Here is a 57,671-nt window from a genome sequence, read left to right on the forward strand (position 1 = left end):
ACAATGCGATTGTTTCGCCTGACAATGCGATTGTTTCGCCTGACAATGCGATTGTTTCGACTAACAATGCCAATGCACCAATCTAAAATCGGGTTTCATACTCAACTTGAAGTTGATTGTCATCCCCCACATCAGTTGAGCCTCGCATTAGAATTTCGTCATTGACTCGATAGAGGACATTGAAACGGAAAGAGTCATCGCTAGAAAGAGCGCGTGATAAAGAGGCAGAGAAATTTTTATTAATATCAAACACACCTTCCGCTGATAAATTAAGAATTGAAGCTTTTGATGTTTTTGATTCATCATTATTAATAGATGGAGTCGGAAATATCCGAAATTCACTGAAACCAACAGCCTGTCCGATCGCAGTGATAGTTCCTTGTAAACTACCTAAAATGGTAGAACTAGCGAAATTAGTCAGCCCTTGGCCTGCATCTGCTTGACCGAAAGAACCCAGAATTGAGCCACCCAGCAAAGCAACTATTTCTCCCTTACTACGGCTAGGTTCGCTCGTCAGTTCTAGATTCTCACCCAATTTACTAGCTGGCCCGTCTACCCTAGCTTGAACGGTAACGCTACGTAAAGTTCCAAAGTTGTTTACAGAAACATCGCTGACTTCAGAAGACAATGGTGATTCCAAAGTTTGAGTGTTCCTTGCTGATGTTTCCGGTACAATTGCCGTCAGTCGGACATCCAAAGTTGGGTCAAGTCCTTGACTTGGAGTAAACCGCGCAGTTTGTTCATAGCCCCGCGCCAAGGTGAACTCTGTGGAAAATAAACTTAGTCGTCCTCCTGTCAAACGAATGACTCCTTCAGGAAGCGGTTTGGCTAATGTACCATTAATGGTCAAGTCACCTTTAGCGTCAAACTTCAATAGGGGCTGACTTAATGCCGCTCCTCCTGGTACAAAGCTTAGAAAGGACTGAGTTGTAACCCGAATATCTTTGTCTAAAATCAACTTTAAATCTGCAAACTCTACAGGTAAATTGGGTGGAGTTGCGGGAAGAGTGCTTGCGTCTGTTGTCGCCACTGGGTTAGTGCTTCCATCCACTGTAACCACTGGGTTAGGGTTATTATCTGCTGTCGGCGTGACGTTAGAGTTAACCTGTTGTCTATCTAGATTTATCACCTTAGTATCAGCCTCTGCTGTCGCTGCTGATTTTTTAGCAGTAGTAGGCGAGTTGCCAATAATTACCTGACCATCACTCAGCTGAATCTCTCCACCAATTACAGGTTTTAAGGCTGTGCCGCGAATCACGACATCGCCACCAACACCACCTTCATACAGTCCTGCAAGCTTAAAATTGAGTTTGTCTGCTATTGATACTGTCAGGGGATTAGCTGCGGCTTGTTGAGCATCAAAAATTGGCAAGATGCCTGATACAGTTACTTGCCCTTGATTGTAATTACCTTGGATATTTTCAACACTTACCGTACTACCATTAAATAGTGCTGTTCCTGTGACATTCGTTAAAGGATCGGATAAGGCTTCAGCGCGAAAGGTAGCATTATTAAGTGTGGCGTTGCCGTTGATAATTGGTTCGGTTAAAGTACCTTGAACATTTAAATCTACTTTTCCTTGACCATCTACCCAAGCGACTTGATTATTGGTCAACAGATTTAAGAGTGCCAATCCTTCATTTTGCACATTGGCGTTGATGCTGATTTGATTGCTATCCGGTTGCACTTTGGTAAAAGGCAACGGTGCAGGAACGCTACCTGTAACGGCAACTGGCTGCGTTCCTGTTACTAGTAAGGTACTATCAAAATTCAAGCGAGCTTTGTTGTAATCAAAGTTCACCTCTCCTGTTTGTACGGGTTGTTTGTTAAGGGTCGCATTCGCTAGCGCCACTTTCCCTTGAACTCTGGGGTCTTGCAAACTACCTGCTAAAGTGGCATCAGCATTTACATTACCAGTGATATCTACGGGGTATTTTTCGATAAAAGGTTCTAAAAGTGATAAGGGCAAACTGGCTACATTCAATTTTCCAGATAGTTGCTCTGTTCCTAACTGTCCTGAAAATGCCACTAGTCCTTGATTTATCCCCACACTCAAGGGTGAAAGGGTGACGATACCATCGGCGAAACTACCTTGAGCAACAACTTGATTAATGGAGTATTCACCCCATTGCCAGTTAGCACCTTGGAAATTAAAGCCGACATTCAACCCAGATTTTAACGAGCCATTGGCTGTAATTGCTCCGCTCAAAGCACCTGTTAATTCTGCAAGGCTGGGTAAAGATGGGGTTTGTTTTGTTTCAGCTTGCCGTTCTTTTGCAAGGGCTGCTGTAATATTCGAGAAGTATGCTAATTGTGTTTTCAAATCTGCATTCGGCAAGCTGACAGACTCTGTTTCAAGTGCTTCTGCTTTGGCTAACTTCGGAGGCTGCAACCCGGTATTAAGGTCTTGAAAGTCGAAGATATTAAACGCTTGTAAAAGTCTCTGGATTTTGGCTTGGGCAAAATTAGCTTGGAATTGAAATTGCGGGTCATTCCCAGTTTGCACATTGCCACTGAGAGCGATGTTGCTATCGCCAATCCGCAATTGACCATTAGCCAAGCTAGCTGTACCATCAGCATAATTGATACTGCCGCGAAATTCATCGGCTGCAACTCTGGCAACACGAGGCCCGGCGATCGCCACGTCTCCCGCTATGGCATAATTACTCAGATTAACAACTAAATTACCCGATAATTGCCCTGCCAGTGGTTTCAATTGATTGTTAGGTAAAAAGCCGCCAACTAGAGCGATGGGAAACTGTTGGGCGTTGATGAGCAAGTTATCTCCCTCAGTTCTACCTGTAGTAACTGCCTCATCGCGTTTAACTAAAAATGAAGTGGGACGATAATCTGCACCTAAGTTAAGTGCAATCCGATCTTGTTTCCCAGCTAGTCGCAGACTTGCCCCTTGTCCTCCTTGAAAGTTCACGTTTCCGGTTAAAAGTGGGTCAAATGCCAAGTTGCTCACATTGAAATTCCGCAGGCGGATATTCCCATTAGCTTGGGGGACATCTGGAGTTCCTGTCACTTTTCCATTAAAATCCAGTCGCCCTGCTATTGCGACATCCCCAGGAACTTTAAAACCAGTATTTTGTAAGTTGAAATTCTGCGCCAGTACATTTAAATCAAATCCGGCAATTTGGGGTGCGCCAGTTGGGGGAGACTGAATCGCGATCGCACCATTAGCCCTCAATCCTGGGGTACCTGCGTTTTCAACTATAATCTGCTGTCCATTCCACTGAAATTGTGCAGTCAACGGTTTTGCCAGTTGCGCTACTCCTTGGGGAAGGCTGATTTGTCCGGCGGCGCGAATATCTGCAAGCTGGAAAGATTGGGTTGTGCCTGCTAACTGAATATTGCTATTCAGCCGTCCTCGCAGTTGTGGTGAAAAACGGTTGAGTTGAATTTGAGAAGTTTTGACAGATCCTTGCCAGCGTTGTTGTGCAACTTCACCTCTGGCTCTGATTGTCCCGCCTGCGACGTTCACAACTGCATCGGGAAAGACGATATTCTCTCCTTGTTTGGTAACAACAACTCGTCCGCTGGTGGGATAGGTGGCACTAGGCGCTTGTACCCGTGCTACTGTTTGCAGATTGCTCAGAGTGCCGGAAATATCGGCATTTGCTGAGACATTCCCAATGGCAATCGAGGGTGAGGAATTGTAGGCTTTAGCGATCGCATCTCCTGGTATATTTTTTGCTTGCACATTCAACGCCACCCTACCTTGAGGTGCAAGCTGAACTCGTCCGCTAGCTGTGACTTGCCCTCCCACATCTGGATTTGCTTGAACGCGAGAAACATTGACATTTAGCGGTGTACCCAGAGAACCAGTAACTTTAGCGTTCGCAGATATACCACCAACATTAATGGGAGTGGAAATGCCGTAACCTTGAGCGATCGCATTTCCTGGGATACCTTGAGCTTGAATATCTACGCCTACCTGACCTTGAGGAGCGAGTTGAATTTGACCATTGGCTGTGATTTTCCCTCCGGCTGGCGGTGTTATCTGAACATTGGAAACATCAAGTTTCAAAGGCTGTTTACGAAGTGAGCCAGAAATTTGAGCTTTTGCTGAAACATTGCCAACTGTGATCGGGAGAGTAACGCCGTAGGTGCGTGCTAGTATATCTCCTGATATCCCATCAGCTTGAGCATTAAATATTACCCCATCTTTGGTTCCCAGATTAGCTTGACCGCCGCCTGTAATTTGACCGCCAGCTGCGGGGACTATTTTCAAATTGGAGACAGCAAGTTGAGATGCAGTTTTAGATGCATTCAAGCGAAAATTAGTGTTGATGGTATTAAATTGAACGCGGTCAACTTGAATCGGTTTGGTGTTACTTACTGTACCACTGACGACTGGTTGCTCAAGTGCGCCGCCTACTTGAATATTTGCTTGAATTTCGCCACTAGCTGGGACTGACGAATTTACTTTCAGGGTATCTAAGATATTTTTCGCAGTAACTGGTTTGATCTGAGCAGAGACATTAAAACCTGTTTGAGTATTAATTGTTCCATTAGCCAGAATGGGAACTTTGCCAAAGTTCGTACTCAGATTATCTAAAGTAACTGTCTGACCCTGAAATAGAAATTTCCCATTAAAATTAGAAATCGGCTGAGGAATATTTTGAATTTTCGCGGTAATTTGATTAGCTGTAGCTGTTCCCGTAATTGCGATGTCTGAAAGTTTTGGTGGAATCTGAACTCCTAAGTCAGCATTTAAATACCCTGCTTGTAGAGCGATCGGTAACTGAATTAATCTCGTGATATCAGATGCTTGTAAATTTTGGGCTGAAAGCTGGACGTTAGTTTGTTGAGCTTTTAGTTGGGTTTCGCCAACGATTTTAACAGCGCCTCCCCTAGTGAATTGAGTATTGAAGTCATAACCGATCCTTTGATTTCCATCTGAAAATCGGGCAATACCACCAACTTGATCTAATATTACTGAGTCTTTTGGTTTAGTTGGTGCAGTGAATGGCACCAACTCTATATCGCCATCTTGAATTTGAAGTGACTGCAACTCAGTTTGAATAAAACCTTTTCCTTCCCCAGCCTTAACTTGGGCTGTCACCCAACGACCATCTTTATCTTGTTGAACGTAGACATTGGGTTGAATTAAGGTGACATTTAATGCTAATTTTCGGCTAAGAAGGAGTTGCAACGGCGAGAACTGCACCTCTAAAGCTTTTGCTACCACCTGATCTCGATCGCTAGTAGTTGCTGGTATCGATAGAGAGCTAAATCTCAGACTAGAAAGCGAAAAACGTTCAACGTTGCCAACTTTTACTGGACGCCCCAGTAATTGCTCAAGATTTTGCTGTACTAATGGTGCTAAATCTTTGTATATATAGTTTCTAGCCCACCAAGCACCAACTATAATTCCAATTAGCAAAATCCCACCCAGAGCCAAACTGGTACGTCCTAAAAGCAGGAGCCACAAACGACGATTAGATGGTTCCTGATTGTTTTTTGATTTTGGCGATCGCGTCATCATTGTTACTAGTACCAGTAATTTTTTCTGGAGTGAGGCTAGAGACAAATTAGTTAGTTGTATCAGCAAGTTACAAAATATAGTTTCACAATATTAAGACTTACGCAAGAACTTTGTGGCAAGCCGCTTGTATTTTCTAGGAGAGGCTGCGCCAATAAGACGCATTTGCAGTGCGTCTATGTTATTTCATAATTTTGTGTAATTCCTGAATTATTAACAAGATTCGCTACTTTGTAGAGAAGTAGCGAATTTGAGCTTTTCAATTACTGTTTTGCAAACCCAATCAATCATCAATTGGATCGTCAATCATTTCTGGTACTAAAGCTGGGTTACTTCTACGTTCGGCTGGTGATTGCTCTCGAATAACATCGTCTATTCTTGCAGGGTGTTTAATTTTGTCCAGTACCTCTGGACTTAATTGTAATGCATCGCCTTCTGGATTAGACTTTTCAGCTTGACTAGGAACTGTTTCCTTATTCATAACTATTTCCCTAAACCCTAAACTTATATGCCAAGCTTAAGTTCTTCTATGGTGGGGTACACACTATCTTGCGACTTAATTTCACATAATAATAAGTGAGAAAGGCGTGAGCTTTAACGAAACAGAAGAAAGGTGTCACTCGCCAGAATTGAGAATGAATTTTGAACAAAAGAGCGGATAGCGCAGCATTAGCGAGTATTCGTACTCTTACAGAGAAGCAAGCTCGCAAGAGCGTCTCGTAGAGAGTGTCACATCTGAATTCTGACCATAACCGAGCTTCTTTGCCTCCACTCCTGAATTCTGACTTCTGAATTCTTCAAGAATTGTGGTTTTTGGCTGACCCAGAGAGTAATGTTATAAAAAATTGACATTGTTGCCATTAAGAAACACGTAGACTGCGATTATTGTCATGTTTTCATGACAATAAGATCCCAGAAGGGCTGATAAATTCGTGAAACAGCCAAAAAACCCACCTCATACCCCTTGATCCCTAGATATGCTTAGTGGTTAATATATACTTAACAAACAGAAATCCTCCGATCCCAAAGAAATGCTGATTTTGGCATCATAAGGAATTGAAAGGATATTGACTCAATTTAAAAACAGATTAAAAAACTTAAAAACTGGGCAAAACCAGGAGTCAGGATAAAAAATTCATCTGGAGTGGATGACATTTTACATAGCATTCTTTAACCAGGGGAAATCATTTACCGCTTAAACTACTGGAGGCCAAATTAATGGCAAAAGAACGCCCGCCACTAGAGGAGATGACCTTACGTCAACTACGCAAAGTTGCTAGCGAATATAGCATCTCTCGCTATAGCAGAATGCGTAAATCACAACTGCTGACATCAATACAAGAAGTCCAGCGTAGCAAAAACTTACTCAGTCCATCTCGTTCATTGGAGGCACAAGAAACCGTGGAAGCTGCAAAGTTTGAATTAGGTCAGGAAGATCGTACTGGCGGATCTTTGGCTGATGTTGATGAAGGACTCGCAGATTTACCCTCTGGCTATGGTGAAAGCCGGATTGTACTTTTACCGCGCGATCCTCAATGGGCTTACACTTACTGGGATGTTCCCAATGAACACAAAGAGGAACTGCGTCGCCAAGGCGGACAACAACTGGCACTAAGGATTTATGATGTCACCAACATCGATATCGAATACCAAAGCCCACATAGCATTCAAGAATATCCTGCTGATGAGCTAGCTAGAGAATGGTATCTACCAGTTCCAGTTAGCGATCGCGATTATGTAATCGATATCGGCTATCGTGCTGCTGATGGTCGCTGGTTAGTACTAGCTCGTTCTAGTAAAGTACACATTCCTCCCGTTTATCCTTCTGACTGGATTGAGGATGTCTTCATTACTGTAAATTTTGAAGAAGATTTACGTAGCAAAACTCAGTACGAACTAGTTCCCCCTGCGAAGAAGGTTCCAGCTACCGCCAATGGAAATGCTGTGGTAAATGGCAACGGCAACCCCATCTACGACGAAATATTTGGTTTAGCGGAATCTGCCGAAGCACAACGAGTTGCTGGTTCTATCTTTGGCTCCCAACAAGGTGCAGTGCGTCCTGAACAAGCCATCAGCTCTTACATTTTCCCATCGGGTGTGGGTCTGTGGGCAACTCCTACCGTGTCTGGCTTAACCGCTTCCGGTGCAGGAATGTCAGGTGTTGGCTTCTCGGCTTCTGCCGTCCCAGTGCGTCCACGCAAGTTCTGGTTAATTGCCGATGCTGAGTTGATAGTCTACGGTGCAACTGAACCCGATGCTACTGTAACCATTGGTGGCCGTCCAATCAAGCTGAATCCAGATGGAACATTCCGCTTCCAGATGTCCTTCCAGGATGGTTTAATTGACTACCCAATTTTGGCTGTAGCTGCTGATGGTGAGCAAACCCGGTCAATTCAGATGAAATTTAATCGTGAGACACCATCTCGGAATACTAACACCAAAGAAGAAGCTGTCTTAGAATGGTTTTCTTAAGTTTTGGTTCTGAGATTGACTCCAGACTGAAATTTTAAATTATTCCCCGCTATAGTAATTCTGTAGCGGTTTTTTATATAGGAATCGTATTTGATTTCTGAAATTATCTACGTAGTTGGGGAGTAGGGAGTAGGGCTGAAGGCTTTTCGAGTTGTACGGAGTTTTTTCAAAAATCAAATCATAGTCCTATATATTATTATGTCTACAAAAAAATTATTTTTATTATTTATCTTGATAATCAGTGCAAGCTTATTATCAGGTTGCCAAAAGATTGAGGCAAATTTAGTCCCAAAAGCGTCTAAAAGTTGCCCTGGCAAAGATGCCAAGTTCAGTATTGATTTTTTTAAAACCAATAATCAAGGAGAAAAAAATCCCAAAGGTATTAACAATGTGATTATTTTTAATCCCAAATCAGCAGAATTAGATTTTAAAGTTAATGTTGGTCTATCTCATAAACTTTACGCCAAAGATAGTAGAGGTAAACTACGTAAAGAATATGTAGCAAAACAGTTTCATGAACTCATCGCTGATGAAAATGCCAAGTTAAACGGACAGCTACCCATTGCTGCAATTAATGCCGACTATATAGATACTGATGATAAACCACAAGGCTTAAATATTTCTCGTGGTGTAGAGTATTCAGGAGCATTTAAAAATAAACGTTCTTCCTTTGGGATATCAGGAGGTACACCCCAGCAGCGACAGGCTACTATTCAAGCTGGCAGAAGAACAAATAATATTCTCAATTACAATTTAGTGGGCGGTAATGGCAGATTTTATCGTCAGGGTAAGTTTAAAGATATTTGTCAAGATTTGGGAGAATTTGCTTGTAAAAATGCAACTAATCGCTCTCTGGCAGCTATCACTAATCAAGGCTATGTAATCTTATTAGTTAATGATTTGAAAGCTAATTCAGATATTGAATTATCTCAACTTAATCAAGAGTTATTGCCAGATATGTTTGATAATGTCTTGGAAGGTATTGCTAACAACAACTGTTTAGGTAAGATTCAAGAAGGGATTTTATTTGATGGAGGTATGTCTCCAGGATTGTATTATAACCAGAAAACTTATGTAGAAAACCTTGGGCCGATTGGTTCAGTTTTTTTGATTTACAAAAAATAAAGTTTAATATCAAGTTCGGCAAATCACTTACGATATGTCATTGCGAATGCAACGTACTCCTTTCCTACGGAACGCTCCGCGAACGGAGAAGCAAGCTACGCGGCAGCGTCTCGTAGAGAAGTGGAATGTTCGCCCTTGGCGTTCCCGAACGCGAGTGCGTCTCCGTCAGGAGAAGGGTAGCAATTCGCTTGCCTTTGGGATTGCTACCCTTCTCCTAGCAAAGACGCTGCGCGAACGCTCGCAATGACATAAGTATTAAGTCGAACATGATATAATAAGTCATTAACCGGACTTGATATCATTGGTTATTTACAAATGACCAATAACTAATGGCTAATTCACGAATTAATGCTTATTTACGACTTTGTGATTCATCTTGATTTTTAGTTTTTTGATGAGAAAAGCGAATTCCTACAAAGATATCGTAAATAAACTCTAAAAAGTCTTTCTTTTGCAGTAACCCTGAAGTTTGATAACAGCCTTTTTCATCTAACAAAGGCTTCATCAAATAGTACGTAGACTGATATTTGTACCAGGGAATACAAGTCCATAAATGATGAATTAAATGGTAGTTCTGACCTAAAATCAGGATGTTAAGAATTGGGCTTGGGTATACACGAGCATTTTTCCAGCGATCGCGTTCAACAAAGGGACGATGAGGCAAATAATCAAAAAATAATCCCAGTATTAATCCCACTATACCAGAAGGTACAACCCAAAAATTGAGAACGTACATTAAAAAATGATATTGAACCGAGATATAAAAAATTGCAACAACAATTAAGCGGCTAATTAACCATTCCCATAGCTCATATTTGCGCCACAGTCGCCGTCGAAAGAAAAACACCTCATGGGACAAGAATCGAAATGCAATTAACCACAACGGGCCACCTGTAGAAACAAAATGATCTGGGTCATCTTTGGGATGGTTAACATGAGCGTGATGCTGCAAATGTACTCGTGTAAACACTGGGAAAACGAACCCTAGCATCAGGGCGCTACCATGCCCTAATATGGCATTAATGACTCGATTGCGGTGGGCAGATTGGTGACAGGCATCATGAATTACCGTTCCAGCACAATGCAAGGCAATAGTGTTAAAACCAAAACATAGCCAGTCTGGCCATTGCCAAAGCCAATAACCACAATGAGATGACACGAGTACTGTCACAGATGCAAAAAATAGTAGTAATGTAGGATTGAAATCACCAGGAGGCGCTAATAATTCCTTTGGTGGAGCTTTCAGCAGTTTTTCTGCTTTCGAAGTTACCGTTCTTACTTCTGGATCTACTACGTCTTTAAAGATGACTTCCAAGTTGTTGCCATTTAGCTTTTTATAGTCATCAACGGCTGGGTCGATGATGATTAGGCTTTTGTCCGGGATGTCAAAAAAATTAGGATCTAAAGAGGTCATAATTTTCCTGGTCTTGATTCGTTGATAAAATGAGCTTGAAATCCCAAACTCAGCCAGCACAGAATAGATTTCTTGCCCCGATTAGAGAGATGAAAAGATTGAAAATTTAGCCAATACTCTTCTCTGTTCAAATTAGGTATGAACTGTAAGAGATAGAGAATAGAAAAAATTTGGAATTCCTTGTTAAACTACACACATAAACAAAATATTTGATTTTTCATTTCGAGAGTGAGTCCTGTTACTCATAATGCCAGCGACAACGGTATACATAGATTTTGGTTTTATATCGACATTTATCGATTTGCCCAGGCAATGTTTTTTCCGATGTGCTGAAATGACATTTTGTTATTGCTTTTGTAAAAAACAATTTTCAACAATATAAAGAATACAGTTATTTGAACGATCAACGCAAGAGTTTTGTCGGAATTTGACGTATAATAAAAATATTTTAGGCACAGATATCATACTTTTAACAAAAATGCATATTTTATTTGCTTAAATAAAACATGATCTTTTTCCTCACAGATGCAATAAGTATATATACCTGCGATCGCTTACTCCCCTTTCGATTTCATGTAGTTGCTGTCTTCTTCTTTTAACCAAAACTCCAGCGCGGCAGTGTACTGGTAGCCAGAACGAACCATAATACTTATTTGTCGAGCATACCACTTCCTACTTTGATTCTGAGTTTGAGGCTAGCTAAAATATCAAATTTCTCTACCTAACAATAAAGATTTTGCTATGCGTCAATTATTACTAGTTTTGTCCAGTATCCTAACTCTCAGCAGTTTAGATACTTCCGCCATCACAATAGCAGGCACAACGCCTGATGTATCTGAGATGCGCTTAGTTCAAAAGCTCAACTGCAATAATCCTCAAACTCAAGCAGCAATTAATGAATGTACGAAGTTATCTTATCAGAATGCAGATAAAAAACTAAATCAAGTTTATCAACAATTGGTATCTACATTAGAAAGGTCTAGAAAACAGAAATTGATTGCTGCACAGCTAGCATGGCTCAAGTTTCGAGATACCAATTGTGAGTTTGAGAAAAGCAAATATGAGGGCGGAAGTATTGCCTCTAGCATTTATTCTGGTTGTTTGGAAAAGACCACAAAGCTGCGTACCCAACAATTACAAGAATATCTCAAAGTTGACCCTTAAGCTGAAGCTGAAAGTCAGTGTAGAAGAAGCTTTTAGAGATTAGACTTCTTGCATGAATTAATGAGCTTTCACCCTAAATCCCTCTCCCACATTTGGAAGCTACCGTGTACACACAAGTTGAATTACCCCCCTTAATCCCACGCCAGATGCTTCAAGTCGGGCATTGCCCGCCCAACGCACTGGCTTCCCGATGTATTAATATTGGGGGGAAACCGGAAAATCCAGTTCCCTCCTCTTTGCAAGGGCAGGGTTAGGGTGGGGTAAAACCCTGGTTAATCTAGCTATTTCAGACTTGTGTGTACACTGTAGCATTTGGGAAAGGGACTTTGACATTTGCATTTGTGCAAGAGGTCTATTGAGTCAGAGACTCAATGAATACATTCCCAGGCTGCTGCCCTGCCTGGGAACGAGGAAAGTTGTCACTGGGAACTAGACTAATTATCTTTTTCTGAGATTAACGCAAACCTAAAATTTCGGAAATCGCGGCTACAATATCTAAATAAAAATTGCCTTTCACCGCCCGAAACAACTCAAATTTAGAGTCAGGGGCCCCAAAAAATGGTCTGAGAAACCATCCTAACTGCATACCAACAAAGGCATAAAGCAATAACCAGGATCTTAAAATAGTGGTGCGGGTTTTTTTGCCAACTTCATCTTGTTGAGAAAGTAATTGCATTCCCTCATAAAGGAATTTCACGCCAAATATGCCTGTGATACCAAAAATAAATACATTCAGCAGTTTAAAAAATTGATAAGAATCGGGTGTAGTAATCAGAAAAAATAGCGTAACTGGTGCCAAGCTAAATAAAAGTACGCTAATCACTGATACAGATGTGAGTAATACAACGAAATGCTGTAAAATACTGCTCCGAGAACCAAACAAAACATTAAAAAAGAACAAAGTTGGGAAACAAATAATCAGTGTGATTAAATAGAATACCGGAAGTTTAATAGCACCAGATAATGCCTGTCCCCAACTGTGGGATGCACCGATAATTGCTCCATAAAGGGCAAAGAAAATGGAACTAGATACGAATAGAGAAGTGATTTTATTTTGTAATCGCACTCCCTGACGAATTTCTTCTAAAAATGACTGGCGATCGCGCAGTAAATTAACCAAAACACCAAACTGTTGAATTCCGCGATTTTGCTTTTTTAGCATATTTTTATAGGTTGTGTTTTTTGTGGAATTACTAATGAATAATTAACGAAATCCCAAGAGATAGCTAATAGATTTAATGACGCTTAAATAGAAATTACCTTCTCTTTCGCGGAATAGTTCAAAGAGAGAACCCGGTGTGCCAAAAAATGGTCTGAGAGTCCATCCTAACTGACTGCCTACGAAAGCGTAAAGAAATAGCCAAAATTGTAAAATTTTCTGGCGTGTCTTACTACCTTCATTATCTTGTTCTAAAACTAAACTCGTGGCTTGATATAAAGACGAAACACCAATAAATCCAGTGATGGCAAAGATAAAGACATTTAACAAAATTAGAAATTGGTAATTATTGGTAGTAATCAAGAAAAACAGTGTGATTGGGGCAAAGCTAAATAAAAGTACACTCGTAACTGAAACCGCAGTTAAAACTAATGCTAAATGCTGGGCAAAAGTTCGCTTGGAACCAAAAATAATGTTAGCAAAGAACAACGTCGGGATACAAATCAAAAGTGTGATTAAATAAAGAGCCGGGAGTTTAATGGCGGAAGATATAGCTTGCATCCAACTATGGTATGCACCAATGATTCCGCCATAAGCAGCAATAAATAAGGAACTGCAAACTAGCAAAGAAATAATTTTGTTTGGTAATCTCGTACCTTGGCGAATTTCCTCTAGGAATTCTTGGCGATCGCGCAGGAATCCAATCAGCACTGCAAAGTATTTGATTCCTGAAGATTTCCGTTCAATCATGTTATCCTCACACCGATATTATTCTAAGTTTTATCTGAGTAATCACCACCAGAACCATACTTCCAAGCATCAATCAAACGATGCCAATAATATTGTTGTTCGTTCGGTTGATTCTTAATCCATGTTTCTAGCATTGGACTTAGCAAAAGCAAGGCAGTGTAAACACCTAAATTACTGTAATGTAACATCCAATCTAACAAACTTGCCAAACCTACTTGCGGAATTATCTTGACAACTAATAGAGGATGATATAAACCAGTTTTTAACAGTGTTTGCGTTAGTGCTGAAAACTGCACTATATCTTGTAAAAATGGTTTTAGCACTGGTGTACCCAACTGTTGCATTTCTTGAAATACTGCTGAGAGTAATTGGTTAATTTGATCTGAGGCAATTTTCTGATTTACACCAACACTCATCGCCCTTTGAAACAACCAAGTAACAGTCAAACTTGGCTGATAAGGTTGCAGCAGTGTTAACGCTTTTGCAGATAATTGTTCTGTTTCCAGGGCTTCGGAAATGCCATAAGTTAAACGCTTCAGGTGACGCACCATTGCCCCAAAACCACCAAAACTTAAAGGAGATTGACTACCACTGCTATCTCCGGCTGGGAGAATGCGATTCCAAGGGGTTTTTAGCGGACTTTGGCGATAAGTGGGAAAGAAACCAAATAGTGCCCGTTGAAATTTCAGCTTGCTCAATTCCACTCCCTGATATTCTGGTAAAAGACGCAGATATTCCTCAAATAGAGCTTCTAAACTCAAGCGTTGGGGATGTGCATCCATGTAGGTAAACAAGTAAGTGGTTCTCCCATCCCTGGCTGGAAAGGCTTCCCAGAAGTACTGGCATTGATTTTGCAAAGATGTAAATGATAATAATAAATCGCCTGAGTTATTTTCTGGAAAACCTTGGGCGCAACTTCCCACAACCAAGCATAAAGCATCTGGTTTTTTGCCTTGGCGTGCTTGTTGGGTGATGGGTGAAAAATGTCCCATCGCGTCGATTAATAAGCGAGTTTTGAATTGATTATTTACCATCACCCCGTCGGGATGAACCACTGCTTCGCTAAAAAGTGTGTTTTCTAACAACTTTCCACCTGCGGTGAGAAATCGGGTTTTCAAGGTAGCTAGTAGATAAACTGGATCTACGCCGATATTCAAAACATCCTCTACCCAAACTTCTGTACCGCCAGCAAAACTAACTCGTGCTGGGTTATATTGAGTCGCGATCGCACTTGCTAATTCTTCCTCTGTTAACAAGTTCAATTCCACAAATACATCTAATTCTTTGCGAGAAATATTCCATTCTTGTTCCCTTCCCCGCAAAATACCCCGTTCTAGCAACGCCACCCGCAACCCCTTCACCGCCAAGGCGCAACCAATTAAAATGCCCAAAGTGCCACCGCAGATTAGCACATCGAAATCTACAACGCCTAAAGGCTGTTGACTTTCTTTAACTAAGGTTGGTACTGGTGCGGAGTTTTCACGCACAGATGTTAAGATGCGATCGCCTTGGCGTAATCCTGCTAAAACATCGCCGGGTAATTGGGAAAGAATTTCTTCAGTTAAAGACATTTTGGAAAAATTCAACTCTACATTCCAAAACTACCTGAGAATGAAGAAAGTAGATACGATATTATTTTTGGAGAGCTACGAGCGTGGTCAACAATAATAATCAAATACTACCATTACCCTCAGAGGTTCACAGCGAAGAGTTAGAAGGCGTTGTGCAAGTGTTAGCAAACGTAACTAAGCTTCCTGCTGAAGTGGTTAAGCCACATTTAGATGCATTGCTTGAGCGGTTGATGAAATCAAAAGAGGAGCAACCATTTTACAAAACTGCAACGGCTCTTGAGTGGATAACAGCTTTTCGGGAATGGGCAGAGAGCCATAGGAGAGATACGCCCTTACTATCAGAGTATGCTTTAAGTCGGGCAGGAATATACGATGATGAGGAATCGGAAGATATTTAAGTGACTTATCTTGTCGATACCAACTTATTGCTACTAAGCTTTTATTAGGATAAAAATACGATGGATAGTATAAAAATCCGGTCGCATGTGGGTAAAGATGGTATTTTACATTTAGATATCCCAGTAGAAATGCCAGATACAGAAATTGAAGTTACGGTAACAATTCAAAGAGTTACACCACAACAACGGGGCTGGATGCCTGGGTTTTTTGAAGAGGTAATTGGTGGTTGGGTAGGAAAACCGCTAGAACGGGCAGAACAGGGAGAATACGAAACTAGGGAGCCGCTATTTTGATTTATCTGCTCGATTCTAATGTCTGTATCCGCTTAATAAATAATAGTAGTCCTGCGGTAACAACTCGACTGGCATCCCAACAACCAGAAGATATTTTAGTTTCTACAATAACCCAATTAGAACTGTACTATGGTGCTTACCGTAGTGCCCAACAGGAGAGAAATTTAGAAATATTGCAACGTTTTTTTAGTCAGTTTATTATTATACCTTTAGACCCAGAAGCCGCAAGAATAGCAGGGAGAATTCGGGCTGAGTTAGGTCGAACTCACGAGAACTTAAAAATCGCAGGCAATAATTTATTAGACATAGGAGTGAAAAAGAATGTAGAGACGTAGCATTGCTACGTCTCTACAATGGTTCTAGATAACACATATTTAATTTCTGGAGATGTCTATTCATTTCCAAGCGTTGGGACAGATGGATTAAATCAGTTTACTTTTTTTAAAGTACCAGTAATTACTGAACCTGTATCAGTTTGGATAAGAAAGATTTCTTTGCCTCCATCAACAATAATACCGCTTAAAGAACCATCACCATATACCAGCACCGTACAATCTTGTTTAACACTATAGAGTCCTGACACTGCCTTGTTTGTAGATACAGTACCGTTAGTGCTCTGAGTAACTGTTCCTTGAAAATTTCCCGTTCCATTAAACTTGTAGAAACCAACTTCAGCTAGAGGCGTTTCTAGGAAGGTTCCAGTGAAGTTGATTCCATAGCTACCTGTTATGGTTGCATTATTACAAGAAGGCGTAGGTTCGGCGTTCACCTTTTGAGAGATAGCGTCTAAAATGGTCAATGCTGACACAGTACCAATTATTAACGTCGTAAAAAAGCCTTGGATTTTAAAGTTCATCATATTCATCAAATCAAGACACCTTGGCATAAATATTCACATAGAACTTACGCACTGTACAAACTAATCATGGTATGAATTTACCAAAATAGGTTGTTTTAAGCTTTGATTAATTATTCTTGGATAGTAAATAAACACGCGCTATAGGGGTTTAACAATGCGCTTTACCCCTACGACAGATATGGTTTTTCAAACCATCTATTATTTGGTATTTCTATCAATACGTAAGTCCTGTGACACTAAAAGATTACTATTAAATGACTTAACTTGTAAATACTACGAGAAAGTAAAAATAAAATTTTTTACACCTTTGAGGTTAGCGTTGGTGAAGTTTGCCCCTCGGATGTCGGTATAACTAAAGTTTGCACCCGCAAGGTCTTGTCCTTTGAAGTTGCGTTCTCGGAGATTTTGACCGGAGAAGTCTAAAGCTATGTTCCACTTTACAGAGGTGAGCAAATTTTACTATACACTCACCCCTGTAAATTCAGGAATGGTTAGATATATTTGTTAGTTGAGCTTCAAAGGTGCAACTTCGAGGTTCAAAGGCGCAATTTCGAGGCTCAAAAGGTCATCGTTGAGTCTCAGAAGGTCAACGTCGAGGCTCAAAGGCGCAACTTCGAGGCTCAAAGGTGCAACTTCGAGGATAAAAGGCGCAACTTCGAGGCTCAAAAGGTCAACGTTGAAGCTCAGAAGGTCAACGTCGAGCTTTAGAAGGTCAATATTGAGCCTCAGAAGGTCAATGTTGAACTACAGCCACTGATTACCGCCCTTTCACTATGAGATTATCTACATAACCAGGACTTATGCACTCAAAAGTGAAACTTCGTTCGCATGGCGTGCGCGAAGTGTACTTCCCCCTGCAAGAACTGCGGTCTAAATGATAAGTCTTTAACCGGACACGATATTAGACTGCTCCGGGTTGATCAGTCTCAAACGGATTTAGCAGCTCAAGTTGGGCAATCCAACGGAAATCATCTATGTTTCTCGTTATTAAAGTTAATCTGTGTACCAAAGCAGTTCCGGCAATAATGGCATCTCCTAAAGTCATTCGCCTTTGTTGTCGTAGGATTACCGCTTCATTTAACACATTTTGAGATATCGGTAGAACCTGAGCAACTTGAAAAAACTCCTCGAAATACTGGCGTTGTGGTTCTGTAAGCAGATGATAGCCTAAGACTTCAAGGTAACTAAGTGCTGATACCGCAGGTGCATACTCAGCAATTAACTCTCTCAATTGGGCGTACTCTGGTTGAGCAGAGTAGATAATGATGTTGCTATCAAGAAGCACCTTTCATCGTCCTGGAAGTGAACGATCTTGACGGATTTCCCTTTGCCACGCAACTGGGTCAACGTTTAGAGTTTGACTTTTAGCGAGATTGTTCAATATTTCAGCCATTCTACGCCCGCGTGACTTTGCTTCTAGGGCTGGTTCGTTTTCAAGAAATGTAACGTGGACTTGGATTTGTTGATCTCCGAATTTAGGTACTTCATCAATCCACTCTAAACGGCTTCCCCTCAACCAAGCCTTAAATGTTTTTAGCATTGTTAAATCAAATTTGATAATTACTCTAAACTCATCTCATGATATAGGAATCATATTTGATTGGGTGAAATTATCTATGTAGCTGGGGATGGTGGGGCCCCCTCTGGGGATAAGGGGTAATGGGGAGTAGGGAGTAGGGAGTACGGAATAGGGCTGAAGGCTTTTCGAGTTGAGGGCGAGTTTTTTCACGCAATAAAATCATAGTCCTATAGCTTGGAAGCCAAAATACGTAATGTCAGACCATCTGATGATCGCTATTTTCATAGCTACATCAAATTGTCTATTTTGAGCGATGTCTGATGACAAGCCCTTCTCTACGAGAGGCTGCACCAACGGGTTCGGGGGTGACGCTCTTACGTCGCTAACGCTACGCTAACGCAAGACGCTCGAGGACTCGCTAACGCTGCGCTAACGACGGGAACCGCCATCGCTCTTAGCGTCTCCCCTTCTCCCAAAGGGAGAGGCTAACGCCAAGGGAGAAGACTGCGACCCCCTCACCGATGCAGCGTCTATGCATGGTAAGCTTCCGTGGCTTCTTGGGGACTTGCGTTCACTTCAGTTTTGCAATTTAATTCCTACTCAAAATTCTATAACAGTTTACAAGTGCGAATTTTAGCGATCGCGTCTTAATTCTTAAGAGTGCTGTTCAGTCCCTAATATCCAAACTAGGGAACTAGCTGAAAGCCCATACCTACATGGGTGAAGTGAGCATCTTCGGTGAGGATCGTTGTAATACCAAATTCTTGCATGACAACCATTGAGGTCAGATCAGTAAAAGAAATTAGAGGTTTATCGATAAACTTAGAACGGAATGCCTCAGTTAGGGAAAAGCGTTCTTCAGTAATGCGAATTAAATAAAAGTTATTGGCTGAAAAGGCCGACAGCAGCACTTTCATGGATTGGTCTGCTAGAAGTGCTGGGAGTCGTCGAAAAAAGAAAGTAATCGTCTCGTCAAGGACATAATCTGTTGTATAAATTTGTCCATTTTGAGCGCTCGCATATTGATAAGCTTCTATGGCTTCTTGGTGATAACGTTCACTTTTGTCATGGAGCGTGAGCCAGCCCCATATATCAATAAAAAGCTTATCCACCATAAAATTCGTCGTCTAAGTTGGTAGCTAGAGAACCGTGAGATACTGCACCAATGAAATCTGCAAGGGGATCGCTGCTTTGGTTGGCTAGGTTGGATGCTGGTGATTTTTGGGTACCTGCAAGTTGTTGAACATACTGCAAAACGTCTTTTAGATGTTGCTCTGGCAGTTGTTCAATAGCGTCAAAGATAGCTTGTTTCGTTGTCATGGCAATAGCTCAATGTCGCTTTCAGATTATTAATATTTTATGTGCTAAACTGCGGTTCGCTCACGCCCAGAAACTATAGCCGAGTCTATTATGTGGATATAGGCACTGCACAATAAATTGCATTACAGGAAATACTAATGGAACGTTCAAAAATAATTGCTATTCTTACAGGTGCGATTTCGGTCATTTTAGCGATCGCCTACCTCATCCTAGTCCAACTCTTGGACTACCGGGACATGAAACCCGCCCCCATTAGTCAACTTGTCTCGCCACCTGTCATTACTATCTCTCACTGGCAGGTTGACAAAATTACCAAAATATAAACTACAGTTAGTCGATTTATCGAGACGCAATCAATAGCGTCTCTTGTCATTTATATCAATTGAAAAAACTAATGATAACTATTGATTCATCTCTTACTCAATACATAGATAAGAATAAATACTTATTATTCCTTGCTTGAATAGTCCACTATATATATAAGAAATAATTAGAGTTGTTATCTCAAATTTATTTAACAAAGTAATTCCTTTTTGCTTGATATAACGGTAAGCTATTTCTAACAAAATTAAGCAAATATAAATTTGCCTTATCTCATAGGCGTAGTCTGTCGTAGACATCGCTGGGTTAACAGGGATCAACGCCAGTTGATTTAAAACTCATAATTTTTGATGACAATTAGAGAGGTGAGTTGATGGCTCAGTTTCTACTTGAGACTGTTTGGCTAGTTCCGTGCTATGCCTTAATAGGTGGCTTGTTAGCCGTGCCTTGGTCGCCAGGGATCATTCGGAAAACGGGGCCAAGACCGGCGGGTTATGTAAACTTGGTAATGACATTTTTGGCGTTTGTGCATAGTGCGATCGCCTTACAAGCAACTTGGAATTATCCAGCCCAAGCAGTATTTATTCCTTGGTTATCTACCGCTGGTTTAGACCTGACTATTGCTTTGGATATATCCTCAGTCACTGTCAGCGCTTTGGTTGTGATTACTGGCTTGAATTTGCTGGCGCAGATTTATGCGATCGGCTACATGGAAATGGATTGGGGTTGGGGACGCTTTTATTCTTTGTTGGGATTATTTGAAGCCGGATTATGTGCCCTTGCTTTGTGTAATAACTTGTTTTTCAGCTATGTAATTTTGGAAGTTCTAACGTTAGGAACCTACCTACTAGTTGGCTTATGGTTTAGTCAGCCATTGGTAGTTTCAGGTGCAAGAGACGCTTTCTTAACCAAACGGGTGGGAGACTTATTCTTGCTAATCGGCGTGTTGGCATTATGGCCTTTAGCTGGAACTTGGAATTATACAGAATTAGCTGAATGGGCGGCTACTGCGAACGTCAACCCGACAACTATGGCACTGGTAAGTTTAGCTTTAATTGCTGGGCCGATGGGTAAATGCGCCCAATTTCCCCTGCATTTATGGTTAGATGAAGCGATGGAGGGCCCTGTTCCTAGTACGATTTTGCGGAACTCGGTAGTAGTAGCTAGTGGTGCATGGGTGCTGATTAAATTGCAACCTGTGTTAACCATCTCGCCCATAGCTTCCTCGGCGATGGTTGCGATTGGTGCGGTGACAGCCGTTGGTGCTTCTTTAATTGCGATCGCTCAAATCGATATGAAACGCTGTCAATCCTATTCTGTCAGCGCATACATGGGTTTAGTATTCATCGCTGTGGGAGTGCAACAAGACGAAGCAGCACTCTTGTTAGTCCTTACCCACGCCATATCCGCAGCACTATTAGTTATGAGTACTGGCGGAATTATCTGGAATAGCATCACCCAAGACGTAACCCAACTTGGCGGACTGTGGAAACGCCGCCCAATTTCTGGAATCGCCTTTATCGTCGGCAGTTTGGGGTTAATTGGTTTTCCACCATTGGGTAGCTTTTGGGCACTGATGGAATTAGCAGATGGATTATGGGAAACCCAACCTTGGTTAGTGGGAGTAATAATCGCGGTAAATGCTTTGACAGCCGTGAGTTTAATGAGAGAATTCGCTTTACTTTTTGGTGGTAAACCTAGACAAATGACCGAGCGATCGCCTGAAACTCACTGGCCGATGATTCTGCCAATGATGATTTTACTTGGTTTTAGTCTCAATCTTCCTTTCATCTTGCAAAACTTATCACTTTTACCAGATTGGGCAAGCCTAAATAAAGATGTCGCACTACTTTTAAATTGGTCGAGTATTTTCGGTTGCGGTATCACGGGTCTAATTTATTTCAGCAATATTCCTAAACCGATTCGTTTGCCTTGGAAAGGTCTACAAGACTTAATCGCATACGATTTTTACACCCCCAACATCTATCGGATGACGATTATTTTCGCCGTTGCTCAAATTTCTCAACTTGCCGATATGATTGACCGCTTTGTAGTCGATGGCATTGTGAATTTTGTCGGTTTATTTTCCCTATTGGGTAGCGAAGGATTGAAATACAGTACTTCTGGACAAACCCAGTTTTATGCCTTCACCGTCCTTTTAGGAGTGAGTCTTTTAGGAATGTGGGTAACTTGGCCATTTTGGGGAGTACAGTTTTTAAATTTAATTTTTCAAATTTCGACACTTGGGTAGCAGTAGCTATCTGACTATAAAGTTAACAGTTTAATATTGTGAGGATAATTCCATGAGCAGACAACATCCGCAGATCAATCTTTCCAGAAGAAGTTTATTCAAGTTTGGTGCAGGTGCGATCGGTACAGGTGTATTGACAGCTGGGCTTGGTTCAAACTTACTTGCAGCCGAAAACCCCCCAGCGGAAGATGATATTACTCCCGATAAAGCATTGCAAGAATTATTAAAGGGTAATGAAAGATTTGTCAAAGCAAAACGTCGCAATCCTCACCAAACCCATTCACGTTTAGTCGAAGTTGCTAAAGGACAAAAGCCCTTTGCTTCGATTCTAGGCTGTGCAGATTCACGAGTGCCTTCAGAGATTGTTTTTGACCAAGGACTTGGAGATTTATTTGTTTGCCGCGTAGCTGGTAATATAGCCACACCAGAAGAAATTGGTAGCCTAGAATTTGGCAGCTTAGTATTAGGTACCAAAGTCATCATGGTAGTCGGACATGAAAGATGTGGTGCAGTACAAGCGGCGATTAAAGGTGATCCAGTACCTGGACAAATTGGAAGTTTGCTGGAAGCAATTAAACCAAGTGTAGAAGGCTCAAAAGATCAATCAGGAGATAAGTTAGAAAATGCTTGTAAAGCAAATATTTTGGCACAAATTAAAAAATTGAAATCATCGTCAGTTTTATCTGAGTTAATCAAAGCAGAAAAGCTGAAAATAGTCGGCAGTTATTACGATTTAGATACTGGCAAAATCAGTCTAGTAGGTTAGATCTTTTGTCATTAGTCATTGGTCATTAGTCATTAGTCACTGGTCATTAGTACTCATACAAATGACAAACGACAAGTGACAAAGGACAAAAGACAAAGGACGAAGACGTAAGTTGGGTTGAGGAACAAAACCCAACATTATTGAGACTTTGTTAGGTTACGCCATCGCTCAACCCAACGGACTATTCTCTTAACCCAAGGACAAAGGACAAAGGACAAAGGACAAAGGACAAAAATGTTAAGTGTTTTGATTTGGCTTCCAATTTTCACTGCTATTTTTATAGCAATATTACCTGTAAATATTCCTAATTATCGCATTCGTTTAATAGCATTAATCTTTTCGGGAGTAGTTCTCTTCTGGAACCTGTTTATCCTACTAAAATTTGATATCAGCAATCCAGGAATGCAATTTCAAGAGTATTTGCCTTGGAATGAAACCCTCGGTTTAAACTATCAATTAGGTGTTGATGGGCTTTCTATCTTGATGTTGGTGTTAAATAGCCTGCTCACGTGGATTGCTATTTACAGCAGTAGTAAAGAAACTGAACGTCCCCGGCTATTCTACTCCATGATTTTGTTAGTTAGTGGAGGAGTTGCAGGTGCTTTCTTAGCAGAAAATTTGCTGCTATTCTTCCTATTCTACGAACTAGAATTAATCCCCTTCTACTTACTAATTTCCATTTGGGGAGGGGCAAAACGGGGTTATGCTGGGATTAAATTCCTGATTTATACTGCTGTTTCGGGAGCATTAATTCTGGCGACATTCTTGGGTATGGTGTGGCTGAGTGGTTCTACCAATTTTGCTTTTGATGCAGTCTCAACAGAAAATCTGTCAACAACAAAGCAAATCCTTTTACTAGCAGGAATAGTGTTAGGTTTTGGCATTAAAATTCCCTTAGTTCCCTTCCATACTTGGCTACCCGATGCTTATGTTGAGGCTTCAGCACCAATTGCTATTCTTCTCGGTGGCGTGTTAGCAAAGCTAGGAACTTATGGACTGCTGCGATTTGGGTTGGGTATGTTTCCCCATGCTTGGAGTATTATTGCACCGACTTTAGCAATTTGGGGAGCAATCAGCGCTATTTATGGGGCGGTAATTGCGATCGCTCAAAAAGATATCAAGCGCATGGTAGCATACAGTTCCGTTGGCCACATGGGCTATATCTTGCTGGCTGGTGCCGCCAGTACTCCTTTAGCACTCGTGGGTGCAGTCGCCCAAATGTTTAGTCACGGCATCATCCTGGCGATTCTCTTCCACTTGGTAGGAGTTGTAGAAGCCAAAGTCGGTACACGCGAGTTAGATAAACTCAATGGTTTAATGAGTCCCATCCGCGGTTTACCCTTAATTAGCGCTTTACTAGTTTTAAGTGGAATGGCTAGTGCAGGTATTCCCGGCTTAACAGGATTCATCGCCGAATTTATCGTCTTTCAAGGTAGTTTCTCTATCTTTCCCATTCCGACAATTTTGTGTGTAGTCGCTAGTGGATTAACCGCAGTTTATTTTCTCATCCTCCTTAACCGCACCTGTTTTGGCAGACTGGATAACTTCGCCTACTATCCCAAAGTCCTTTGGTCTGAGAAAATACCAGCTTTAATTTTGGCAGCTTTTATCATCTTTTTAGGAGTACAACCCACTTGGTTAGTACGTTGGAGTGAATCCACAACTACAACAATGGTGGCTGCAATTCCCTCGTTGGAAAAAACTGTCATCTCTGAAGTGGTAAATAATTAAGAGTTTTTAAACGCAGAGGAACGCAAAGTTTAACGCAAAGTAGCGCAGAGTTTTTGAATTCTATTCGCTAGAAGTTTATGCAATTGAGTAAATATCATTACCATGACAGCAATTAAAACAGCAATTAAATTACCTCCTTCCAAACATGAATTTCCTGAAGTAATTCACCGCTTAGAAGCAGGTGGTGCAATGTTACCTGATACTCCAGAAAATTTGATGCAAATCATCGGTTTATATAAAGCTTATGCTGTGCCGATGGATTTTTACTGGCGTGACCTACTTTATATTGCCGAACGCGAATTTTTAAACCCGTTACCGTTGTTTAAATACTTCTTACCCAAAGAGTATTTAGAACTGCATAATCATTACGCTGGCGATGATGCCGATTTACGAATTTGGCGCGGTGAAGCTACTGCACATCCAGAACTTTTGGCATTTATCGAGAAGGGTGAAACTTTTAAAATGCCGAAGTTGTTGCATCACTTGTTGCACGATCGTATTAACATGGAATTTGCGGAAGCATGTATGCGGGCGATGTTGTGGCACAGAGGTATGGGTGGACAATTTGACCCTTACCTAGATTCAGAAGAATACAAAGCCAACGCTGACCGGGCAATTAAAGCTTACTTCCAAGGCAACCCGGTAATGCTGGGAATGTACAAGTTGTTCCCAGATATGTTTTTGGAACAGTGCCGCCAGATGTCATACTACGCCAACCTGGGCTTATTCTGGGAAATCATGGCCCCAGTATTCTTTGAAATGTCCGATCGCTATGACGAAGGTACCATTAGCAGTGTCCCAGAGGCGATGAGCTTCTTAGTTAATGGTATATTTGCGATCGCAGGTCGTCCCATTTACCATCACGTTTATATTCGTGGTGAATGCTACGAAATCATTCCCAAATCTAAGGGTTTCATGTGGCTATATGAAGCTGCATTACCTTATGTAGAAGCAGTTTTCTACCGCACTGCACCCTTCCGAGGAACAAAATCTTATAATGCTCAAGCGCGTCAAGTACCGGAAGACCAGAAAGACTTTCACTATGGTATTCTTTACGCTGATGTATTTCCAGTGGGTACTGCTGGTATTCCCCCGACATTATTAATGCAAGATATGTTGCATTTTTTGCCACCATATCTTGTTGATTATTACAGCCAACATTGCCGGGGTGAAGAAGATATGTTGATTCAGTTAGGAGTGAGTTTTCAACGCTCAATGTACTGTGTCACTTCTGCGGTAATTCAAGCTTTGCGAACTGCACTTTTATATCCTTTAGATGACCAAAATCCCAAGCATTTACAAGCCAATCGAGATTTCTTTGAAATGCAGCTAAATCGCTTTACCCGTAATGACTACAATATTCGTGATGCTGCTCGTTTAAAAAGCATTCAAAGTCAAGATTATCGATAAGATATCTCCATCTAAAACCTTTATAGAGACGTAGTAGTGTTACGTCTCTAAATTTTTTTGTAGCAGATGCTTAATGATCTGGAAATGCGATCGCTAATAAAGAGATGCCAACACTTTATCTGCTGCTGCTCGGAATGCAGTTGCAGCACCAGCGCTCATATCCCGTGGCGCACAGATGCGATTTCTCACATAGGCGAGTGCGATCGCACCAACCGCGGCCGGAGTCGGATCGGCATTGTCTTTACCACCGACGCGTCCCCACGGTAATGCTGCACCATTGCCATTGATCAGATGGTCAGCCAGTAATCTCAGGTGAAAATCAACTGCTTCTTTAACGGCTGTTGTGTCGCCATTGACTGCTAATGCTTGCACCCCGGAGTTTTTCAGAATATCTCCTAAAGCAACTTCTCGGTTATCAGTCAACCTTTCAGCCGCTTCTGCCCGAAATTGGATTTCTTGGCTAATAGACAGGTCAGGGGGCAAAGGATTGCCAATTGGGGTCACGCCCCATCGACGACGCAAAAGTAAATTGTTGGTGGTATCATCCGATTTGACGCGGTGATAGGCGGGACGCTGTTTGAGCGCTTCAAACCAAGCGTTGATCCGAGGATACCGAGGATTTCCCTTGAGTTGATATCCCCGATAAACGGGTAAGTTAGCCGCTAATCTGTCTAAATGGGGACTATAGGTAATATCTACCACACTAAATGTTGACAAAAAGTAGGGCCCAGGATACTTTCCGAGAAGTTGCTCTAGTTCGTCTAATTTCGCTTCAAAAGCTGCTTGTAAGCTTGCTAATTCATGCGGATCTTCCGGGGCTTGTCTGAGAAATTTGTAGGCGATATCTCTCACACCATTAGTTTCAGCATCCTCAAGCCAGTGTCTCGCAACAGCATTTTCCTCTGGATCTTCAGGAAGCAAGGTTGACCCAAATTTTTCTTCTAAGGCTAACAGAATATCTTTGGATTCATAAACTAACTTGTCCTCAATTTTGGCCGCCGGGACAAGAGTTGTGGGAACTAAATCGATATACCATTTAGGCTTGTTAGTCAAATCGATAAACTCCGTTGCAAAAGGAATTTCTTTTTCTTCCAGAGCAAACCAAACCCGTTCGCAAAATGGACACCAAGAGTTGGTATCGCGGTAGAGCAGTACTGGCGGTTCTGTATCTGGTGGCAGTTTATGGAGACTGCTAGGGATGGGAGCGGTAGAAGGAGATTGCCCTGGTCTACGCACCCGTCGAGCCTGGGTATTTTTTTGAGCAATTTCTAACAGTTGTTCCCAATTAGATACTGTGTCTTGAATTGACATATTTCACCTTAATTTAGGTTAACTTTTTTTCACAAATGAGTCAGTGGTTAGAAGTTATATCATTGACTATTAAGTTTGTTATATCTTGAAGATGCTAATTTAGACGGTCGAATAGAGATATAAAAATTGGCATAAAAAACTTATCGGTCACCGTTTATAAGTTCAATCCAAAGTATGCATAGATGTGTGCTACAATACAAAGCAGCAACCTTTTTCTAGATAGCAGACTTCAAGCTATAGACTAGTATGTTTACAGCTTTTAAATAGATAACAATCTAAGCTTTTGAATTTTAATTATAAGCTACGATAAATTCGTAGACTTACCGGAGTTAATGGTGATTATCACATGAAAATAGTTTGAAAGCAAGATTTTGCAATTTCATCGAGTGTAGCCTAAGAGTGAAGCAACCCATCCAATGAAGGCGCTACCAAAGACTAGCCATGCAGCATTGAGACGAAAGTGAATAGCTAAAATGGCTGAGACGATCGCGATCGCCAAGCCGAGAAAATCTACAAATGGGTGTTGTGGTAATATTAAAGTCCCTACCCCCAACTGCAAAGTAGTAACAACCATTAGCGCTACAGCACTAACATTCACAGCATCCAAAAATGCTCTAGTCCAAGAAGAGGCCCGTAAGCGTGGAATTAGGGGATTCAGGGCAGCAACGAAAATAAAAGAAGGTAGAAAAATTCCGATTGTGGCAACAATTGCGCCCGGTATACCAGCAATGACATAACCGATAAACGTAGCAGTCGAAAGTACTGGCCCAGGAGTAAATTGACCAATTGCGATCGCATCTAATAACTGCTGTTGTGTCAGCCAGCCGTATTCTTGAACTAATCCCCCTTGCAGAAAAGCTACCAAAAGATAGCCACCACCAAATAAGACACTACCGACTTTCAGAAAAAACCAACCCAATTGCCATAAAGAAACATTGGCTACAGTAGATGCAGTAGCTACCGATGCCGCAAGTACAGCTGATGCTTTCAAAGTCGCACCTGTGCTGAGACTAGCAATCAGAAAGTTGGCTTTATCTCCTGGCTTGTCGTTTTTCTCGCCAGAATGTAACCAAACCATCCCCAGCAATCCCCCAATTAATAGGGCAATTACTTCATTTAATTTGAATAACAATGTTAGCAATGCCACAGCGAAAGCAATCACTAGTAATTGGCGAGTTTTCACAGCTTTTTTTGCCAAGCCCCACAGAGCATTGATGATGATTGCTAAAACAGCTGGTTTAATGCCATAAAGTAAAGGAGCAATTTGAGGTAGAGTACCGTAGGCAACATAAACCCAAGCAAACCCACCAGTAATTAGAACCGCAGGTAAGACAAAACAAACGCCTGACACAATCAGCCCCAGCCATCCTGCATAAATGTATCCTATATGGATAGCCATTTCTGTAGAATTTGGCCCAGGAATTAGGTTAGTAGCGCCCAGCAAATCTAGAAAATGCTCTCTTGTTAACCACTGACGCCGCTTAACCACTTCATCTTCAATCATGGCAATATGGGCAACCGGGCCCCCAAAACCGATAACGCCCAGTTTAAAAAACAGGTTGGCGAGTTCACCCAAACGACTTGGGGTTGAGTTAGTCATTTTTGCTTGGCAATATACTTTTCAAGTAGGAATTGCTTGAGGTGGGGTTGTTCTAAATTTAAACCAAGCTCTTGAGCTTTCTGACTAATTTCACTCTAGCAATTTGTAGGGAATTATAAAAAATCTCTTTTGCTTGATAACATCTTGCAAAGTTAATCAATTCCCCGGTCAGTTCGTTTTCTGGTAGTCTGCCGGTTTCCACGCCGGTTAAGACGTACTGCCACAGGCTGATCCGGCATAGGGATGAACCACTAGCTTTCTCAACCAAACCATCCCCCGACTGTTCTAAGACAGTACCCATACCCAAACGCATTTTGAAAGTGTCGCGGCTGCGGTTGCGTTTAATTCGTTTGGTATCGCCGGCTTCCTCAACAAGGAATCTGGGTTTATCCTCCGCGATGATGAATACTGATTCTCTGGGGATTCTGAGTACTTGCCAGAAATTGTAGATGAAGCAATTTCCATCACTGCTAAAACTGTATGGACACAACTGGGTATCTGGCATCAACCATCAGCACAAAAAGCTATAGATGCAGGACTCAGTGTGGTTATGGATGCTTGTATCAAAATTGAATATCTGCGGCTGAGAGTAGGTTCAACAGAAAATGTCTAGTTTTTATGCGTACAGATAACTATAACAATCATCTAAATTGTAATTATTATGCAAAAAGCGTAGTTTACCGCCGTAGGCATCGCACAAACATTCTATATGTAGAGATATTGCATACCAAGCCTTTACTTGAGTTACTTACCTAAACCCTTCTAGAATAAAAACTATATGTAGGTAATTTTATTACTAAACTTACTTTTATTCTGGGAGGTATGATGAGCCGTCCAATAATTCTTGGTATTGTCGGCGACAGCGCTGCTGGGAAAACAACACTAACGCGGGGAATTGCTCAGGCACTCGGCCCAGAAAATGTCACAATCATCTGTACAGATGATTATCACCGTTACGATCGCCAACAACGTGCAGAAATTGGCATCACTGCCCTCCACCCCGACTGCAACCACTTGGATATTATGCAGCAACATCTGTCGCTGCTACGCACAGGACAGCCCATTCTCAAGCCAGTTTATAGCCATAAAACCGGTACATTCGAGCCACCGCAGTATATCAAGCCCAGTAAATTCGTGATTATTGAAGGATTACTCGGTTATTCTACTCGTGCTGCCCGTGATTCTTATGATGTAAAAGTATACCTTGCGCCCCCGGAACAAGTACGTGCTAAATGGAAAGTCAAGCGAGATACGCAAAAGCGTGGCTACACATCTGAAGAGGTGCTAGCAGAACTAGAAAAGCGCGAACCAGACTCAGCACAGTTTATCCGTCCGCAGCGGCAATGGTCTGATATAGTAATTAGTTTCTATCCACCCACTGATGAAGATGATGAAACTAATGGACACCTGAATGTCCGACTGGTACTGCGTCCGACAATTCCGCATCCAGATTTCACTGCAATTACCAACTCTAGCTATGGTAATTCTGACTCAGCCATCCGCCTGGGGCTAGACAGAGATATGAGTAAGCCGGTAGATGTTTTAGAAGTTGATGGTCATGCCACCTTAGAACAGGTGAATAAGCTAGAGCATATTATCTGTTCTGATATGCCCCATTTACGAAATATTTGCGATCGCGAAAGTAATCCAGAACTGGGTAAAATTGCTGGTACAACTGGAGAAACACTGCAAAGTTATCCTCTGGCTTTGACTCAGTTGATCATTACCTACCACATGCTCAAAGCAACGCAAATTCATCAGTAATTAGCAAAAATCAAGGGGTTTAAAGAGTTGGCGATCGCGTGTAGTTTTGGGCTGTTGAATTATGCAATGCCTACGGCGATAAACTAGGCATTTTGCTTACTTAAACTTCAGATACACAGCAGATTAACTAAACTCTAGGCGTATCGAAAAATCGCATTTACATAGAGTTTGCAGATGCTAAGGGTGCAATGTGGGGCTGGAATGGCACAACTTTTGGTTAATTCCTCGTCTTCTTTGGTCAAGACTAACTCGATTTAGCAGGTGTAGGATAGAGATCCAACATCAACTCGTGATTTTTTTATGTCTGCTACGCCTTTTGTATCTCAGGTTGACTTCAACTCAGAAAAATCAGAATTAATCCCTCCCCTTCTAGGTGCTTCTCTGGCGGAGTTAAGCACTTGGGTGCAGCAACAAGGACAACCTGCTTACAGAGGAAAGCAACTGCATGAATGGATCTACGACAAGGGGGTGCGATCGCTTGCTGATATTTCTGTCTTCTCCAAGCAATGGCGCAAAGAAGTAGCAGAAATCCCCATTGGGCGCTCAATTTTACATTACCGCTCTGAGGCTCCCGATGGTACGGTGAAATATCTTTTACGATTAACAGACGGGCAGATTATTGAAACTGTAGGCATCCCCACCTTCGCAGAAAGGGGAGAAGGCCCAAAAACCCGTCTGACAGTTTGCGTTTCTACTCAGGTAGGTTGCCCAATGGCTTGTGATTTCTGCGCTACTGGTAAGGGAGGCTACAAACGCAACCTAGCACGACACGAAATTATCGATCAGGTGTTGACTGTGCAAGAAGATTTTCAGCAACGGGTTAGTAATGTGGTATTTATGGGACTGGGTGAACCGTTGTTGAATACTGAGAATGTCCTAGCAGCCCTGAAATCCCTGAATCAAGATGTCGGTATTGGGCAGCGATCGCTTACAGTTTCTACAGTGGGGATTCGCGATCGCATTCGTCAGTTCGCGCAAAATAATTTGCAAATCACTCTGGCTGTTAGTCTCCACGCCCCCAACCAAGCACTACGAGAAAAACTCGTCCCCAGCGCCCGCGCCTATCCTCTAGAAGATTTACTGGCTGAATGTCGGGAATATGTGAAAATCACTGGACGCCGGGTTACTTTTGAATATATTCTCCTCGCTGGTGTTAACGATTTACCAGAACACGCATTGGAACTTTCAAAATGCTTACGAGGATTCCAAAGTCATGTGAATTTGATTCCCTACAACCCCATCCAAGAAGTAGACTACAAACGCCCCAACCGCGATCGCATTCAAGCTTTTGTCAACGTCCTTAAGCAACAAAATACTGCTGTGAGTGTGCGTTATTCCCGTGGTTTAGAAGCTGATGCTGCTTGCGGACAATTGAGAGCAAGTAAAAATTAAACTTGTTGTCGTCAATTTTATGAATGAATATGAAACCGCAGATAAACACAGATATGTCTTCAGATACATCTCTGTTTATCTATGGCGTAAAACCGCTTGAGATCCCTTTGTTAACTTACCCATTGCAGGTAGATTTACGGTAATCCGGCAAACCATGTAAAAAATTTAAATGTATAATTTAATTTAGATGAATATCTAAGAAGGGACAGTTTTATGAAAAATCAAGAGAATGCACTGGATATAACCTTGATTTAGAAAGCTATTCTCAATGCACTAATATTTAGAAACCTCACCAACTGAAGAATGTTGGCGTAGTCAGCCGTAAATATGGCGTCAGCCCATAACAGTAAATAAAACATTAGCTTTAGTTAACTATTCCAAGCCCCTGTATTTATGTCTAAGGAAATTCTGTTGACATTTTAAGGGTTTAGCGATCGCTCAACCCAACTTATAACAATTGAGGAAATAATTGTATGTTGAATCACTTATCGTTGGTTAAAGAAGTATGGCTACCATTGATTGTGCTTGCCAATGCTTTATCGATTAATTCTCCTGCATTTGCACAAATAATTCAGACGAATCCCCAACAAATAATTCAGACAAATCCTCAACAAATAATTCGGACAAATCCCCAAACGCAAGATTTGCTTCAAGAAAGATTCAGACAACAACAAGAACAGCAAAATCAGCAAACACAAGAACGAATGAACGAAACATGGCTACGGCAAAATTTTCAACAACCACAACAACTACAGACAATACAACAGCAACAATTTACACGACAACGGCAAGAAATGTTCCGTCAGCAACAATTGAGGCTACAACAGGAAGAAACAAGATTACAACAGCAAGACTTTTCACGACAGCAACAACTGAGAATACAACAGCAACAACTCAGACAAGATCAACAAATTAGACAACAGCAACAATTAAGGTTACAAGAACAGATACGACAGCAACAACTCAGATAACAGAACAATAATCTGTAAAGTCTTTAAAATTTATGACAATCAACTTTATTATTAGAAATTAGAGAAAACATTCTCTAATTTTTTTTTAATTTTTATTATCTAGCGCTGTGCATAAATTCCTGGTGCATAAGCCTCAATGACTTTGCCAGTGCGAGTGCAACTAATCATCAAGTAGTCACAACTAGAGCATTGTGTCCGAGTCAATTGACTATCAGTAATATAATAACGTTCTGCTTGGCAGCCGCAATTTGGGCAGTAAATTTTTTGTACTGTCTGCATTTTAAAACCCCTGGTTGTAACTATTTTTTATTTGAGAAAACTGCCAGTTAAAGTAGCAATAATTTTGGTTTGGACCAACTTAACAAACGACTTTAATATTGGCTAATTATTTTAAACAAAATTTCAGATTTGAAAAAGTTTTCGATCTCTTTCTATATTATCCTATAATTTAAGTGATTTTACCCTCCTACTTTAGGTACATAAATTGTTTTTTAATTAAATGACGCTTAGAGATTTACTGATCCCTATAACGAATGCCTTGAGAAAGCTTGATTTATGGTCATTTTAGACCAATACAAAAAAAGCCGTTCTTGTATTCAAAAATGAAAACCAATAAATTACTGTATCTTTAGTAACAAAATCTTTATCTTAAGATTTAGTTAATATTTGCTAGCAAGATTTAGAGGTTAAATTATCTCACAATAATTTAACCTCTAAATTACCATAGTTACGAGATACCGTAAATTTACGGTATTTACACATCTTAAATTCTCGCAGAAAACCCTAACGAAATCCTCTGTGAGAGTGGAACTAATACTTTGCCAAGCTAGTTTTAAGGGTGTGTAGTAAGGACTTTAGCTCTTACTACAAACTTGTTTATTCATACATAAATTGAAATTTTACAGACTACTAATCTCCTCAAGCAGGATGAAAATAATCGTAAATTTCTTGAGCCAAACGCGGCCCAATTCCTGCTACTTCAGCGAGTTGCGTGGTTGTCGCTTGCCGAATATAGTCAACTGAGCGAAAATGCCCTAGTAGCTGCTTTTGTCGATGATGTCCTAAGCCAGGAATTTCATCTAAACGCGATCGCTTCAATTTATCACTGCGCTGCTGACGATGGAAACTCACTGCAAACCGATGCGCTTCATCCCGCAGCCGCCGCAACAACTGTACCCCCGGTTGTTCTGCATCAGTTGTTAAGGGTTTAGATTCTCCTGGTAAAAAAATCTCTTCTCGCTGCTTTGCTAAACTTACAACTCGCAAGTCTTCTAATAAATTCATCTCTTGCAAAACGGCAACAACCGATGATAACTGACCTTTACCACCATCGATCATGATTAAATCAGGCCAGTCAGGATTACCCAAACGTGTTAATTGCTGATCTTCCGCATATTTACGGAACCGCCGTTGGATGACTTCAGCAAGACTAGCAAAATCATCTGAGTGTCCTGCTGTCACCGTAGGATTTTTAATTTTGTAGTGGCGATAATGCTGTTTTGCGGGTAATCCGTCGATAAACACGACTTGCGAAGCTACAGCATTTGACCCTTGAATATGGGAAATGTCATAACCTTCAATGCGGTGGGGTACATCTGGTAAATCGAGAATGGTGGCTAAATCTTGCATTGCTTGGTGATTGCGATCGCCAAATTTCTGCATTCTTTGCAATTCATACTGAGCATTTCGCTCTACCATCTCAATTAATTCTGCCTTAGTTTGGCGCAAAGGAGTCAATATTGTCACTTTTTTGCCTTTACGTTGAGTTAAGACATCCGCCAATATCTCGCCATCTGGTAAATCATGCTGTACCAAAATCTCTATTGGTATTTCTACGGAATCAGCAGTTTGGTAATGTTCCTCTAAAGCTCGTTGTAAAATAGCTCCTGGTTCGGCGTGAGCATCCGCCACAAAGGCTAAACGTCCTACCAATTGCCCAGCGCGAATCTGGAATAGTTGAATGCAGGCGTGCTGTTCGTCGGCTGCCAGTGCGATCGCATCCCGCGAAACTGTATCATCTGGTAAGGAAACTTTTTGGTCAGCTGTCAGCGACTTTAACCCAGAAATTTGATCTCGAATCCGCGCCGCTGACTCAAAATTCAAGTTCTCAGCGGCTGCGTTCATCTGTTGGGTTAAAATATCAATTAGTTCCTGAGTTCGACCTTGAAAGACCATCGCTATTTTTTGCACAATTTTGCGATATTCTTCTGGTGAAATCATCTGTTGACACACACCCGGACAACGCCCTAAATCAAAATTCAAGCAAGGACGGTCTTTAAAAAGTGGTTGAGGTCGTTGTCGCTGTGGGAAGATGCGCTTGCAGATGCGGACAATTTCTCGCAATAAACCAGCATCAGTATAAGGCCCATAAAATTTATCCTTTTCCTTACCGAATTGGCGCTTACGAGTAATAAAAATTCGCGGATAATCTTCTGACCAGGTAATGCAGAGATAGGGATATTTTTTATCATCTTTGAGCAGCACGTTAAAGTATGGTTGGTGCTGCTTGATCAAATTGGCTTCTAACGCTAAAGCTTCGGCTTCAGTATCAGTGACGATGAATTCAATTTCTGTCACCAACTTGACCATTGTGGCGATACGTTCACTTTTGTTGTAGCCATCCCGGAAATAGGAACGGACACGCGATCGCAACTTACGTGATTTACCTATATATATAATGCGATCGCTCCCGTCCCGCATGAAATAAACCCCCGGTTCCGGTGGAATTTCGGCTAGACGGTTTTCTAGTCGTTCTGGCTCTTTAACCAGTGGTAATATTTGAGTAGATATTGTCACAACCAAAATTAGGTAATCTTTATCTATTCTAAGAAAAATTATTTTTTCGTGCCGATTTAACAAATTATTTATCAAGTAAATATAAAGTAACCGTTATGAGTGGTACACACCAGAACCGATGAAAAAGGAACTGGGGGAGTATAATAACTCCTAACTCAGCACTGGCTCAACCTTAGCTATCCGCTAACAGCACTCTCAAATCATGAGGCTTTTAGTCTGCACAAAGACAAGTCTCCTGTAGATACTTCTTTAGCGGTGGGTCGGCTTTTAAGCTAGAGGCTTACCAACAAACTTACTGCAAGCATCACATTACAACTTTTGGGCAGACGAGAATTTGTCTAGCTACGACCTTAGTCATTGGCTGCTACTGTCAGAATAAAAACTTGACTTTTGAAACCTATAATTAGCATTTTTAAATTGATAACACTTTATTTTTTGAAACTTTATATTTTAGATTAGATAATAATATTTCTCTAGGGACTTATATTCTTTATTAATAAGCAATGTATAAGTATATTGCTTGTATAAACATGAGACAAAATCTTAATTTACTGACACTATTTATGTTTATTTATTGAATTTATAACATTAAGCGAATTAACGGATTTAGTCAGTTAAATTTACGATTATGATTGAGAATATAGTTATTATGATGATTTCAGACGAGAGCTAAACTATGAATTTACAAGATTTTGAAGTCCAGTATCGTGAGGCTATGGCTGAAACTCTCAATGAACTGCAAACAGCAGTTTTATTATTAGCGCAAGTACAACAGAAAATTTTAACAATTGGCAGTTCTGTACAAACTCTTAGTGAGCGCGTTGAAGAGTTTATTGCTGACCAAAAAGCGGAATAAATACACACCTAGCAAAAAATATTATCTGTGGCTATAAGTAAACTGTTCTTCAATTGCAAGGATGAGATCCTTGAGCTTTAAAGGTTTGACAAAATATCTACGTGCGCCTAAACTCAGAGCTAGTTCTTGATCTGCTTTAAAAGCAAAGGCTGAAACCACAATGATCGGTATTTTTGACAAATCAGGTTTTTGCTGGACTTGTTTTAAGAGTGAATAACCGTCAATATCTGGCAATTTCAAGTCTAATAACATTAAATCTGGCTCAAATTTCTCTATGGTTGAGAAAAAAGCAGAGCCTTCTGACAAACTTTGCACTTCATACCCACAGTAACTTAGATAGTCACTAAGTAACATCCGATTGAGGTAATGGTCTTCAACTAGTAAAATTCGTCTAACTTTGTGTGACTGCAATGGCTGGTCTATATTGAGTGATTGTACTGTCATTGCTACTTATTATCTGATTATCTTAATTAAAAGCCAACAATTATTACCATAAACTAAAACAGTAGTGCATTTAAACTGTGAAAAAAATAGAAATTTGACTTATGTAATCTAATCAAAAATATGAATAAATTAAATTTAGCTACACTACAATACTAAAATAATAGTATCATTAAATATAATTAAATCAAAAATTAAGTTTTTTTTACGAATTTTTTATAATTTAGAATATTCAGTTAACATCTGCTTTTACAAATTTAACTACCTAAAATTTATAAGTAAAACTACTTAAGTAATACTGAAACTAATATTATGGTAATTGTCCTTCCTAAATATGTGAGTGTAAGTAATACCATTGTACGAAATCCATATTAAAACAAATCAAGTTGGTAGAGGCATACAGATGTAATGCCATTTCACTTTAAGGTTGATACAAATAGGCAGTAGGGGGCAAGGGGAAAAAGTTAGAGACAAATCATTTGTATCAAGCATTTCGTGAAATCGTATAAACTTTTGCAACCGATTTATTTGTAGCAAGTGTTTTTAGAAATAGTATAACCTAGAAGATTAAACCAATTCGCAATTCGCAATTCGCAATTCGCAATTACGTGTTGTAACAGGGATTTAGACCCCGCCACAATACTTGCGGCTTGATAGAAGCCGGGGATTTAAACCCCTACACTTTGTTAAATTTCTTATAGCTGCAAGGAATTATTCATCAAAAAAGGGAGCTGTTAGCTCCCTTACTTATTTTTTGGAATGGAAACCGGAGTTTCAACCAGAGACTTTTTTTAACTTACGTTGTGTAACAAAGATACCAGCAACACCTAAAATACCAAATACTACTGAGGGTTCTGGTACTGTGTGAGGGACATACTTAGGTGTTCTCCAAGTATAAATCGCACTGTAAGATACACCATCATCAGAAGCAGTAATACCGGATGCAGTGGGGTTAAAGCTATAGGCATAGTAAGTTTGACCACCAGTAACTACCTTAGCAATTTCACTAGCTGCGATTTCACCTTCGTAGGCGTTTAATGCAACTTGCAGCGTCAGTACATCTTTAAATGATGTGAGTTGAGAAATTTGACCCGGTAGTTGATTTTTGAGAGTATTCAGTTGAGAGATTTGACCTGGCAGTGTCACATTTTTGACAATATTCAAGTCATTAATTTGACCCGTCAGTTGAGTTTTAGTGGTGTTCAGTTGAGAGATTTGACTCGTCAGTTGAGTTTTGCTGGTATTTAGTACAGTGATTTGACCGGTAAGTTGAGTTTTGCTGGTATTTAGTACAGTGATTTGACCCGTAAGTTGAGTTTTGGTGGTATTTAGTGGAGTGATTTGATTCGTCAGTTGAATTTTGGTGGTATTTAGTACAGTAATTTGACTCGTCAGTGTTTGCCTTTTTACTAAATTGGCTGGAGTGTTAGGAGTTGTATCCAGTTGTTTTTGCAGTGATGCAATTTGTGCAACAGTTGTGTCCAGTTGTGTTTGCAGTGGTGCAATTTGTGCAACAGTTGTGTTCAGTTGTGTTTGCAGTGGTGCAATTTGTCCGGGAATTGCGTCCAGTTGTGTTTGCAGTGGTGCAATTTGTCCGGGAATTGCATCCAGTTTTGTTTGCAGTGGTGCAATTTGTCCGGGAATTGCATCCAGTTTTGTTTGCAGTGGTGCAATTTGTCCGGGAATTGCATCCAGTTTTGTTTGCAGTGGTGCAATTTGTCCGGGAATTGCATCCAGTTTTGTTTGCAGTGGTGCAATTTGTCCGGGAATTGCGTTCAGTTGTATTTGTAGCTGTGGAATTAAACTTTCAACTTGTGAAAGGGTTGGTGAAGTTGTTTGTTGAGGAAACTGTGATTTAATTGCATTCCACTTTTCATCAACCTTAGCAGAAATAGTTGTTGCAAGTTTAGTCTTTACATCCAAGTGACCAACCAACTTCAGTTCCACACCGCCATTCTGACCGAATTGGAAACCACCAATGTTAGGATCTCCCATTCCCAAGGAAGGGAAATAACTAGTTACTAGTGATTTGCTCTCAGCTGAAAACCCGTCCCATACTGGTTGAAATGGTGTGTAGCTACTCAATAAATCGCCTAACCATTGCGAACCAAAATTCTTCCAGTCATCAGCAGTGACACTGCTAACGGTGGCTTTGTAGGTTCCTTTTGTAGCGGTGAAGCCAACGTTAGAATCTGGGGTTTCGCTACTATACCAAAGCTCGACGTTAGAACTGGGGTCGCGATCTGTCAAAGCTTTGATGGCAGCTTTAGTACCATCTTGTGCATTCCCTTTAATGAAAGTACCATTTGAGCCACCAGTGTAAGTGTTAATTTCTTCTGTACTATTAAAGTCAAAGGATGTAGCGTGTGCTGGGGCAGTGGCAAGAGCGCTCACACCAATGGCCATTGAGGCACCAATTACAAGTTTCTGAAAAGTCGTTTTCATTGTTTTCAAGTCTCTGTCAGTTTGGAAGTTAAGTTTTAAACTACTGTGGTTTTTAGGCTTGGGCTTTCTTGACCACAGGCTTTTTGGCAATACAGATGCTTACCTGTATTGTTAGCCGTCTTTGGTATCTGAGCGTACAAACCCAGTTTAAGAAACGAGGAGACCTGATTGGGTAAAGTTACCTCTGATTATCAATAAAAAGATGAAGAATGTTTTGATATTTTTATACGTTTAATTACATATTTTAATCAAAATATGTAGTTATAAAAAATACTATATATTATTTTTTAGTTCAGTACAATACGGTGATTAATAGGGACGCACAAATGTCATTGGTGTCAACTTCAGCTGAAACTCCTTTAAAACCTCGTTTCCAGCCAGAGGCTGGAAATGCTGCTCTTGGCGGCTCTGCCGCGAGTTCGGAAGGCGGAGCCTCAATGAGGGGCATTTCCAGTCTCAGACTGGGAACGAGACAATATCTAAAAGCTTGTTCTAGGCTGGCTTTCACGTTAAGTTGACACCAATGCACAAATGTGTGAACCCGTACTGTGTGTTCTATTGGTGGAGTTTGCCACCAAAAATCTTTGGCGTTTAGCTTGAGAAGAAATTTAATGAACAAACTCAGCCATTCTTTCTACAGCAATTTCTAACAAAGGTGGCTCATGCACCAAGGCAAAACGGACATACCCTTCTCCAGATTTGCCAAAGCCAGCACCTGGAGAAACTGCTACACCAGTTTGTTTGACTAGCTGGGTACAAAATTCTACAGAGTTTTCACTCCAAGGTGAGGGCAATTTTGCCCAGATGTACATTGTGGCTTGGGGAGTGGGAACATTCCAGCCAATGCGGTGTAAAGCATTGATGAAAGCATCACGCCGCCTCTGGAAGGTGGTAACAGCAGATTTTACGCCAGCTTGAGGGCCAGTTAGGGCAGCGATCGCACCATTCAAAATTCCCCGATACTGATTAAAATCAACGGCGGCTTTGACTTGGCGTAAGGCATTAATTAACTGGGCATTACCGATGGCATAGCCAATGCGGAAACCGCCCATATTGTAAGACTTGGAAAGGGTGAAAAATTCAATCGAGACGCTTTTCTCTGGATCGGCTTGCAGAATCGAGGGGACTAGGGACTGGGTATTGGGTATTGGGGATTGGAAATTAATGATTCCCCTTGTCTCCTTGTCTCCTTGTCTCCCAGTCCCCAGTCCCCAGTCCCCACTCTCTCCAAATACCAAATCTACGTAGGGAAAATCGTGAACCAGCACGAGATTGTGTTTTTGACAGAAGGCGACAGCTTCTTGGAAGAAAGATAGAGGTGCGATCGCAGCGGTGGGATTATGAGGATAACTTAAGACCATCATCCGCGACTGAGCCAAGACTGGGGCAGGAATATCAGCAAACACTGGTAAAAAACCATTTTCTGCCAGTAGCGGCATCGGGTAGATTTGACCACTGGCTAGGTAGACTCCTCCGGCATGGGAAGGATAGCCTGGATCGAGCAACAGGGCAAAATCTCCTGGATTGAGTATTGCTAGGGGTAAATGGGCTGTGCCTTCTTGAGAACCAATTAAAGGTAGTACCTCAGTTTGAGGATCGACTTTGATGCCAAATTTTTGTTCGTACCAGTTGGCCGCGGCTTCGCGGAATCCTTGGGTACCGTTAAACAACAGATAGCCGTGGGTACTGCGATCATGGAGAGATTGGGCGATCGCCTCAATGACGTGAACCTCGGCTGGTAAATCAGAAGACCCCAACGACAAATCAATTATCTCTCGGCCAGCAGCCAAAGCGATTGCCTTGGCTCTGTCCATATCAGCAAATACATTAGATTTTAGGGGTTGTAAACGTTTTGCAAAATGTATGTTAGTCATTTGTCCTTTGTCCTTTGTCATTTGTCCTTTGTCCAATGACCAATACTTCTCTTCTAAGGCTGCGCCAAGGGCAACGCTCAGTACAAGTGACCAATGACCAATGACCAATGACTAATTACTATTTAAGTGCGTATCTAGGAGAGCAAGTAATTTATCTTTGCCGATGACTCCCTCGGTGGATATCAAAACTTCCTGGCCTTGAAATAGTCTGAGGGCGGGTACACCTTCCACTTGATACTGCTTAACAGTGAGTGGGTTGGGGTCGATTTCCATCTTAACGACTTTGAGGCGATCGCTATATTCGCTGGCAGCTGAGTTAATCGCGGGCGACATCAATTGACAGGGCCCACACCAGGAAGCCCAAAAGTAAACTAATACAGGCTGCTCGGCTTTTAATACTTCGGTTTCAAACTCAGCATCGGTTATGGTGATTACAGCCTTACTCATTGCAGTCTCCATCAGGTGGCGATCAAAGTTGGCACACACAATACTTTATCCCAAAGTCGTCCATAGTCCATAGTCAATAACAAATGACTAATGACTAATGACGTAAAATCCCACAGCCAACAGGTGTGGGACTAGCTCAAATAAGTTTTCTGCCAATTTTACAGTTGATCCAATTGCTTGCGTAGGGAATCCAACTCAGCATCAACCACCTCATTAGACTTAGGAGTAGTGGTTTGTTGTTGCGGTGGCAGTTGGGGTTGATTTTGGGGAGTGGCGGATGGTAACATTTGCGCTTTCAAAGCTGCCAATTCATCATCAACATCGCTACTACCTTCCAATTGGGCAAATTGGGTTTCTAAATCTGCACCTGCCAACTCGCCTTGTGCCTGGGCCCGGGCTTCTTGCATCAAGACTTTTTCTTCCATCCGCTCGAAGGCAGACATTGCACTGCTGGTATTCATCCCACGCACCATGCCTTGGAGTTGTTCTTGGGCTTTGGCAGTGGTGATTCTAGCTCTGAGCATTTCTTTCTTGGTTTTAGCCTCAGAAATTTTGCTTTCCAGCTGGATTAAGTTGCGCTTGAGGGTATCAACTTGGGTGCTTTGGGTATCTAAACTAGCTTTGAGGGCTGTACTGGTATCCGTATAAGTTTTCTTGCGCTCTAGAGCTTGTCGTGCTAGGTTCTCATCACCTTTTTGCAGCGCTAGTTGAGCATTGCGTTGCCACTTATTAATTTCATTTTGGGCATCATTGTACTGTTTCTCACTGCGTTTTTGGGCGGCGATCGTCTGGGCTACTCCCTGACGCAGCTGTACCAAGTCTTCCTGCATTTCCAGGATGGCTTGCTCTAGCATTTTTTCGGGGTCTTCGGCTTTGTTAACCAGGTCGTTGAGGTTAGAACTAACTACTCGCTTAATGCGATCGAATAATCCCATAACTTTGTTTTTCCTTGTGTGCTTTACGCTTTTTATTGGACAGTTAGCTTTTTTACTTTTTTATAGCTACCTATTTCAATGTAATCTTTCCAGTTTGAATCAGTACCTCCTAACAACTCTTAATTGTTAAGATATCTCCAAACTGGGGTAATTAGTTGAACTTCAAGAATCCTGAGTTTTGGGTAACTGCTGTTGGGGAGGCTGTCCTGTCTTCTGGCTCTCCTCAGTTAGGAGACTTTTGGGCTGTGTGTTTTCTGACTGCTTGAAAACCTGCACCTTCATCGCTGCCAATTCGGTATCTACATCATTAGATTCCAAAGAAGTAAATTGTGTTTCCAAGTCGTCACTACTAAGTTGAGCTATGGCTTCTGATTGAGCTTCTATCTGTGAAACTTTTTCTTCCATGCGCTCAAAGGCACTCAGACTGCTAGTAGCAGAAACTCCGCCGAGCATTTCTTGGAGGCGATAAGACGCTTCGGCAGAACGGGCGCGGGCAATATACATATCTTTTTTAGTTTTCGCCTCGGCAATTTTTAACTCTAGCGATCGCATATCCTTTTTTAGCCTAGCCACTATCTCATTTTGTTGTTCTATCTGATTGGATAGGGCTGTTGTAGTTTCTTTATAAGCTTGGCGCTTAGTCAAAGCTTCCCGTGCTAAAACTTCATTGCCTTGTCGCAGTGCTAGCTGGGCGCGGCGATACCATTCTTCTGCTTGAGACTGAGCAGCAGCAGCTTGGCGTTCCGTACGTTTTTGGGTGGCGATCGCTTGTGCTACACCCTGCCGCAACCGCACCAGATTTTCCTGCATCTCCAGGACAGTTTGCTCCAGAATCTTTTCTGGATCTTCTGCACCACCAATCAAACTATTGAGATTAGCGCGAATCACCCGCAGGATACGCTTGATTAATTCCATGTCGGCTCTCCATTCACGAAACTCAGTGCTGAATAATGAGTGTTGAGTGCTGAGTGCCTAGTTAAAGTCCTGAGTATAAGAATTTTTGTCGTAGGGTAGTTATGGACTGCTGAATGCCCAGTTAGAGTCCTGAGTATAAAAATTTTTGTCATAGAGTCGTAAACAAACAAGATTTTGTCTCTACTACTCAGCACTCTTCACTCTTCACTCAGCCCTCAGAACTCAGGACTGTTATCTCATGGTATCGTAGATTTTTGCAATTCATGGCTGCTGAACTCGTGCCTTGATTCCCTTCGCTTCTAACAGTTTCATCTGTTGTTTTACTTGCTCTTTAGTTTTAAAAGCACCCAGATAAATCAATTCTTTGTTGGGCGATAAATAAGCATCAGGAATTACTTGCCGTGCTGAGGCAAAAGCTGCGCCTTTATTATCTATCACTACATGATAGAACCCATCTGTTCCTGGTTTGATTTCTGTATTCGGCTTTGGTGAGGTTGCGATTGGCTTGGGCGAGGTTTTTGTCGCTAAAGTGGGAGGCAAATTCAGTGGTGGCAAAGATTGTAACGTCGGGACTGGTGCTAGAGCGATCGGGTTGGTCGGTTTTAGGGCTGTATTGGGGTCAGACAATGGTGCTTGAGGATTGGCGGGGTTTTGGGGAACAACTGGATTAGGCACTACTGCGGGGGTTGGTTGGACTTTGGGTTTTAAGCCAACTACATCATTGGGATCTCTGACTTCAGGAAACTCTTCAGTAGCTAGATTGGGATATTTGGGTATAGATATGCTTGGTGGCTGGATTTGAGGTTGGACATTACTCCCAACTTCCTCAGTATTTTCTGGTGTGGGAGATGAGTTGCCGTTAAACAAATTGCGTAAATTCCATTGGGGCAAGCTTTTAGGATTGAAGACTACATAACCCAAGGCAAGACTCGCTACTAATAGCAGCAACATAGAGCCAATACCCAAAGGTGATAGCAGACTGTCGCTAGAAGAATTGCTTGCTTTTTTGGTTTCTGGTTGTTCTTCTGTCAAACTTCGCAGCAGTGCTTCACTAGATTCTAAATAGTCATCTGGGTGCTTGGGGCTATCATCTGGCTGCAAGTGATTTTCGCTTTTAGTATTTTTAACAATTGCTGGCACGATGCTGCTATTAAAGTTGGGTGGGGGTGGTGGAAGTTGAGTTTGTGTTTTAGCTGCATTGGATGTGGAGGACACATTAAGATTATTCAGTTGCTCAATTTTTGCCGTAGCTGGTGCTGGGTTAATCTCAGGATTCACCGCTACAGATGCGGGTGGTACATCAATTTTTGCCGTAGCTGGCACTGGGTTCATCTCAGGATTCACGGTTAGAGATGCAGGCAGTACGTTGGTTTTAATTTCTGTTGCTGATGACTGAGTTGCGCCCAATGTTGTCGGAATGGCAGTTAACGGTTGGGGTTGTCCGCTCATGTAACTTGCAACACGGGATTGGTTCGATGACACCAAACCAGTTCGCGTGCGTCGGTACCGAGCTAACTCTTGATCTAGCGGCACCTCTAAACTTGCTAGTGCTGCTGCTAGTACTGGTTTCAACCCAGGTGTTTTAGATGATTGATGAGTACCGGAGTCGTTCACGGGGTTTTGAGTCATTGCTTTTGTGCCTCAAACGTAGATTATTGGAATTAACTTTTAGATATATTTTGTGACAATAGTAGCGGAAATTATTTAAATAGATAGAGTGGGTATTGGGCATTGGCCACAAGAGGCAGAGGGGCAGAGGGAAAAGACTTACTGCTACTTCTCCCCTGCTCCCCACTCCCCACTCCCCACTCCCCACTCCCCACTCCCCACTTTGAAAGATGTCGTTGAAATCAATTAATGATGTTTTAAGAATTCTGGAAAAGCAGGCTAAATGGCAGGAGCAACCATTTCAACGCCTGCTAAGGTGTTGGGCAGAAGTTGTTGGGCCAGTGGTTGCCGCAAATACTCGACCATTATCGATTCAGCGTGATGTTTTGTCGGTAGCAACTTCTAGTGCTGCTTGGGCGCAAAACCTGACTTTTGGTCGCACATCTCTACTTTTAAAGTTGAATAAAAAGCTGCCAACGCCTTTGGTTGATATTCGCTTCTCTACTGCTGGCTGGCAGAATCCGTCGGTAGAGAGAAAACAGCAACAATCGGTTTCGCCCCATGAGCATCCCAGTTACCTTGGTGATGAAATTAATCGCCCTGATGCTATACCGACTAAAGATGTAAATGCGGCTTTTGGATATTGGACGAAGATTGTGCGATCCCGATCGCATGGCTTACCCGTTTGTCCCCAGTGTCAATCTCCCACCCCATCTGGTGAACTCCAGCGTTGGGAAGTCTGTTCTGTCTGTGCTGCTAAACAGTTTTGAAAGTAAAATAGTTGAGCGATTATTCGTTAAGCAGAATTTATCCTGAACAAACTTGCTGCCATCACATAAAATAGTTTTGATTCTTGAGAAAAACATATTTTACTTAGGAGTTAAGCACAGGTCACGCAAAATCAAACCACAGAGAGCGCAGAGAACACAGAGGAATAAGAGTTAGAGAGGTTTTTTGCGTAAGTCCTATTACTGCTAGAATATGCCGAATTTGGTATGTAAAGCAGACTATTTATCTAGAATTCTATGCCTTAAGTATGGCTTAAGGAGGAAGTTAAAATGCTGGATAAATCAAAAGCTTTAGTTTTACTCTTGATCCCTAATAAGTTTTAGACGATATCTACATGTAACCACTTTAAAGATTATTTAAATATATAACAAGATTATAAAAATATCCTGAAGTTTATTTTTTCCTTGGGATCGCTGAAACCTATAGAAAATAATGACTTTTTGGCTTTTCTCCGTCTTTATATGTAGAAGCAAAATATAAAGATGAACTTCAGCCAGAAACGGCACTAAAGATGAATCCAAATGAAACCTATTAAATTTTTAGCATCTGCCTGTAAATATTGCCGTCATTACCAGCCAGAAGGTCGCCGTGGTGGAACGTGCCAGCAGTTGGGCGCACCAGTTCAAGCGACTTGGAAGGCTTGCTCTTTGGCGCTCCCACCTTTTGCACCTTCTTGGGAAACCTTGGAAGATGCTTGGGGTTTACCAGATGCAGCCCCAGTTTTAACATCTTGTCAATCTCTAGCCTCAGATTTAGACAATACTGCTCTTGTCCCGATAGAGGAAATAACTGCCTCTATATCTGAACAGGTAAAGACTAAAGCAGTGGTTATTTAGTTATCCATTATTACTGGACTGAGTTTGTAGTCTGCTTAAAATAAGATTTGTTTTTAAGATTTTTAATGCTGTAAAAGTTGATATATACAAAAATCGCACTTCATTAAAGGGTGCGATTTTTGCAATTCTAAGGTAGCCAAGGAAAAGAGCGAAAATCTGGTGGGCGCTTTTCAAGAAAGGCTTGTTTTCCCTCAGATCCTTCTTCTGTCATGTAATAAAGTAGGGTGGCATTACCAGCGAGTTCTTGTAAACCAGCTTGTCCGTCACAATCAGCGTTGAAGGCGGCTTTGAGACACCGAATTGCGATCGGACTTTTTTCTAAAATCTCCTGCGCCCATTGAATCCCTTCAGTTTCTAGTTGTTCGACTGGAACGACGCAATTAATTAAGCCCATTTCTAGCGCTTGTTGTGCATCATATTGGCGGCAGAGAAACCAAATTTCTCTAGCCTTTTTTTGTCCCACGATGCGGGCGAGATAGCTAGCTCCAAAACCACCGTCAAAACTGCCGACTTTCGGGCCAGTCTGTCCAAAAATGGCGTTATCGGCGGCGATGGTAAGGTCGCAAATCAAGTGTAAGACGTGTCCACCACCGATCGCATATCCAGCTACTAAAGCAATCACCACTTTCGGCATGGAACGAATCAGGCGTTGTAAGTCTAGCACATTCAAGCGAGGGATGCCAGCATCATCCACATAACCCGCATGTCCCCGCACGCTTTGATCGCCACCAGAACAGAAAGCATATTTGCCATCAGTGTGTGGACCATAACCAGTAAATAAAACAACACCAATAGTAGTATCTTCACGAGCATTACAGAAAGCATCGTACAGTTCAAAGACTGTTTTGGGACGGAAAGCATTGCGTTTATGAGGACGGTTGATGGTGATTTTCGCAATACCATCAGTTTTTTGATACAGGATATCTTCGTAGGTTTTGGCAGTTTGCCAGTTAATTTGCATTGGTATGGAGTGCGCTATTGCTTCGAGAATTTTATCGTGGACTTAGGGACAAGCGATACCTGCGGTGGGCTACGCCGACGCTAAAATTGGTGTCTCAAGCCTTTACAATCTGGTAATTGTCTGGGTGTTTTGTCAATGCCCATCACGTCAAAACTTTGCCCTTGCAATCGCATCACTGGGGGTAAAGTGAAAAGTTCTCAAACTCGCTTGGTGGTTAACCCTGCTGCCAATGCTTTCCGAATGGCGGCACAAACAGCTGGCAAGAATTTTCTATCGACTTTGGACAACTAAAGGTAACTATCAAGATATTGGCATGGATTATTATGAGCAACGTTACCAAGAACGAGTTATCAATAATCTCCAAAAAAAGGCTCTAGCTTTAGGTTTTGAGCTTGTTCCTCAGCCCGAAACAAATACGGTTTCTTAGGAGAGGGATAACCACTGTTGTTTTATCAAATTGCAAAAGGTAGCAGTAACTTTTGGTATTGGGACAGGCAATCACAGAAGGAAAGTTAACACCCAAAGCGAAACCCAAAGATATATAGAACCCATTTGGGATCTATCTATTCGCCAACCGCTTGAGCATCAGTCGAATGAAACAGAGATTGAGTTTTGCTGTCGCATGACTTAAGGTACGCTCAAAGTTTTTGACTAAGCTCTTACACCGCTCCATCCAAGCATTGGAACGTTCAATGATCCATCGTGTTGCAACTGGGACAAATCCTGCTTTGCCTTGGGCTGCTTTTTCGGCTTTCGTCGGCTTAGGTGCAAGTTGACTTCTATCTTGGTCAAGACTTGTGGATAGAGTTTTTCCAGGGCAGTGCTGATTGTGTTTGGGTGATAGCCGTGGTCGAGCAGGATGGTAATTTTAGGAATGTTGACAGGCTTGGCTCGAAAGTAATCCAGGTTGTGGCTCAAGAGTTCAATTAAGCCTTGATCATCGGTCACACTGGCTTTACTACAATGTGTGAAAAATGGTAGTCCTAGCGTATCAACAGCGAGATGTCGTTTGATGCCATTGGTGCATTTGTAATGACAGAACCCTTTGGATTCAATACTTGCAGTGCAGGTATTCTTCACCGCAAGGGAAGTCGATGATCAGCAATCTTGTCCACTTCGGTTTTTTTTGGCTTGTTGCCGCACCTGTGAATGCAACGCACTCATCATCCCTTCTAGAACCCCATCCACACGCCACTGCTTGTAATGCCAGAAAACGGGCGAGTAGGGCGGCAAGTCTTTCGGCAAATCACACCAGTTACAACCATTTTTTAGTTGGTAAAAGATACCATCCAGGATTTGGCGCTTTGTCCATCGCGGCGGTCTGGTTTTCTGCTTTTTTGGCAGTAATGGTTCAATTAGTTCCCACTCTTTATCGGTTAAGCTGCTGGTGTACGGCATTTATTTTTGATCCTAGCTCATTGCCAGAGATCCCAAATGGGTTCTATATAACCCTGAATCGTAGCGAAGCTTGGAAATTATATGCAAGTTAACTTGCCGAATCTCACCATCGTCCGATAACTACCACCAACGCCTGCAAGGGCGAGAGATTCCTAACATACTTACTCGGCCGCTCATTGCTTGCTAACATCGCCAGGATTATCTGGTTCAATTGCCGCATCGTTGTCGCGTTTATTTGCGGTAGCAAGCACTGTCGCAATGAGTAAGATGTCAAGCATGGGCTCAAAGAGTGGTCTTTGAGTTGTCGTTGTCAGAGACAATAACTCTACTACGTCAGCCCTACCTCTTCATACTCTTATTTTGGCTAAGGTATTGGCTGGCTGCTACACCTCACAAAAGCCTCGAATACTAACCCCACCGGCCCATGGGACTTTACCCTGCCGAAGTGGAATGCTCCTGCTGCCATCTGCCCCGACTGCAATGGTCAAGACTTCTTCACTCATAAACTGATGCTGGGATACGGACAACGGATGGTTCGCGCTAAAGCTGGCGAATTAGAAGAGCAGTTTGGGAGTGTGCGATCGCAGAATACCCGTTTATTCACGTTTACCCACAGCAAAAAGTACACCAACCTGTAGTTATCAAAGCAAACAAAGAAGGTATTTGTGTGCTAATCAAATGATTATCATTATTGTTTTCGGCTCGATTCTTGGTTTTTGTTGATTAATTTATTCTTTGGAAGTCCCTTATGATCCTAATCGTTCAGCATCTGTTTGGGGATCTTGCGGCTATCTACCCTTTCAATACAAACTTTTAATTTTTCAGCTAAAACCCGTACATGAGGTTCAGACATAATACTATCATGATGACCAGGAATATCATGGATTTCTAAACCGCCAGCAGCTAATTCTTCCCACCTTTCCAAATAACGAGTATATTCTTGAGTTTGTTCGACTGCTCTAAAAAATATTACTTTCCCTAGATAAACTGTAGGATAATAATTTTTGTAAGCAGTCGCGATCGCATCTCTCACTGCTAAGTTGAGAAATGCACGAGGTAAAGGCAGATTCCTGCTCACATAAAATTGGTAAACATTTTCCTTAATTCGATTCTGAATTCGGTGATTAATCTTTTCCCAAATCGATTTTATCTGCTGTTGAAGTGTCAAATTAGCAAAAGAGCTACGGCTGCGCTTAATCATATCCTTTAAACTCAATACAGATTGATGGATACGATTCACAGCTTTATTTGCTGGAGGTATCATTTTCGGAGGATAGGCATCAAAAATAGTTAGTAATTCAACAGTCTCTCCTTGAGCATAAAGTTGTTGTGCCATTTCATAAGCTATCATACCTCCTGCACACCATCCTCCCAGAAAATATGGTCCGTGTGGCTGAACAGTTTTTATTTCTTTAATATAATGAGATGCCATATCCTCAACACAGGTATGGGGAGATTCTATACCATCTAAACCCTTTGCTTGTAATCCATAAACTGGTTGGTCTGCATCTAATTTAGACAACAAATTCAGGCTATATATCAAACTTCCGTAAATAGTATGTATATAGAAAAAAGGTCTTTTTGAACCATGAGGTTGAATCGGAACTAATGAAGAACTAAAAGTAGAAAATTTTTCTTGACGAAGTATATTAGCTAGTTTTTTAATTGTTGAAGCTTGGAAAAAAGTATTCGGAGTAATATTTTTGCCTAATATATTTTCAATTTGAGTAACTAGCCTTATAGCTAGTAGAGAATGTCCTCCTACATCAAAAAAGTTATCATTCAACCCAAGGGGATGAACACCCAACACATTTTCCCAAATTTTGGTAAGTTTTAGTTCTAAATCATCAGATGGGGCTATATATTCTGCCGATTTCAACTTGTTAAAATCAGGAGTGGGAAGCGCAAGACGATTAATTTTACCATTAGGAGTTAAAGGCATAACATCAAGTTCAACAAAAGCAGCAGGAAGCATATAATCAGGTAACTTCTGCTCTAGGTACTGTTTTATTTCATTGATAATAGCCTCACCTCTTCTAGGAATAATATAAGCTACTAATCGCTTTTCTCCAATCATATCTTCTCTAGCAATGACAACAGCTTCTTTGATTTGAGAATGTTGGTTTAATAAAACTTCAATTTCTCCTAATTCAATCCGAAAACCACGAATTTTAACTTGAAAATCTTTCCTACCTAAACATTCTATGACACCATTAGCTCGCAAGCGTCCCAAGTCTCCAGTGCGGTAAATTCTCTTATTTTCACCCTGCGGATCTTCTAAAAATGCTGCTTTTGTTAATTCTGGTTTCTGCCAATATCCAAGGCAAATATAAGGACTTCTAATCGCTATTTCTCCATAGATATCAGTTTGCTTACATTCATGATTAAGCAAAATAATTTCTGTGTCTTCAAAAGCATAACCTGCCGGAACATACTTTTGGGTAATTTTGGTGTGTTTATCAATTAAATATTGAAGATTGAAAGAAGATTCTGTTGAGCCTAAACCATTAACAAAAATACATTCATCTGCAAATAATTTTTGATATAATTCAACATCATTTTTGATAACTTGTTCTCCTCCCAATACCACTAAACGCACCTGAGAAAGCTGCTTTTTTACAATTGATTCTTGGGAGTTTAATGTCTCAAGAAAATGTCTATAAACTGTAGGAGTAGAATGATAGATAGTAATTTTCTCTATTTCTAACCAATCAACTAAGTGAGCTAAACCTTCTGATTTTATATCAAACGGGTACAGAGTCGCACCATTCAAAAGAGCCGAAAAAATATCAATAATAGCTGCATCAAAACTATAAGATGCAAATAAACTTAATTTGTCCTCTGATGAAACATGAAGATTATTAGTATAGTTTCTAATGAAATGTAGGACATTGCGGTGATTTTGGATAACTCCTTTGGGTTTTCCTGTCGAACCAGAAGTGTAAAGAATATAGGCAAGAGTATCTGGTGATATTTCTTGGTTATTTTCTAAAAACGAATCATTAATCTTAATATCATCAACATTAATAACGGGCAATTTACCCTGAACTAATTCTTGAGCATAACTCAAATTTTTGTGATTAGTTAAAACGACTTGAGCAAGCGAATTTTCGAGAATATATAAAACCCTATATTGGGGATATTTGGGGTCAAGAGGAATATAAGTTTTGCCTGCTTTTAAAACTCCCAATATTGCAGCTATCATTGGTGCATCATGGTCAAATAACAGGGCAATCTTACCCTCTTGCTCGTTATTTTCCTCAAGAAGTGCTTGAGCTATCCTATTAGCTTGAGTATTTAACTCTTTATAAGTCCATTGATAATTTTGAGTTTTGACAGCAATATGATGAGGGTATTTTGTTACTTGCTGCTCAAATCGCGATGGTATAGATTGTTCAATCTCTTGTTTTGGAAATTCTATAAATGAATTAGTAGGACTAACTTGATGACGCTGATGTGATAATTCATAACGCTCCGTTTCAGTTAAAATCGAGAAACTAGAGATTGTTTTTTCTGGATGAGTAGAAATTCCTTCTAGCAATTTCTGGAAATGCGTTGCCATCCATTGAATTGTATCTACATTGAAGAGAATCGTATTATAAACAAATCGCAGATGAATTTGATTATTTTCTTCTCCTACATAAAGACTCAAATCAAACTTAGAAGTGGTTTCAATAATAGAAATTGGTTCGACTATTAAATCATTAAGTTTGAGAGAATCATGAGCTAAGGGAACCATGTTAAACCAAACTTGAAATACCGGATTATAGCTGACACTTTTTGCAAGTTTGAGTTCTTCTACTAGCTTTTGAAAAGGTAAGTCTTGATGAGTATAAGCGTCTAAAGTAACTTGTCGAACGCGATTTAGTAATTCTCGGAAACTAGGATTTCCGCTCAAATCGCTCCGCAAAGCCAAAGTGTTGACAAAAAACCCAATTAAATTTTCAATTTCTGTGCGGTTGCGTCCCACGATGGGAGTTCCCATAATTATATCTTCTTGTCCACTGTAGCGAGAAAGTAATACTTTAAATGCTGCCAATAGAGTCATAAATAAAGTGACCCCTTCTTTTTGGCAGAGGGTTTTGATGTTTGCAGTTAATTCCGAAGATAACAACAGAGTATGGGAAGCACCTTGATAAGTTTGGACTTGTGGACGGGGAGAGTCCATAGGTAATTCTAAAACAGGTAAGGCTCCACCTAATTGTTGTTTCCAGTAAACAAGTTGAGATTCTAAAAATTCATCTGTAAACCAGTGGTGCTGATACAAGGCAAAGTCAGCATATTGGATGGAAGGGGATGGTAATTGTAAGGGATTACCTGTAGAAAAGGCTTGATAAAGTGCCGCCAGTTCCCGTTGCAATATATCATCAGACCAACCATCAAAAATAATGTGATGAATATTAAATAACAGTAGATGCGATTCTGGCTTTAACCGCAACAGTTTAACACGAAAGAGAACATCATTTGCTAGATTAACAGGTGTTTCTGCTTCTTGTTGAGCTATGTTTTCTGCTGCTATTTCTCGTTGCTTATTAGGCAAAGATTGTAAATCTATGATAGGTAATTTGAAATCAATATTTTTAGTAATTACCTGAGTTGGTTCTCCGTCTTTTGAAATAAAATTAGTTCGCAGAATTTCATGACGTTGTATAATTTCGCCTATACTTCTTTCTAAGGCAGTAATATTTAGTACACCCTGAAGCCGTAGCTTGAAGGGCATATTATAAGCAGTGCTGTTGGGTTCTATTTGCGCGAAAAACCAAAGACGTTGTTGAGCAAAGGAAAGTGGTAGATTTTCTTGTTCCTGTCTGGGTTCAATTGGTGGCAATAATAAAGAATTGTTAGTTTGTTCAGTAATACCGATCGCTAGGGAAAGTTGCGAAATAGTAGGATATTCAAAGAGTAAGCTTAATGGTATTTCTTGATTAAAGGTTTGTCTGATACGCGAGACAAGAAGAGTTGCCAGCAATGAATGTCCACCTAACTCAAAGAAGTTATCATCAATGCCAATATTTTCTACTTTCAGAACCTGACTCCAGATATTAGCAAGAATTTTTTGTGTATGAGTTATTGGAGCAGTATCTTTAATTCGAGAAGCAGAAAAATCGGGAGCAGGAAGAACATGATAGTCAATTTTACCATTGGGAGTCAAAGGGAAAAATTCTAAAGCCACGAAAGCAGAAGGAACCATATAATCAGGTAGCTTCTGTTTCAAATAATCACGTAATTTCTGGGATATTTCTGATTGTAATAAGGTTATTTCTTGATTACCTATTCCCTCTTTTGCAGAGTAGGGGATAATATAGGCAATTAATCTTTGTTCGCCAGGTATATATTCTCTAGCGATGACTTTAGCTTCTTTCAAATCTGGATATTGATTTAATAAAGTTTCAATTTCTCCTAATTCTATTCTGAAACCGCGTATTTTAACTTGGTTATCGATGCGTCCCAAAAATTGGATATTACCATCAGGTAAATAACGAGCTAAATCTCCCGTTTTATACAATTTGGTATTTTCTAGGGGATGAAAAATGAACTTCTCGTTCGTTAATTCCGGTCGATTTAAATAACCTTGTGCTAAACTCTCTCCTCCAATATATAACTCCCCAGCAGCACCGATAGGAACGAGATTTTTCTGAGGATCGAGAATATATACTTTGCGATTTGGTAAGGGACGACCAATGGGAATGTTGGTATAAGATTCGAGCGCTGTAATGTCTTGAGGAACTGTAAAAGCGATCGCTGTTATGGTTGCTTCTGTCGGACCGTAAGCATTAATTAAGCTGACTCCTTTTATCGGACTGTTGTACCAAATTTTTAGGGTTTCTGCTGGTAGTGCTTCACCACCGCAAATGACTAATCTGAGTTGATTTATGGGAGCGAAACAAGTCTTTTCATCTAGAGACTGCAACCATTGAGTTAAGTAAACAGGAGGAATGTCAACAACAGTCAAACTATAATCAATCAATTTTTGGTGGAATTCTGAGGGAGTTAATAATTTCGCGTTAGCAATGATCAGGGTAGCTCCCACTACTAGAGTTGTTAAAGTTTGCTCTAAGGAAACATCGAAACTGAGAGAGGCAAATTGTAAAATGCGATCGCTCGAATTGAGTTGGTAGTGTTGTATAATATTCTGACAGTGATGAGCGATCGCTTGATGTGAAATCAAAACTCCTTTCGGTGTTCCTGTTGAACCAGAGGTATAAATAATATAAGCCAGATTGTCCGCACTTATACAACTTTGCAGATTGTTTGTAGATTCGATTGCAATATGTAGCCAATCTGCATCTAAATTCACAACTTGTAGCGAATTTATGAATAACTTATCAGCTAAAGATTTTTGGGTCAAAAGAATAGTAACTTGCGAGTCCTCAATCATAAACCTGAGACGTTCTTGAGGGTAAACTGGGTCTAGTGGTAAATAGACACCTCCAGCTTTGAGAATTCCTAATAACCCAATAATTCTTGCTAAAGATGGTTCTAAACACAATCCTACTAATTTATTCGCACTGATTCCTAGTTTTTGCAGATAATTTGCTACTTGATTAGCTTTTTTGTTGAGTTCTTGATAGGTTATTTCTTCGTTTTCAAACACCACCGCAATCGCATCAGGTGTTTTTTCTACTTGTTCTTCAAACAATTGATGAATATATTTATCATTATTAATATTGACCTCACTCTGATTCCAAGCAATTAATAATTGATGCTTTTCCGATTCAGTGAGTAAAGGTAATTGCCAAATATTTTGTTCAGAATCAGTCAATATCTCAGACAATAAAACTTGGAAATTTTTGAGCATTCGCTCCATTGTCGAATCATCAAACAAATCCGTATTGTATTCCCACTCACCTATTAACTGTCCATTCCGTTCTTCCATTGACAAAGTGAGGTCGAATTTCGCCGTTATTACTAATGGCTCTAAAACTTCTACATTTAAATTTGGTAATTGTAATTCTCCTATTAGTGCATTTTGCAAAGCAAACATCACCTGAAAAATAGGAGTATGACTGGGATCGCGTTCTGGTTGTAAAACTTCAACTAGCTGCTCAAATGGTACATCCTGATGGGTGTATGCTTCTAAACATACCCGTCGGACTCGACTTAGTAATTCTCTAAAACTCGGATGTTCGCTTAAATCAGTTCGCAATGCTAAGGTATTAACAAAAAATCCCATTAATCCCTCAATTTCTCTGCGGTTACGTCCCGCAATGGGAGTTCCTACAATTACATCTTCTTGTCCGCTGTAGCGACAAAGTAATACTTTAAACGCTGCTAGTAAAGTCATGAACAAAGTCACACCCTCTTTTTGAGTAAAAGATGTGATACTTGCAGTTAACTCTGGTGATAAAACGAAGGTTTTTGTTGTTCCTCTGTAGGTTTGGACTTTGGGACGAGGACGGTCTATAGGTAATTCTAATATAGGTAAAATTCCACTTAGTTGCTGTTTCCAGTAATTAAATTGTAATTCTAAATTACTACCAGTAAGCCACTTTCTTTGCCATAAACTAAAGTCTGCATACTGAATAGGAAGTTTCGTTAACGGAGAAGTCAAACCTTCACAATAAGCTGTATAAATTGCGTTCAATTCCGCAAATAGTATCCCAAAAGACCAGCCATCAAAAATGATGTGATGAATATTAAATATCAGTAGAGATTTTTCGGCACTCAATTGCAACAAATGAACACGAAATAGAGCATCTTTCGCCAGATTAAAAGGTCTTTTTGCTTCTTTTTTAGCTATTTTTGCAGCTTCTATTTTTAGTTGATCATCAGATAATGATTGTAAATTAATGACAGGTAAACTAAAGCTATTTTTTGAGCTATCATTAATAATCTGTATCGCTTGTCCGTCGATAACAACAAAATTTGTGCGTAATAATTCGTGACGCTCTATGATGTCAGCGATGCTTTTTTCCAAAGCAGCAATGTGAAGTAAACCCTGAATTTTAAAACTGTAAACAAGATTATAAGCAGTGCTATTAGGTTGTAACTGGTCTAAAAACCAAAGACGTTGTTGAGCAAAAGATAGGGGTAGAGTCTCTAGCTGTTGTCTTGGTTCTATTATTGGTATTAATAAATTATTATTAGTTGTTTCTGTAATGCCAAGATGCTTGGAAAATTCAACAATAGTAGGAAATTCAAATAATAAATGGATTGGGATTTCTTGGTTAAATGCCTGTCTAATCCGCGATAGAACTTGTGTCGCTAGTAATGAATGTCCACCTAATTCAAAAAAGTTATCATCAATTCCAATATTATCTACCTTCAGAACCTGACTCCAAATATCAGTGATAACTTTTTCCGTAGGATTCTGAGG

The 57,671-nt window shown here is 40.8% G+C and carries 50 protein-coding genes and 3 pseudogenes (1 of these 53 running past the window's edge); 22 read left to right on the top strand and 31 right to left on the bottom strand.

What is annotated here, in order from left to right; genetic code table 11:
* Positions 1–82: 82 nt before the first annotated feature.
* Both RMY63_RS10510 and RMY63_RS10515 read right to left on the bottom strand, forming a co-directional pair.
* Positions 83–5,491 (bottom strand): translocation/assembly module TamB domain-containing protein, encoded by a 5,409-nt coding sequence (locus tag RMY63_RS10510; RefSeq protein WP_416212505.1) that lies wholly within the window; start codon positions 5,489–5,491, stop codon positions 83–85.
* 283 nt (positions 5,492–5,774) lie between these two features.
* The gene (locus RMY63_RS10515) at positions 5,775–5,972 is read right to left on the bottom strand and encodes a hypothetical protein (protein WP_322728645.1); all 198 of its coding nucleotides are present in this window, start codon (positions 5,970–5,972) and stop codon (positions 5,775–5,777) included.
* Between the two features lie 737 nt (positions 5,973–6,709).
* Here RMY63_RS10515 and RMY63_RS10520 point away from each other — a divergent pair.
* The 3 genes from RMY63_RS10520 (at position 6,710) to RMY63_RS10530 (ending at position 9,335) form a co-directional block, all read left to right on the top strand.
* A complete protein-coding gene (locus RMY63_RS10520) occupies positions 6,710–7,963 on the top strand; it encodes a DUF4912 domain-containing protein (protein ID WP_322728646.1) in 1,254 nt (417 codons plus the stop codon).
* A 198-nt stretch (positions 7,964–8,161) separates the two neighbouring features.
* On the top strand, positions 8,162–9,088 hold the full coding sequence (locus RMY63_RS10525; protein WP_322728647.1) for a phosphodiester glycosidase family protein: 927 nt from the start codon (positions 8,162–8,164) through the stop codon (positions 9,086–9,088).
* 34 nt (positions 9,089–9,122) lie between these two features.
* A complete protein-coding gene (locus RMY63_RS10530) occupies positions 9,123–9,335 on the top strand; it encodes a hypothetical protein (protein WP_322728648.1) in 213 nt (70 codons plus the stop codon).
* Positions 9,336–9,440: 105 nt separating this feature from the next.
* Here RMY63_RS10530 and crtR read toward each other — a convergent pair whose 3' ends face one another.
* Positions 9,441–10,502: a beta-carotene hydroxylase gene (gene crtR / locus RMY63_RS10535; RefSeq protein WP_322728649.1), complete on the bottom strand. Its 1,062-nt coding sequence runs from the start codon at positions 10,500–10,502 to the stop codon at positions 9,441–9,443.
* Between the two features lie 741 nt (positions 10,503–11,243).
* Between crtR and RMY63_RS10540 the strand changes: the two genes are divergently transcribed.
* A complete protein-coding gene (locus tag RMY63_RS10540; protein ID WP_322728650.1) occupies positions 11,244–11,666 on the top strand; it encodes a lysozyme inhibitor LprI family protein in 423 nt (140 codons plus the stop codon).
* 454 nt (positions 11,667–12,120) lie between these two features.
* On the opposite strand, the gene RMY63_RS10545 is transcribed toward RMY63_RS10540, so the two are convergent.
* Genes RMY63_RS10545 through RMY63_RS10555 form a run of 3 tightly spaced genes read right to left on the bottom strand, consistent with a single transcriptional unit; the run spans position 12,121 to position 15,146 of the window.
* Entirely contained in the window at positions 12,121–12,828 is a 708-nt protein-coding gene (locus RMY63_RS10545; protein ID WP_322728651.1) for an actin-binding WH2 domain-containing protein, read from the bottom strand.
* Positions 12,829–12,870: 42 nt separating this feature from the next.
* Entirely contained in the window at positions 12,871–13,575 is a 705-nt protein-coding gene (locus tag RMY63_RS10550) for an actin-binding WH2 domain-containing protein (protein ID WP_322728652.1), read from the bottom strand.
* 23 nt (positions 13,576–13,598) lie between these two features.
* Positions 13,599–15,146: an FAD-binding oxidoreductase gene (locus tag RMY63_RS10555; protein WP_322728653.1), complete on the bottom strand. Its 1,548-nt coding sequence runs from the start codon at positions 15,144–15,146 to the stop codon at positions 13,599–13,601.
* An 83-nt stretch (positions 15,147–15,229) separates the two neighbouring features.
* On the opposite strand from RMY63_RS10555, the gene RMY63_RS10560 reads away from it, so the two are divergent.
* From RMY63_RS10560 to RMY63_RS10570, 3 genes are read left to right on the top strand one after another with little or no spacing between them, the layout of a single operon-like run.
* Entirely contained in the window at positions 15,230–15,544 is a 315-nt protein-coding gene (locus RMY63_RS10560) for a hypothetical protein (RefSeq protein ID WP_322728654.1), read from the top strand.
* Between the two features lie 60 nt (positions 15,545–15,604).
* A complete protein-coding gene (locus RMY63_RS10565; protein WP_322691308.1) occupies positions 15,605–15,838 on the top strand; it encodes a hypothetical protein in 234 nt (77 codons plus the stop codon).
* A complete protein-coding gene (locus RMY63_RS10570; RefSeq protein ID WP_322728655.1) occupies positions 15,835–16,173 on the top strand; it encodes a type II toxin-antitoxin system VapC family toxin in 339 nt (112 codons plus the stop codon). The genes RMY63_RS10565 and RMY63_RS10570 overlap by 4 nt, the downstream gene beginning before the upstream one ends.
* A 92-nt stretch (positions 16,174–16,265) precedes the next feature.
* On the opposite strand, the gene RMY63_RS10575 is transcribed toward RMY63_RS10570, so the two are convergent.
* From RMY63_RS10575 to RMY63_RS10605, 7 genes and pseudogenes are all read right to left on the bottom strand, one after another.
* Positions 16,266–16,724, bottom strand: a complete 459-nt coding sequence (locus tag RMY63_RS10575) for a hypothetical protein (RefSeq protein WP_322728656.1) — start codon at positions 16,722–16,724, stop codon at positions 16,266–16,268.
* 276 nt (positions 16,725–17,000) lie between these two features.
* Positions 17,001–17,126 (bottom strand): annotated as a pseudogene (locus RMY63_RS10580) (pentapeptide repeat-containing protein); the annotation flags it as partial.
* Between the two features lie 75 nt (positions 17,127–17,201).
* Positions 17,202–17,363 (bottom strand): hypothetical protein, encoded by a 162-nt coding sequence (locus tag RMY63_RS10585; RefSeq protein ID WP_322728657.1) that lies wholly within the window; start codon positions 17,361–17,363, stop codon positions 17,202–17,204.
* Between the two features lie 235 nt (positions 17,364–17,598).
* Complete coding sequence (locus RMY63_RS10590) at positions 17,599–17,982, bottom strand: type II toxin-antitoxin system VapC family toxin (RefSeq protein WP_322728658.1); 384 nt, start codon at positions 17,980–17,982, stop codon at positions 17,599–17,601.
* A 3-nt stretch (positions 17,983–17,985) separates the two neighbouring features.
* Complete coding sequence (locus tag RMY63_RS10595; RefSeq protein ID WP_322728659.1) at positions 17,986–18,237, bottom strand: hypothetical protein; 252 nt, start codon at positions 18,235–18,237, stop codon at positions 17,986–17,988.
* Positions 18,238–18,902: 665 nt separating this feature from the next.
* Positions 18,903–19,331, bottom strand: coding sequence for a PIN domain-containing protein (locus RMY63_RS10600; protein ID WP_322728660.1), 429 nt, complete (start codon positions 19,329–19,331; stop codon positions 18,903–18,905).
* A complete protein-coding gene (locus RMY63_RS10605; RefSeq protein WP_322728661.1) occupies positions 19,321–19,536 on the bottom strand; it encodes a hypothetical protein in 216 nt (71 codons plus the stop codon). The genes RMY63_RS10600 and RMY63_RS10605 overlap by 11 nt, the downstream gene beginning before the upstream one ends.
* A gap of 137 nt (positions 19,537–19,673) precedes the next feature.
* Between RMY63_RS10605 and RMY63_RS10610 the strand changes: the two genes are divergently transcribed.
* From RMY63_RS10610 to RMY63_RS10630, 5 genes are all read left to right on the top strand, one after another.
* The gene (locus tag RMY63_RS10610; RefSeq protein WP_322728662.1) at positions 19,674–19,859 is read left to right on the top strand and encodes a hypothetical protein; all 186 of its coding nucleotides are present in this window, start codon (positions 19,674–19,676) and stop codon (positions 19,857–19,859) included.
* A 371-nt stretch (positions 19,860–20,230) separates the two neighbouring features.
* Positions 20,231–22,108, top strand: a complete 1,878-nt coding sequence (locus tag RMY63_RS10615; RefSeq protein WP_322728663.1) for an NAD(P)H-quinone oxidoreductase subunit F — start codon at positions 20,231–20,233, stop codon at positions 22,106–22,108.
* Between the two features lie 52 nt (positions 22,109–22,160).
* On the top strand, positions 22,161–22,874 hold the full coding sequence (locus RMY63_RS10620; RefSeq protein WP_322728664.1) for a carbonic anhydrase: 714 nt from the start codon (positions 22,161–22,163) through the stop codon (positions 22,872–22,874).
* Between the two features lie 234 nt (positions 22,875–23,108).
* The gene (locus RMY63_RS10625) at positions 23,109–24,605 is read left to right on the top strand and encodes an NADH-quinone oxidoreductase subunit M (RefSeq protein ID WP_322728665.1); all 1,497 of its coding nucleotides are present in this window, start codon (positions 23,109–23,111) and stop codon (positions 24,603–24,605) included.
* Positions 24,606–24,707: 102 nt separating this feature from the next.
* The gene (locus tag RMY63_RS10630) at positions 24,708–26,015 is read left to right on the top strand and encodes a CO2 hydration protein (RefSeq protein ID WP_322728666.1); all 1,308 of its coding nucleotides are present in this window, start codon (positions 24,708–24,710) and stop codon (positions 26,013–26,015) included.
* 93 nt (positions 26,016–26,108) lie between these two features.
* Here the strand turns inward: RMY63_RS10630 and RMY63_RS10635 are convergent, their stop codons facing one another.
* The 3 genes from RMY63_RS10635 to RMY63_RS10645 form a co-directional block, all read right to left on the bottom strand.
* On the bottom strand, positions 26,109–27,326 hold the full coding sequence (locus tag RMY63_RS10635) for a glutathione S-transferase family protein (protein ID WP_322728667.1): 1,218 nt from the start codon (positions 27,324–27,326) through the stop codon (positions 26,109–26,111).
* Between the two features lie 379 nt (positions 27,327–27,705).
* Complete coding sequence (gene chrA / locus RMY63_RS10640) at positions 27,706–28,926, bottom strand: chromate efflux transporter (protein ID WP_322728668.1); 1,221 nt, start codon at positions 28,924–28,926, stop codon at positions 27,706–27,708.
* A gap of 58 nt (positions 28,927–28,984) precedes the next feature.
* Complete coding sequence (locus RMY63_RS10645) at positions 28,985–29,239, bottom strand: hypothetical protein (RefSeq protein WP_322728669.1); 255 nt, start codon at positions 29,237–29,239, stop codon at positions 28,985–28,987.
* 120 nt (positions 29,240–29,359) lie between these two features.
* Here RMY63_RS10645 and RMY63_RS10650 point away from each other — a divergent pair, with 120 nt between their 5' ends.
* The 5 genes and pseudogenes from RMY63_RS10650 to RMY63_RS10670 all read left to right on the top strand — a co-directional run bounded on the left by RMY63_RS10650 (position 29,360) and on the right by RMY63_RS10670 (position 33,053).
* Positions 29,360–29,539, top strand: a complete 180-nt coding sequence (locus RMY63_RS10650; protein ID WP_322728670.1) for a CoA-binding protein — start codon at positions 29,360–29,362, stop codon at positions 29,537–29,539.
* A gap of 212 nt (positions 29,540–29,751) precedes the next feature.
* Positions 29,752–30,690: a phosphoribulokinase gene (locus RMY63_RS10655; protein ID WP_322728732.1), complete on the top strand. Its 939-nt coding sequence runs from the start codon at positions 29,752–29,754 to the stop codon at positions 30,688–30,690.
* 134 nt (positions 30,691–30,824) lie between these two features.
* Positions 30,825–30,911 (top strand): annotated as a pseudogene (locus RMY63_RS10660) (phenylpyruvate tautomerase MIF-related protein); the annotation flags it as partial.
* A 79-nt stretch (positions 30,912–30,990) separates the two neighbouring features.
* Positions 30,991–32,082 (top strand): 23S rRNA (adenine(2503)-C(2))-methyltransferase RlmN, encoded by a 1,092-nt coding sequence (rlmN, locus tag RMY63_RS10665; RefSeq protein ID WP_322728671.1) that lies wholly within the window; start codon positions 30,991–30,993, stop codon positions 32,080–32,082.
* 473 nt (positions 32,083–32,555) lie between these two features.
* The gene (locus tag RMY63_RS10670; RefSeq protein ID WP_322728672.1) at positions 32,556–33,053 is read left to right on the top strand and encodes a hypothetical protein; all 498 of its coding nucleotides are present in this window, start codon (positions 32,556–32,558) and stop codon (positions 33,051–33,053) included.
* Positions 33,054–33,152: 99 nt separating this feature from the next.
* On the opposite strand, the gene RMY63_RS10675 is transcribed toward RMY63_RS10670, so the two are convergent.
* A complete protein-coding gene (locus RMY63_RS10675) occupies positions 33,153–33,332 on the bottom strand; it encodes a replication restart DNA helicase PriA (protein WP_322728673.1) in 180 nt (59 codons plus the stop codon).
* 639 nt (positions 33,333–33,971) lie between these two features.
* Positions 33,972–35,849, bottom strand: a complete 1,878-nt coding sequence (gene uvrC, locus RMY63_RS10680) for an excinuclease ABC subunit UvrC (RefSeq protein ID WP_322728674.1) — start codon at positions 35,847–35,849, stop codon at positions 33,972–33,974.
* Positions 35,850–36,525: 676 nt separating this feature from the next.
* On the opposite strand from uvrC, the gene RMY63_RS10685 reads away from it, so the two are divergent.
* Positions 36,526–36,705, top strand: coding sequence for a hypothetical protein (locus RMY63_RS10685; protein ID WP_322728675.1), 180 nt, complete (start codon positions 36,526–36,528; stop codon positions 36,703–36,705).
* Positions 36,706–36,726: 21 nt separating this feature from the next.
* Here the strand turns inward: RMY63_RS10685 and RMY63_RS10690 are convergent, their stop codons facing one another.
* The 8 genes from RMY63_RS10690 to RMY63_RS10725 all read right to left on the bottom strand — a co-directional run bounded on the left by RMY63_RS10690 (position 36,727) and on the right by RMY63_RS10725 (position 45,391).
* Positions 36,727–37,149, bottom strand: coding sequence for a response regulator (locus RMY63_RS10690; protein WP_322728676.1), 423 nt, complete (start codon positions 37,147–37,149; stop codon positions 36,727–36,729).
* 771 nt (positions 37,150–37,920) lie between these two features.
* Complete coding sequence (locus RMY63_RS10695; RefSeq protein WP_322728677.1) at positions 37,921–39,591, bottom strand: NF038130 family PEP-CTERM protein; 1,671 nt, start codon at positions 39,589–39,591, stop codon at positions 37,921–37,923.
* Positions 39,592–39,883: 292 nt separating this feature from the next.
* Entirely contained in the window at positions 39,884–40,210 is a 327-nt protein-coding gene (locus RMY63_RS10700; RefSeq protein WP_322728678.1) for a hypothetical protein, read from the bottom strand.
* The gene (locus tag RMY63_RS10705) at positions 40,200–41,465 is read right to left on the bottom strand and encodes an LL-diaminopimelate aminotransferase (protein ID WP_322728679.1); all 1,266 of its coding nucleotides are present in this window, start codon (positions 41,463–41,465) and stop codon (positions 40,200–40,202) included. Before RMY63_RS10705 ends, RMY63_RS10700 begins: the two co-directional genes overlap by 11 nt.
* Before the next feature lie 111 nt (positions 41,466–41,576).
* The gene (locus RMY63_RS10710; protein WP_322728733.1) at positions 41,577–41,912 is read right to left on the bottom strand and encodes a thioredoxin family protein; all 336 of its coding nucleotides are present in this window, start codon (positions 41,910–41,912) and stop codon (positions 41,577–41,579) included.
* Positions 41,913–42,070: 158 nt separating this feature from the next.
* A complete protein-coding gene (locus RMY63_RS10715) occupies positions 42,071–42,847 on the bottom strand; it encodes a PspA/IM30 family protein (protein ID WP_322728680.1) in 777 nt (258 codons plus the stop codon).
* 162 nt (positions 42,848–43,009) lie between these two features.
* Positions 43,010–43,762, bottom strand: coding sequence for a PspA/IM30 family protein (locus RMY63_RS10720; RefSeq protein ID WP_322728681.1), 753 nt, complete (start codon positions 43,760–43,762; stop codon positions 43,010–43,012).
* 261 nt (positions 43,763–44,023) lie between these two features.
* On the bottom strand, positions 44,024–45,391 hold the full coding sequence (locus tag RMY63_RS10725; protein ID WP_322728682.1) for a hypothetical protein: 1,368 nt from the start codon (positions 45,389–45,391) through the stop codon (positions 44,024–44,026).
* A 209-nt stretch (positions 45,392–45,600) separates the two neighbouring features.
* Between RMY63_RS10725 and RMY63_RS10730 the strand changes: the two genes are divergently transcribed.
* Positions 45,601–46,140: a DUF721 domain-containing protein gene (locus RMY63_RS10730; protein ID WP_322728683.1), complete on the top strand. Its 540-nt coding sequence runs from the start codon at positions 45,601–45,603 to the stop codon at positions 46,138–46,140.
* 540 nt (positions 46,141–46,680) lie between these two features.
* The gene (locus tag RMY63_RS10735) at positions 46,681–46,995 is read left to right on the top strand and encodes a hypothetical protein (RefSeq protein WP_322728684.1); all 315 of its coding nucleotides are present in this window, start codon (positions 46,681–46,683) and stop codon (positions 46,993–46,995) included.
* A gap of 127 nt (positions 46,996–47,122) precedes the next feature.
* Here the strand turns inward: RMY63_RS10735 and menB are convergent, their stop codons facing one another.
* Positions 47,123–47,956, bottom strand: coding sequence for a 1,4-dihydroxy-2-naphthoyl-CoA synthase (gene menB / locus RMY63_RS10740; RefSeq protein WP_322728685.1), 834 nt, complete (start codon positions 47,954–47,956; stop codon positions 47,123–47,125).
* Positions 47,957–48,185: 229 nt separating this feature from the next.
* Between menB and RMY63_RS10745 the strand changes: the two genes are divergently transcribed.
* Positions 48,186–48,383, top strand: coding sequence for a hypothetical protein (locus tag RMY63_RS10745; protein ID WP_322728686.1), 198 nt, complete (start codon positions 48,186–48,188; stop codon positions 48,381–48,383).
* A 224-nt stretch (positions 48,384–48,607) separates the two neighbouring features.
* Here RMY63_RS10745 and RMY63_RS10755 read toward each other — a convergent pair whose 3' ends face one another.
* The 3 genes and pseudogenes from RMY63_RS10755 to RMY63_RS41750 all read right to left on the bottom strand — a co-directional run.
* Positions 48,608–49,036, bottom strand: a complete 429-nt coding sequence (locus tag RMY63_RS10755) for a transposase (RefSeq protein ID WP_322728687.1) — start codon at positions 49,034–49,036, stop codon at positions 48,608–48,610.
* Between the two features lie 18 nt (positions 49,037–49,054).
* The gene (locus tag RMY63_RS10760) at positions 49,055–49,354 is read right to left on the bottom strand and encodes a transposase (protein ID WP_322728688.1); all 300 of its coding nucleotides are present in this window, start codon (positions 49,352–49,354) and stop codon (positions 49,055–49,057) included.
* Positions 49,355–49,452: 98 nt separating this feature from the next.
* Positions 49,453–49,632 (bottom strand): annotated as a pseudogene (locus RMY63_RS41750) (IS4 family transposase); the annotation flags it as partial.
* Positions 49,633–49,863: 231 nt separating this feature from the next.
* Here RMY63_RS41750 and RMY63_RS10765 point away from each other — a divergent pair.
* Complete coding sequence (locus tag RMY63_RS10765; protein ID WP_322728689.1) at positions 49,864–49,992, top strand: hypothetical protein; 129 nt, start codon at positions 49,864–49,866, stop codon at positions 49,990–49,992.
* A gap of 116 nt (positions 49,993–50,108) precedes the next feature.
* Here the strand turns inward: RMY63_RS10765 and RMY63_RS10770 are convergent, their stop codons facing one another.
* Positions 50,109–57,671: the 3' portion of a non-ribosomal peptide synthetase gene (locus tag RMY63_RS10770; protein WP_322728690.1), read on the bottom strand. Its footprint extends 1,809 nt past the window's final position; 7,563 of the gene's 9,372 nt are visible here — the last part of the coding sequence; its start codon lies off the right edge, out of view; it ends in the stop codon at positions 50,109–50,111.

Source organism: Nostoc sp. ChiQUE01b (assembly GCF_034531255.1).
Taxonomy (GTDB): Bacteria; Cyanobacteriota; Cyanobacteriia; order Cyanobacteriales; family Nostocaceae; genus Nostoc.

Bases quoted from the DNA above. Each gene is read 5' to 3' on its own strand.
- RMY63_RS10510 (WP_416212505.1), bottom strand. From the start codon at position 5,491: ATGACGCGATCGCCAAAATCAAAAAACAATCAGGAACCATCTAATCGT.
- RMY63_RS10515 (WP_322728645.1), bottom strand. From the start codon at position 5,972: ATGAATAAGGAAACAGTTCCTAGTCAAGCTGAAAAGTCTAATCCAGAA.
- RMY63_RS10520 (WP_322728646.1), top strand. From the start codon at position 6,710: ATGGCAAAAGAACGCCCGCCACTAGAGGAGATGACCTTACGTCAACTA.
- RMY63_RS10525 (WP_322728647.1), top strand. From the start codon at position 8,162: ATGTCTACAAAAAAATTATTTTTATTATTTATCTTGATAATCAGTGCA.
- RMY63_RS10530 (WP_322728648.1), top strand. From the start codon at position 9,123: ATGTCATTGCGAATGCAACGTACTCCTTTCCTACGGAACGCTCCGCGA.
- crtR (WP_322728649.1), bottom strand. From the start codon at position 10,502: ATGACCTCTTTAGATCCTAATTTTTTTGACATCCCGGACAAAAGCCTA.
- RMY63_RS10540 (WP_322728650.1), top strand. From the start codon at position 11,244: ATGCGTCAATTATTACTAGTTTTGTCCAGTATCCTAACTCTCAGCAGT.
- RMY63_RS10545 (WP_322728651.1), bottom strand. From the start codon at position 12,828: ATGCTAAAAAAGCAAAATCGCGGAATTCAACAGTTTGGTGTTTTGGTT.
- RMY63_RS10550 (WP_322728652.1), bottom strand. From the start codon at position 13,575: ATGATTGAACGGAAATCTTCAGGAATCAAATACTTTGCAGTGCTGATT.
- RMY63_RS10555 (WP_322728653.1), bottom strand. From the start codon at position 15,146: ATGTCTTTAACTGAAGAAATTCTTTCCCAATTACCCGGCGATGTTTTA.
- RMY63_RS10565 (WP_322691308.1), top strand. From the start codon at position 15,605: ATGGATAGTATAAAAATCCGGTCGCATGTGGGTAAAGATGGTATTTTA.
- RMY63_RS10575 (WP_322728656.1), bottom strand. From the start codon at position 16,724: ATGCCAAGGTGTCTTGATTTGATGAATATGATGAACTTTAAAATCCAA.
- RMY63_RS10595 (WP_322728659.1), bottom strand. From the start codon at position 18,237: ATGCTAAAAACATTTAAGGCTTGGTTGAGGGGAAGCCGTTTAGAGTGG.
- RMY63_RS10600 (WP_322728660.1), bottom strand. From the start codon at position 19,331: ATGGTGGATAAGCTTTTTATTGATATATGGGGCTGGCTCACGCTCCAT.
- RMY63_RS10605 (WP_322728661.1), bottom strand. From the start codon at position 19,536: ATGACAACGAAACAAGCTATCTTTGACGCTATTGAACAACTGCCAGAG.
- RMY63_RS10610 (WP_322728662.1), top strand. From the start codon at position 19,674: ATGGAACGTTCAAAAATAATTGCTATTCTTACAGGTGCGATTTCGGTC.
- RMY63_RS10615 (WP_322728663.1), top strand. From the start codon at position 20,231: ATGGCTCAGTTTCTACTTGAGACTGTTTGGCTAGTTCCGTGCTATGCC.
- RMY63_RS10620 (WP_322728664.1), top strand. From the start codon at position 22,161: ATGAGCAGACAACATCCGCAGATCAATCTTTCCAGAAGAAGTTTATTC.
- RMY63_RS10625 (WP_322728665.1), top strand. From the start codon at position 23,109: ATGTTAAGTGTTTTGATTTGGCTTCCAATTTTCACTGCTATTTTTATA.
- RMY63_RS10630 (WP_322728666.1), top strand. From the start codon at position 24,708: ATGACAGCAATTAAAACAGCAATTAAATTACCTCCTTCCAAACATGAA.
- RMY63_RS10635 (WP_322728667.1), bottom strand. From the start codon at position 27,326: ATGTCAATTCAAGACACAGTATCTAATTGGGAACAACTGTTAGAAATT.
- chrA (WP_322728668.1), bottom strand. From the start codon at position 28,926: ATGACTAACTCAACCCCAAGTCGTTTGGGTGAACTCGCCAACCTGTTT.
- RMY63_RS10645 (WP_322728669.1), bottom strand. From the start codon at position 29,239: ATGCGTTTGGGTATGGGTACTGTCTTAGAACAGTCGGGGGATGGTTTG.
- RMY63_RS10655 (WP_322728732.1), top strand. From the start codon at position 29,752: ATGAGCCGTCCAATAATTCTTGGTATTGTCGGCGACAGCGCTGCTGGG.
- rlmN (WP_322728671.1), top strand. From the start codon at position 30,991: ATGTCTGCTACGCCTTTTGTATCTCAGGTTGACTTCAACTCAGAAAAA.
- RMY63_RS10670 (WP_322728672.1), top strand. From the start codon at position 32,556: ATGTTGAATCACTTATCGTTGGTTAAAGAAGTATGGCTACCATTGATT.
- RMY63_RS10675 (WP_322728673.1), bottom strand. From the start codon at position 33,332: ATGCAGACAGTACAAAAAATTTACTGCCCAAATTGCGGCTGCCAAGCA.
- RMY63_RS10685 (WP_322728675.1), top strand. From the start codon at position 36,526: ATGAATTTACAAGATTTTGAAGTCCAGTATCGTGAGGCTATGGCTGAA.
- RMY63_RS10690 (WP_322728676.1), bottom strand. From the start codon at position 37,149: ATGACAGTACAATCACTCAATATAGACCAGCCATTGCAGTCACACAAA.
- RMY63_RS10695 (WP_322728677.1), bottom strand. From the start codon at position 39,591: ATGAAAACGACTTTTCAGAAACTTGTAATTGGTGCCTCAATGGCCATT.
- RMY63_RS10705 (WP_322728679.1), bottom strand. From the start codon at position 41,465: ATGACTAACATACATTTTGCAAAACGTTTACAACCCCTAAAATCTAAT.
- RMY63_RS10710 (WP_322728733.1), bottom strand. From the start codon at position 41,912: ATGAGTAAGGCTGTAATCACCATAACCGATGCTGAGTTTGAAACCGAA.
- RMY63_RS10715 (WP_322728680.1), bottom strand. From the start codon at position 42,847: ATGGGATTATTCGATCGCATTAAGCGAGTAGTTAGTTCTAACCTCAAC.
- RMY63_RS10720 (WP_322728681.1), bottom strand. From the start codon at position 43,762: ATGGAATTAATCAAGCGTATCCTGCGGGTGATTCGCGCTAATCTCAAT.
- RMY63_RS10725 (WP_322728682.1), bottom strand. From the start codon at position 45,391: ATGACTCAAAACCCCGTGAACGACTCCGGTACTCATCAATCATCTAAA.
- RMY63_RS10730 (WP_322728683.1), top strand. From the start codon at position 45,601: ATGTCGTTGAAATCAATTAATGATGTTTTAAGAATTCTGGAAAAGCAG.
- RMY63_RS10735 (WP_322728684.1), top strand. From the start codon at position 46,681: ATGAAACCTATTAAATTTTTAGCATCTGCCTGTAAATATTGCCGTCAT.
- menB (WP_322728685.1), bottom strand. From the start codon at position 47,956: ATGCAAATTAACTGGCAAACTGCCAAAACCTACGAAGATATCCTGTAT.
- RMY63_RS10745 (WP_322728686.1), top strand. From the start codon at position 48,186: ATGCTTTCCGAATGGCGGCACAAACAGCTGGCAAGAATTTTCTATCGA.
- RMY63_RS10760 (WP_322728688.1), bottom strand. From the start codon at position 49,354: ATGCCGTACACCAGCAGCTTAACCGATAAAGAGTGGGAACTAATTGAA.
- RMY63_RS10765 (WP_322728689.1), top strand. From the start codon at position 49,864: ATGCTGGGATACGGACAACGGATGGTTCGCGCTAAAGCTGGCGAATTA.